Raw genomic sequence first — 57,671 nt, 5'->3', positions numbered from 1 at the left:
GTAGGGACGCAGAACATTGCGAACCCTTATATTTCCGAATATTATCCGAAGGAAATCAGAGCCACCGGGATCGGCTGGGCCTTAGGAATCGGCAGAATCGGCGCGATCATTGCGCCCTCCCTGGTTGCGCTCATCCTTTCGGCAGGCATTGATCCGAAGCAGGCGTTTATGATGTTTGCCATCCCGAGCCTCGTCGGGGCGATCGGCATCATGCTGATTCAGGAGAATCACGCAAGCTTTGATGTTGCGGCTAAGCCGGGGGGCGGCGTCAAATTGGAAGCGAAGTGAAAATTTAAAAAACGGGAGGAAAACACGTTGCGGACACAAATAGGAATTATCGGAGCTGGACCGGCGGGATTGATGCTGGCTCATCTGCTCCAGCGCAAAGGGATTGAATCGGTGATCATCGAATCCCGTTCCCGCATGGAGATTGAGCGGACGATCAGGGCCGGTGTTCTCGAACAGATGACAGTCGATCTGCTCAATGAAACAGGCGTCGGGGAGCGGATGATGAAAAAGGGGATATTCCATGAAGGAATCGAAATTCGCTACAACGGCAAACGCCGCAGGATTGACATGCACCATCTGACGGGTGGAAAGTACGTGACGATCTATCCGCAGCATGAAGTGATCAAGGATTTGATCGCCGCGCGCATAAACGCCGGCGGGAAAATGTTTTTCAGCGTTACTGACGTATGCCTGTCCGGTCTTGATACGACAAAGCCCAACATCTCCTATTTGAATGAATCGGGAGAAAGGGAAGAAATCACCTGCGACTACATTGCAGGATGTGACGGCTTTCACGGCCCGAGCAGGCAGTCTATTCCCGCGGAGATCCGCAAAGAATACCAAAAAATTTATCCATACAGCTGGCTCGGCATTTTGGCAGAGGCGCCGCCGTCAGCTCCTGAGCTTGTCTATGCACATCATGAAGACGGATTTGCCCTGCACAGCACAAGGACGCCGGAGATCCAGCGCCTCTATCTTCAAGTAAACCCGGAGGATTCAATTGACGACTGGCCGGATGAGCGGATATGGGAGAAGCTTCGGCTACGGCTCTCGACCGATGATGAATGGACGCTGATCGAAGGGCCGGTCATCCAAAAAAACATCGTGCCGATGAGAAGCTTTATTTGCGATCCGATGCAATACGGCCGGCTGTTTTTGGCCGGAGATTCAGCGCACATTGTCCCGCCGACAGGAGCGAAAGGGCTGAATTTGGCTATGGCAGACGTTCAGGTTCTTGCAGGGGCGCTTTTTGACTATTATGCTTCAGGCGACACCGGCCGGCTTGAGCGGTACTCCGAGGTATGCCTCCGCCGCGTCTGGAAAGCCGAGCGGTTCTCATGGTATATGACATCGCTTCTTCACCGGCACCGCGATTACACGCCGTTTGATTACCAAATCCAACTGGCCGAACTCGATCATGTCACGACGTCAAAAGCGGCCGCACAAAGCTTGTCGGAAAACTATGTCGGGCTGCCGCTGGAGTTTGAGGAACAGCCGTTAAGCGTCATATAATCTAAGAATCCATAAAATCAGGTTGAATCTGCACATTGCCGTTCGGCAAATGGTATAATGGATTTTAGCTAAAAATGCATAACGGAAGGGTTTACATGATAAATGGCAAAGCAGATTGACTTACTGATCCAGCCGAAATGGAGAATTATCGATCAATCCAGTCTCGGCCCGTATTTTGACGCAAAACAATCGTTCGCGATCGACGACACGCTGTGCGCTGCAGTCGGAAAAGGCCTGTCCCCGGCGACAGCGCGCTCCTGGGTGCATCATGACACGATCGTCCTCGGCATTCAGGATACGAGGCTCCCTTATTTAAAAGAGGGCATCGCTTTTCTTGAGGATGCGGGCTACAAGGCCATCGTCCGCAATTCCGGCGGACTTGCAGTCGTGTTGGACAGCGGGGTTTTGAACGTATCGCTCATTTTTCAGGACAAGAAATACGGCATCGATATTGACCGCGGCTATGAGGCGATGTATGAGCTTATCAAAAGAGTGCTGTCGCCCTACAATGCCAAGGTGGAAGCATACGAAATCGCCGGATCGTACTGCCCTGGGAGCTATGATTTAAGCATCGGCGGAAAAAAATTCGCCGGAATTTCGCAAAGGCGCTTAAGGGGCGGAGTGGCCGTGCAGATTTACTTGTGCGCCGACGGGAGCGGAAGCGAGCGCGCGGAAGTCATCAGACGCTTTTACGACATCGCTTTACAAGACGAGCGGGGCAAAACGAAAGCCGTTTACCCTGATATCCGACCGGAGACGATGGCTTCGCTCTCTGAGCTGCTCAAGAAGGACATTTCTGTTCAGGACTTGATGCTTGCTCTTTTGACGCAGCTGAAGGAGCTCAGCGGGGACATCTTCCAGGCGCCGCTTTCAGGAGAAGAAGAAAGCGAGTATGAAAAAAATCTGTTGCGCATGATCGAGCGGAATAAAAAGGTATTTGGCTAGAAAAAACGCCCCTGAGACAGGGGCGTTTTTTTAGGCAGCGTGCGCACGATGGTTTCGGCGTTTGATGAACAGCCATGAGGAGAGGGCCGCAATATAAATGAAGCTGACGGCCATTAATACGACTGTTGCGGGCGTGTGTTTTGCCGCGTAAACGAAAAAATCAAGCTGCGAGATATCGCCGGCATCCTTGATCGAATCGGCTCCATAGAACAGCTTTGTAAATTTGGCTGAATACTTCCATTCCCAAGGATCGGAGAGCAGCGCGCTGCCCTGATACCAGCTTGCTATGCCGGAAAATAAAAACAGCATGGAAGCCGTGCCGAACTGGACAAAATATAAAACAAATCTCATTGGAAAAACCCGCCTTATCGATTGCTACCACCATTATGAAATTTATGTCATGCAAAATCAAGAAAAAATGCCCCCTTTCGGTTGAAAAGGGGGGAGCGGTTATTCCGCCATCTTCTCTAAATTTCCGTTTCGGTCCATTTTAAAGGCGGGTGCAGCATGCTCGTCATCTTCAAATAAAACTAGCTTTCTTGCACGATTCATGATTTTCACGAGCGTTTCGTAGTCTTCCTGTATGGTCGTCTGGTCCTTCTCGAGCTTTTTGACTTCTGCTTCAAGCTTTTCGACTTTTTTTGCGAGCTCCTCGTTTTCGCGTTTTAAGCGGTCGTTCTCCATTTTTAACGCGTCTGTCTGCTCCTGACTGCCCGTATACGATTGCAAAAAGCGGATGACATCATCCATCGTCAGATTTGAAGGAGCTGCCTGTCCGGCATTCGGCTGATTTGGCGATAGAAGATGCGATAGACTAGCTAACTCTTCTTTAAAGCTTTCATCAACGTAAGGCAGGTTTTCGCTTGAGATCGGAGCCTTCTCCTGGCTTGTTCCCGCCTCACCGGCATTCGGCTGAACCGCCGCTTCAGCGGAGTCTATTGCGTCTGTTTCGACAGGCGGTTTGTATAGGAGCCGCTTCTTCGCAGGCTGGCCGTTTCCAAGGGCGCGCATCCTCTGCTTGCGCTGCTTTTTCGCCAGCTGCAGGGCTTTTTCATATTGATGACGGACGACGGCGTTCCATCTGAAGCCGCAGGCGGCAGATGTCCGGTTCAGTCTGTCTCCGACTTCTTCGAATGCGTTCAGTTGTGTGCTGCCTTCCCTTACGTGCCGTAAAACGGTTTCGGCAAGCAATAAATCGTTTTCCTCAGACCATGCGTCTTGTCTTTGTTTCATCACTTCTCAACTCCCATGTCAGTATTGGTATTAGATTGTCCAATTTGGAAAATATTTATACAAGTTTGCTAAAAGAATAGGAAGTGATTTTTTAGCGGCCGCTCCTTGCAGGAATGGGAGAATCCTTGTACAATGGAGGATGGTGTCATTTTTATTACAGTTCGGCAAAAATCGAATGCCTTCCATAAAGACAGATGAACTTTAACGAAAGGAAGCGTATGAAATGGCGAATGAATTTCGAGTGTGTGACGATTGCCAGGCCACGAATTTAAAGACGCTTTTGCCCCGGCTGAAGGAAATCGATCCGGATGCGAAAGTGGAGATCGGCTGTCAGTCTTATTGCGGGCCGGGACGGAAAAAATCGTTTGCATTTGTCAACAATCGACCGCTTTCAGCTCCTACTGAAGACGAGCTGATCGAAAAAGTGAAAAAGAAAGTCAAAAAATAATCGCCTCCCCGACGGGTCAGGCGTTTTTGCTTGTTTACCGGCTTTTCCTGCATACTGGAACAAGTTTTTGGGCAAATTCAAGGATGTTTTCAAAAAACAGACCCGATATAATAGAAAAAGATATAAAAAACGAAGTTCCGAAAGATTGAATAAGAACGGTTTTGGCAGTTTGCCTCACGTTTAAAAAAAGAGGGACAGAAATGGCGTATCCATACGGAAAATTATCTGAAGAAAAGGTGTTTAAAGATCCTGTACACCGTTATGTCCACGTACGGGACAAGCTTATCTGGGATTTGATCGGAACACGCGAGTTCCAAAGGCTGCGCAGAATCAAGCAGCTTGGGACGACCTATTTGACGTTTCACGGCGCTGAACACAGCCGCTTTAACCACTCCCTCGGCGTATATGAAATCGTCCGAAGAATGGTTGATGACGTGTTTAAAGGCAGGGACGAATGGGATGACAGCGAACGCGACCTGTGCCTGTGCGCAGCGCTTTTGCACGACTTGGGGCACGGCCCGTTTTCCCATTCATTTGAAAAAGTATTCCGCCTCGATCACGAAGATTTTACGAGAGCGATCATATTAGGCGATACAGAGGTTAACAAAGTGCTTGGGAAGGTGAGCCCGACATTTGCAAAGGACGTCGCCGAAGTCATTGCGAAAACCTACAAAAACAAACAGGTGGTCAGCCTGATCTCAAGCCAGATTGACGCTGACCGCATGGACTATCTGCAGCGCGACGCATACTACACCGGCGTCAGCTACGGGCACTTTGACATGGAGCGGATTCTTCGCGTCATGCGGCCGCGCGAAGACCAGATTGTCATTAAACAGACCGGAATGCATGCTGTCGAAGATTACATCATGAGCCGCTATCAGATGTATTGGCAAGTCTATTTCCATCCGGTGACAAGAAGCGCTGAGGTTATTTTGACGAAAATCCTTCACAGGGCAAAGCAGCTTCATCAGGAAGGCTACATATTTACGCATGCACCTGTCCATTTTTACTCCATTTTCGAAGGAAACGTCACATTGGATGATTATTTGAGCCTTGATGAGGCGATTATTCTTTATTACTTTCAGGCGTGGGAAAAAGAAGAGGATGAGATTCTGTCTGATTTATGCCGCCGTTTCATCAACCGCAGGCTGTTCCAGTACGCCGAATTCAATCCGAATGAAGAAATGGCGACTTATTTTGAGCTGACTTCGCTGTTTAAAGAATCAGGTATTGATCCCGAATATTATCTTGTGGTGGATTCCTCATCAGACCTTCCTTACGATTTCTACAGGCCGGGAGAGGAAGAAGAGCGCCTGCCGATCCAATTGCTGACAAATAGCGGTCAGATTAAGGAACTGTCGCGCCAGTCTGACATTGTCGATGCGATTTCCGGCAAACGGAGGACGGATCATAAGCTTTATTTTCCGCTGGATCTCATCGAAGGACTGGGAGCCGGCCCGCGCGGGGATCGAATCAAAGAGTTGATTGGACTGACATAGAAAGAAAAGGATGAAGGAGGTGTCGGGGATTTGTTAAAAGAACATGCAAAGCTGATGAAGGTGTTCTCGGATTCAGGGGAGATCATCGGGAGAAAAAAGCTGCAAAAGATCATTTATATTGCAAAGAAGCTGGAGCTTCCCTTTTATGAAAAGTACGATTTCCACTTTTACGGCCCGTACTCGGAGGAGCTGACGCTTCAGGTTGAAGAGCTGTGCAATCTCGGATTTCTCCATGAAGTCAAAGAGAAAAAAGGCGGGTATTATCAATACCGGTATTCTCCCACTGAAGCGGGAAGGCAATTTTTAAGCCAGTGCGAGCTGGAAATGAAGGATATCAAGCCGTATATTGACGATGTGAACTGCCAGTCTTCGCGATTTTTGGAGCTGGTCGCCACGATCCTTTACTTTGAGGACCTTGATCAGGATGAGATCAGAGAAAAAGTGTTTACGATTAAGAGCAAACAGCGGTATACGGACGAAGAATTCGATGAAGCCGTCGCTTACATAGAAAAGCTAAAGGATCTGTGTTAAAAGACCTGTCGGACGACAGGTTTTTTTGTTATATGTTTTTGTCGAATGATGGGGGTTTGTAGGAATTTAGAAAGAAAGCAGCAAAAAGAACGTATGCTATATGTCCTCTCTTTTATCTGAATTGAAGGAATTTTCAGATAAGTGGAAGAATTTTTAATTCGTTCAAAAATAAGGAGGGGTTGAAAGTGAAAAAGCGTTCTGTATTCTTTTCTTTGCTGCTGTCTGCCGGTTTGATTCCAGGACTGACGGCGGGGGTAGCCAAAACGGACGGCCACGATCATGAGCACGCCCGCGGGGCAAAAGGAACCTATGTCGAGTCATTGCCGAAAGCTGAGAGTTTTAAAGATTTTAACGGAAAAGTTCAAATTGAAAGAACGACAGTTACAAAAATTCTTGACGAAAAAGGAAATGTCACTGGAACGAAAACGTTCAAAAAGAATACAAGCAATGGGGAATTTTCGACACAGGCATCAACAGGCGCTCAGAAGGTAAGCGTTCTGGCTGTGGCGGATGCCCAGTATCGTGCGAAATACAGCGACTGGCAGACGAGAATCGTTCAAATTGTCGAGCAGGCTGATGTAATGTTCAACCGCGATCACAGCATTGATTTTGTCGTGGAGGCAGTGGCGCCTTGGACGTCTTCAGGCAGCAACAGCTCTCAAATTCTCTCAAACCTTCAAAGGAGCTTCAGCGGAAGAAATTATAAATTCGTCGTCGGATTTACCGCCAACAGCAACTTTGACGCGGGCGGCATCGCGTATGTATACAGCAGCAAGCCGAGCGGCAGCGCCTTCAGCGTCAACCTTGACCAGGGAACGGCCAATACGGCAAAAGCGGCCACACACGAATTTTCACATAACTTCGGATTAAATCATGATGCGCAAGGAAGCGGGATTCGCTGCATTATGAACTACGATTACGCGTACACGGTCGATGTCTGGGATTCGGCTCATAACAGCCAGATCTCAAGAAATAAAGCCTGGTATCAATAATCAAAAAGGGCGTCCTGCAATAAGCGGCAGGCGCCCTTTTTGATTATTGATCGCTCATCCGTTTCCCGGCGACTCCGTAATTTTCTTTTTTCAGCTCTTCAATGATGACAGCGACCCTTTCTTTAGGCGCCCCCGTTGTTTCAGAGACGGCTTCTGTCACTTTTTCGACAAGATTTCTTTTTTGCTCGTCAGTGCGGCCTTCGAGCATTTGAACGGTTACGTACGGCATGTTTTGTCCTCCCCCTAAAAAAATTCGCTCACTTTAGCATAAGATGCTCTTATAGTATACTGAAGATAGTAAATCTTTGTATACGAGAAAGAGGGAAAAACTATTTTAGACCGTTTTTTGATGTATCCGTTTGAAATGATTCCGTACGTCGTATTGACGCTTGCCGCCGCATTTACCGTGCATGAAGTCGCCCATGCATATGTGGCATACAAATTTGGCGACGAAACGGCCAAGCGGCAGGGAAGGCTGACGCTCAACCCTCTCAAACACCTTGATCCGTTTGGGACGATTTTGATATTTTTGATGGGATTTGGCTGGGCGAAGCCCGTACCCGTCAACCGTTTTTATTTTAAAAAGCCGAGGCTTGCCGGTTTTCTCGTTTCGATTGCCGGGCCGGTCAGCAACCTGGTCCTTGCTTTGCTCGGATTTCTTTTGGCACTGTTATCTGCAAAGCTGACTTCTGTGCTGCCTTCCGCTTTTTATTCCGGATTGCTTCAGTTTCTGACGATTTGGGTCAATTTAAACTTGCTTTTATTTCTTTTTAATTTAATGCCGTTTCCGCCGCTTGACGGCTTCCGGGTCATACAGGTCGTCGTTGCGCCTGATGTGCGGGCGAAGCTGACGAAATACGAAGCTTACGGATCGATCGTTTTTCTGATCATCGTCATTACGCCGCTTGGGCAATATGTATTCTGGCCATTTCTCAACGATGGCCGGGAATTGATCATCTCGATTTTTAACAGCGTTTTCCGGCCGCTGATGTAGGAGGTATTATTGATGGAACAAGGAAAAAAGAAAAAAACTATCGGCTTCAATATCATTAAAAGCGATCCGACGGACGGACACGGTGGGTTCGGCGCAGGTTCATTGAGCCTTGATAACGTATCCCCCGTGATCGTCGATGTGACGGAAAAGGAAGCGTTCATTGATATCGGCGCCATGCATGCGAGAAGCGCCGTCGAAAAGGGGATTAAATTTCTTCCGAATAAAGAGGAAGTGCCGAACGGGAAGCCTTATTGGCTTGTCTGGGTGACCATCGACCGGAAGGAGGAAGGCCCTTATTACGCAGGTGTGACGGCTTGTGAAATGACGGTGGACAGAAGCATTCGCCGCGGCTACAAAAAGCTTCCGGAGCATGTCAATTTAATGGATAAATCGATGAAGCGGAAGATTATCGTCGACCATATGGATGAGGATTCAAAGCATGTGCTTGGCGAGTTTTTAAAAAATCACGATCAGGGGCTTTGGGATCGTTCGTCAGATGAGCTGAAAAAAGGACTGCTTCAGGAATAGCAAAACCCCGGGCTTTAGAAGGCCCGGGGTTTTATTCATTTCTCCTGAACCACCATTCCCACCATTTTTTTCGTTTGTGCGGTTTTGCGGGATTCTCCGGTTCGGCTTTTTTGTCCTGATACGTTTCTTTTCCGAAGCACACCTGGTCAGGCTCGGTTCCTTCGATAAAGTAGGCGAGATGCCTGGCCGGACAGCCCGGGGCTGCGGCATATCCAGTGGTTGGATCGATATACACGCTTTTTACGCCATCAGGCGGTTTTAATGCAGCCTCAGGTTCGCCTGCAAGCGCTCGTTCCATGAACTCGGCCCAAATTTGTTTGGCGTAGTTTTTTTCCTTGACGATATCGATCGACCGTCCCTTGTCATAGCCGGTCCATACGCCTGAGGCGAGGCCGGGATAAAAACCGATCATCCAGCTGTCCGTGCCCGTCGTTCCCGATTTTCCGGCATATGTCCGCGTTAATTTACCGGCGATCGTCCGGCCGGTCACCGATGTGTAGCCGTCCAGCGATGTGTCAAACATGCCGGTCATCATGTTTGCCGTAATAAAAGCCGCTTTTGGATCAAGTAGCTGCTTATGGCGGTTCGGTTTTTCATAAAGCACCGTCCCGTTCGAATCGGTGATTTTCGTAATAAATGACGGCTCGATTTGCTTTCCGCCGTTTGCCAGCATGGCGTACGCATTCACCATTTCGATCGGCTTTACGGGCGACGTGCCGAGCGCCAGTGAGGGCACTTTCTGGAGCGGGCTTGTAATTCCGAACTGTTTGGCAGCATCGATCAGTTTGTCCATTCCGAGGAAAAGGTGCGTTTTTACCGCGTAAATATTATCCGACAAGGCGAGCGCCTGAAGCAGGGTGATCGGACCGTCCGCGTAATAGCCATGGTAATTGCTCGGGGAATACAAGGCTCCATTTCCGAGCTCAAACGCCGTTTCTGCGCTTCTCATCCTCGTTGCCGGCGTGAAGCCGTTTTGAATCGCTGAATAATAAAGCAAAGGCTTCATCGTTGACCCGGGCTGCCGCCTCGCCTGCGTCACGCGGTTGAACGGGCTTTTTTCGTAGTCCCGTCCCCCGACGAGGGCGAGGACGCTGCCGTTATACGGGTCGACTGCGGCAAATCCGGCTTGAATGCCGCTTTTCGAGTCGATCGTCTGTTTGACCGCTTTTTCGGCGATTTTCTGCAGGCGGGAATCAAGGGTCGTATACACGCTGTAACCGCCTGTTTCCGCTTGTTCCGGCGTCAGTTTTAGGAGGCGGGCGATTTCTTTGACAGCCTCGTCATAAAAGTACGGAGCCGCCTTTGCTTCGGTTTGTTTCTCCCGTTTTTTGTATGTGAGCGGCATTTCCTTCAGTTTTGCCGCCTGTTTTTTTGTCAGCTTGTTTTCCTTTTCCATCATTGTCAAAATCATTTCCTGCCGCTCTTTCGCTTTTGTTTCGTTAACGAACGGCGAATACACCGACGGTCCTTTCGGAATGCCGGCCAGCATGGCAGCTTCGGCCGCGTTGATGTTTTTGGCGCTCTTGCCGAAGTACATCCGTGAAGCTGCTTCGATTCCGTATGCACCGTGTCCGTAGTAAATCGTATTTAAATAGCCTTCTAAAATGTCTTTCTTTGAATAATTTTGCTCAAGGCGTATCGTATAAAAGGCTTCATTCCACTTTCTTTTCCACGTTTTATCATGGCCGAGGTAGAGGTTTCTCGCATATTGCTGGGTGATGGTGCTTGCGCCCTGAACCTTGGACATCGCTTTTAGATCGGCGATGACGGCTCCGGCCATCCGCACATAATCAAAACCGTGGTGCCGGAAAAAATTCCGGTCTTCAACGGCAAGCGTGGCATCGATGACGGCGGGATTGATGTTGTCAAGCGACACCCAGTACCGTTTCTGCCCATAATGGGTTTCGCCCATCTGTTTTCCGTTTCCGTCATAAAGCACGGTCGATCTCGGCACCTGAACGGAGGGAGCGCCCTGCCACTTAGCGGTCAGAACAACCGTCATGATGAGGATGGACAATAAAAGCAGCATTAATATTCCCATGAACAAAAAAGCCCGTATCGTTTTGATGGTCAAACGGACCCGCTTGTTCGTCATCATGTCCATGCTGAAAATCCCCTCTCAGATTAATAAAATGTTCTTATCATTATGAGAAAAAAGAAGAGGATTTAAACAATAGAAACGAAAAAACCGGATGGCGCGCACGGAAAGCTGGAATCTAATGGGTAAGGCTTTTTGATGCCTGAGCCGTCTTTACAATTCCCTTCAATTCCTCTATACTTTTTCTTTAGGCAAAAGCCGATGCCGACAGCAGAATAATCGTCTATTGAGATGAGAAAAATAGATAGAAATACAGCTTATAATGAAAGGAAGATAACGCTTTGAGCGGACTTTGGTATACAGAAAAGCAAACGAAGAATTTTGGCATTACGATGAAAATCAACAAGACTTTACATACAGAGCAGACAGAATTCCAAAATCTCGAAATGGTGGAAACGGAAGAATTCGGAAACATGCTGTTTTTGGACGGCATGGTCATGACGTCTGAAAAAGATGAGTTCGTCTATCATGAAATGGTGGCCCATGTTCCGTTGTTTACGCACCCGAATCCGGAGCAGGTGCTTGTCGTCGGCGGCGGGGACGGCGGCGTCATCCGCGAAATTTTGAAGCATCCGGGCGTCAAAAAGGCAACGCTCGTCGATATCGACGGGAAAGTCATCGAGTACTCAAAGAAATTCCTTCCGACGATTGCGGGCAAGCTCGATGATCCGCGTGTCGAAGTGAAAGTCGGCGACGGCTTCATGCACATCGCAGAATCCGAAAACGAGTACGATGTCATCATGGTTGATTCCACAGAGCCTGTAGGACCTGCTGTCAACCTGTTTACGAAAGGCTTTTACGCGGGAATTGCAAAAGCGCTGAAAGAGGACGGCATCTTCGTCGCTCAGACGGACAACCCTTGGTTTACGCCTGAGCTGATCACGAACGTTCAGCGCGACGTAAAAGAGATCTTCCCGATTACAAGGCTGTATTTGGCAAATATCCCGACATACCCAAGCGGACTGTGGACGTTTACGATCGGTTCGAAAAAATACGATCCGCTTGAAGTAGAAGAGAGCCGCTTCTTTGACATCGATACGAAATACTACACAAAAGAGATCCATAAAGCGGCATTCGTGCTTCCGAAATTCGTCAGCGATTTAATCAAATAAAAACGACTTGCGCAGGAACCAGATTCTGCGCTTTTTTTCAGGAGGTTGAAAACAACATGAGATTTGATGAAGCATATTCGGGAAAGGTATTTATCGCAAGCCGTCCGGATTGGGAAGATGCGGAGGCGATTCTTTACGGCATGCCGATGGACTGGACGGTCAGCTACCGCCCGGGCTCACGCTTCGGCCCGGCGCGAATCCGCGAGGTATCCATCGGGCTTGAGGAATACAGCCCTTATTTGGACAGGGAGCTTACCGACATTCGCTTTTTTGACGCCGGCGACATTCCGCTGCCTTTCGGGAACCCGCAGCGCAGCCTTGATATGATTGAAGAATTTGTCGACAGCATTTTGGATAAAGGAAAATTCCCGCTCGGCATGGGCGGGGAACATCTTGTCTCATGGCCTGTCATTAAAGCGATGTATAAAAAATATCCCGATCTGGCCATCATTCATATGGATGCACATACAGATCTCCGCGTCGAATATGAAGGAGAACCGCTGTCGCATTCAACGCCGATTCGCAAAGCGGCGGAGCTGATCGGCCCGGAAAACGTCTTTTCATTCGGAATTCGTTCAGGCATGAAAGAAGAGTTTAAGTGGGCAAAAGAAAACGGCATGCACATTTCCAAGTTTGAAGTGCTTGAGCCGCTCAAACAAATCCTTCCGAAGCTCGCCGGCCGCCCGGTCTACGTGACGATCGATATCGACGTCCTCGATCCTGCGCATGCGCCTGGGACGGGTACGGTCGACGCTGGGGGCATCACGTCAAAAGAGCTGCTCGCGTCAATTCATGAAATTGCCCGTTCCGATGTGAAAGTCGCCGGGGCCGACCTTGTAGAAGTAGCACCGGTCTACGACCATTCGGAGCAGACGGCGAATACGGCAAGCAAGCTGATTCGCGAAATGCTGCTCGGCTGGGTAAAATAAGTCAAGCTGTCCCCTTTCAGGACAGCTTTTTACTTTTTTGTGATTTCTGATAAAAAGTGTTTAACTTGCGGGCTGTTCTGTTAAGATGTATATAAGGGTGAAGCGGTTGAACTTTTGTTCTTGAATGATTATACTAATCAAGTCAAATCCGAATGAAAAAAGGATGTGTCGGAATGGATCGGGAGACACCCGTTAAGATTCACGTGAAATCCGTTATCCAGGAAGGATCAGACTTGGAAACGATTGAATTCCGGACAACCGGATTTTATTATATGAAAAAAGATAAATTATACCTTACCTATCATGAAGAGCATGAGGCGGGAAAGGTCAAAACGATCGTCAAGGCGAGCGAAAATGAAGTGTTGGTGATGCGGTCAGGCGCGATCGAAATGAAGCAGCGGTTTCTAAAGGGCAGCCGAACCGTCACACATTATAAAATGCCGTTCGGACAGCTTGAGCTTGGGGTGGACACAAAGGATATATCGGTTCAACCTCAAAAGGAGAACGGCGATATCAATATTGTTTACGATATGCTTGTAAGCGGTGATCAAAAGCACTTACATAAAATGTCGATTTCGTACAGAGGAGGACATGATTCATGAACATAGTCGAACAGATGAAGGATGCGCTGAAACAGGAAATTAAAGAAGCCGTCATAAAAGCGGGGCTGGCGGATGAGGCGGATATTCCGGAAGTCGTTTTGGAAGTGCCGAAAGATAAAGCACACGGCGACTACTCGACAAATATGGCAATGCAGCTGGCTAGAATCGCGAAAAAGGCGCCGCGCAGCATTGCGGAGGACATCGTCGCAACCTTCGATAAAGGAAAAGCGTCGATTGATAAGCTTGATATCGCAGGACCGGGATTTATCAATTTTTATATGGACAATCAATATTTGACAAAGCTGATTCCTGCCGTTCTTGAAGCAGGAGAAGCTTACGGCGAATCAAATGTCGGAGCGGGAGAGCGCGTTCAGGTGGAATTCGTTTCGGCCAACCCGACGGGCAACCTTCATCTGGGACATGCCCGGGGCGCCGCTGTCGGCGATTCCCTGTGCAATGTTCTCGAAAAAGCGGGTTATGAGGTAAGCCGCGAATATTACATTAATGATGCCGGCAACCAAATCAACAATCTGGCTCTGTCTGTCGAGGCCCGCTATTTTGAGGCGCTCGGCCAGGATAAGCCGATGCCTGAAGACGGATACCACGGCGAGGATATTAAAGAAGTCGGACGCAAGCTTGCCGAAGAGTTCGGCGACCGTTTTATCCATGAGGAAGAAAGCGAACGCCTCGCCTTTTTCCGCGAATACGGGCTGAAATACGAATTGGGCAAACTTCGCGAAGATCTCGAGAATTTCCGCGTGCCGTTTGACGTGTGGTATTCAGAGACATCGCTTTACGAAAACGGCAAAATCGATCAGGCGCTTGAAACGCTCCGCGACAAAGGACATATCTATGAAGAAGACGGGGCGACATGGTTCAGATCGACGACGTTCGGCGATGACAAAGACCGCGTGCTGATCAAAAAAGACGGATCTTACACGTATCTTCTGCCTGACATCGCTTATCACAAGGACAAGCTTGACCGCGGTTTTCAAAAGCTGATCAACGTGTGGGGAGCAGATCATCACGGCTATATTCCGCGCATGAAGGCGGCCATCGAAGCGCTCGGCTATGATAAAGAAACGCTTGAGGTCGAGATCATCCAGCTTGTACACCTATACAAAAACGGCGAAAAAATGAAAATGAGCAAAAGAACGGGTAAAGCCGTAACAATGCGCGACTTGATCGATGAGGTCGGCCTTGACGCCGTGCGCTATTTCTTCGCGATGCGCAGCGCTGACACCCATATGGACTTCGACCTTGACCTTGCCGTCTCCACGTCGAACGAAAATCCGGTGTATTACGCGCAATACGCACATGCGAGAATTTGCAGCATGCTCCGCCAGGGCGAAGAAAAAGGAATTCTACCCGAAGGAAATCTTGATTTCTCAAAGATCGCTTCTGAAAAAGAATACGATTTGTTAAAAGTGATCGGCTCTTTCCCTGAAGCGGTCGCCGACGCGGCTCAAAAACGGATTCCTCACCGCATCACAAACTATATTTTTGAACTGGCATCCGCTCTGCACAGTTTTTACAATGCCGAGAAGGTTCTGGATGCAGCTGATGAAGGAAAAAGCCGTGCGCGCCTATCGCTGATGAAAGCGACACAGATCACCCTGAACAACGCGCTGAAACTGATCGGCGTTTCCGCGCCTGAAAAAATGTAATATTCATCCCTTATCCTTTTGGATGAGGGATTTTTTTGTTATCGAAATATAAGGCGGAGATGATGGAGACAGATCGCATCGATGTAGAAAACGGGTTTATCATTTCCGCAACAAAAGACAATCCTGATATGGACTGAATCTGCCGTTTTTTGAGCGAATAATCAACCGGGAAAAAGGGATCAAACAAGAGCTGGTCACGGAAATGATCCTGAACACGCAGCTTTGCTGCGGGCTGTATGAAAACGGCGGAAAGCGGGCCGGATTCGCCAGGGTGATCTCGGACTTTGTCAGGTTCGGCTGGGTTTGCAACGTCTTTATTTGGCCGTTCTCCGGGGAAGCTTTGGCTGAAGCCTTGTCAGCCAAAGCCTGGGGTGTCTGTTTGATGATGGCGGCTGATGATGAGCCCGGATATGAAAACGGTCGAAAACAGATACGAAAAAGGAAGGGTGTTCGCCCTTCCTTATGAAACGTTCGTCTGGTAAACGATTGATTTCGCTTTTTGTATCAAGGTTTCCGCTTCTTTTCCTTCAATCACGATAAGGCACTCCTTCTCCCGATTGGACATTCTGAACATCTCCAATTCGAGAAGGTCTTTAATTTTGCACATCGTTTTTTTCGTGCAGATATATAGCTGATGTTGTGCTGAGCGGCAAAGCCGGTACAGCTCGATCAAATTTTTTAGCGTCATCGATTTTTCGCCGATTTTAATGGATTCTGCTCGATTCATCTTGCATCCCCTCCGTATGTAAATATTCTCTCTAATGAAAGTGTTACCCGCAGAGCTGACACGTTAAACACGAATGACATCCTGTGGGCAAACGGCATCTCCGATTTTCCAGCGATTATGAAAAAATATTGACTGAACACTCATTCATTATTTAAGATAAAGATAGACAGAAGGGGTTTTCATTCAGGGGAACTGAAAGGGGGAGCTAGTGTTGAGTACGTTGCTGTGGTTGAATGTCATCGCATTTCTCGGTGTAACCGCTTACGCTGTTTATCTGTTCGTCTATCTGATCAGAACGAGAATCAGCTATATCAAGCTCGGGCAAAAAGAGGTTTTTGATAAGCGGATCAAAGAGAGGCTTCAAAGGATATGGGAGAATGTGTTCGGGCAGAAAAAACTGCTCAAAGATAAGAAGAGCGGAATCATCCATGTGGTATTTTTTTACGGTTTTATTCTCGTACAGTTTGGTGCGATCGATTTTATTATAAAAGGGCTTATGCCTGACAGGGGGCTGCCTCTCGGTAAAGCTTACCCGGTGTTTACGTTCTTCCAGGAAATCGTCACACTGATGATTCTGATTGCGGTGGGCTGGGCTTTTTACAGACGTTATATCGAAAAGCTCGTCAGGCTGAAACGCAACTTTAAGTCGGGAATCGTCCTGCTGTTGATCGGCGGATTGATGTTTACCGTACTGCTCGGGAACGGGATGAATATGGTCTGGCACGGGCATTCGCTGTCATGGTACGAGCCGATGGCCTCTCTCGTCGCTTTCGTTTTCGCATTTATAGGCGAAACCGCATCAGGGGCCGTTTTCTATGCAGCATGGTGGGCGCACCTTTTGATCTTGCTGACGTTTTTGGTCTATGTTCCGCAGTCCAAGCACGCCCACCTCATTGCAGGACCTGCAAACGTCTTTTTCAGCAGGCTGACGAATCCGGGGAAGCTTGAAAAGATCGATTTTGAAGACGAATCAAAAGAGACATTCGGCGTCGGCCGCATTGAAGAGTTCAGGCAATCGCAGCTCATCGACCTTTATGCATGTGTGGAATGCGGCCGCTGCACAAATATGTGTCCGGCAACAGGCACGGGAAAAATGCTTTCTCCGATGGATCTGATTTTGCGGCTCAGAGACCACTTGACGGAAAAAGGGGCGGCCGTCACGTCAAAAACGCCTTGGGTTCCTGCACTGCTGTTCCGCCATACAAAGGGAAATCAGCTTGCACTGGCAGCAGGCGGAGAAGGATCAAGAGAAGCCGCCGCCTCGGAAATTTACAATCCAAGCTTAATCGGGGACATCATTACCGAAGAGGAAATCTGGGCCTGCACGACTTGCCGGAATTGCGAAGATCAATGTCCGGTGATGAATGAACACGTCGATAAGATCATCGATCTCCGCCGGTATCTCGTTTTGACCGAAGGGAAAATGGACGCCGATGCTCAACGCGCCATGACGAGCATCGAAAGACAGGGCAACCCTTGGGGACTAAACAGGAAAGAACGGGAGAACTGGCGCGACGTGAGAGAAGACGTCGAAGTGCCGACCGTAAAGGAAATGAAGAAAAAAGGCGCTTCATTTGAATATTTGTTTTGGGTCGGTTCGATGGGCTCGTATGACAGAAGAAGCCAAAAAATCGCGGTCGCTTTTGCGCGCCTCCTCAATGAAGCAGGCGTCACATTTGCGATTTTAGGCAATAAAGAAAAAAACTCCGGCGACACGCCGAGACGTCTCGGCAATGAATTTCTGTTTCAGGAGCTTGCTGCTAAAAATATCGAAGAATTTGAGAAAAATGGCATCCGAAAAATTGTAACGATTGATCCTCATGCATACAATGTGTTTAAAAACGAATATCCTGATTTTGGCCTTGAAGCAGACGTTTATCATCATACGGAAATTCTCTCCGCCCTCATCAAGGACGGAAAGCTTAAACCTGAGTTTCCGGTTAACGAAACCGTCACGTTCCATGATTCATGCTATTTGGGCCGCTACAACGGAGTTTACGATCCTCCGCGCGAGATTCTCCGCTCCATACCGGGCATCCGCTTAGTCGAAATGGAACGGAGCCGGGAAAACGGAATGTGCTGCGGAGCCGGAGGCGGCCTCATGTGGATGGAGGAAGAGACGGGAACAAGGATCAATGTTGCCAGAACTGAACAGGCGCTCCTTGCGGCACCTTCGGTCATCAGTTCTGGATGTCCGTATTGCCTTACGATGCTCGGAGATGGAACGAAGGCGAAGGAGCTCGACGATCAAGTCGGCACATACGATGTGGCCGAACTGCTTGAACGCGCCGTCTTTGGTGCGGAAGAGAAAGAGCATGCTTCCTAAGCGGGTGAAAATGACAGATGCAGGGGAGAGGAAATGATGGTCAGAACGGTTATTATCGATGGAGCGCGCACGCCTTTCGGAAAACTGGGCGGATCACTTCAGCCAAAAACGGCGTCAGAACTCGGAGGCATTGCCATCAGAGAAGCGCTGAAACGGTCAGGTGTCAGGCCTGAGGATGTAGATGAAGTTATTATGGGGACCGTTCTGCAAGGGGGCCAGGGACAGCTGCCGTCAAGGCAGGCGGCAAGGCATGCCGGTCTTCCGTGGGACGTTAAAACGGAAACGGTCAATAAAGTATGCGCATCAGGCTTAAGAAGCGTGACAATGGCGGATCAGATCATCCGCGCCGGCGATGCCGACGTCATTGTCGCAGGCGGGATGGAGTCGATGTCAAATGCGCCTTATACGCTGACAAAAGCGAGATGGGGCCTGAGGATGGGAGACGGGTCTGTTAAGGACTTGATGATCCTTGACGGATTGACCTGCTCATTTACGGGGGTGCATATGGGCTCATATGGAAATTCTGCGGCAAGAGAATTAGAGATTACGAGAGAGGAGCAGGACCGCTGGGCGCTGCGGAGCCATATGCGGGCGGTTCGGGCCGCCGCCTCAGGCGCCCTCGGAGAAGAGATCGTTCCCGTCAACATTCGCGAAAAGCGGGGCGGAGAGCTGACGGTGAAACATGATGAATCCCCGCGCAGCGACACATCGATCGAACGGCTGGCCGCGCTGGCGCCCGTCTTTGACCGCGACGGCACGATTACGGCGGGCAATGCCCCGGGCGTAAATGACGGGGCGTGTGCATTCACCGTCATGAGCGATGAAAAGGCAAAGTCTTTGAATCTGAAGCCTTATGCCGTCATGACGGCGCATGCTTCCATCGCAGTTGAAGCAAAAGACTTTCCGAAAACACCCGGGCTTGTCATCAATGAGCTGCTGAAAAAAACGGGGGCGAAGCTTTCGGATATCAGCCTGTTTGAAATCAATGAGGCTTTTGCGGCGGTCGCTCTGGCAAGCGGACAAATCGCAGGGCTCGATATGGAAAAGGTTAATGTCAACGGCGGCGCGATTGCTCTTGGCCATCCGATCGGCGCCAGCGGGGCAAGGATCCTTTTGACGCTTATGTACGAATTAAAACGGCGCGGCGGCGGTACGGGCATTGCCGCGATTTGCAGCGGCGGCGGACAGGGAGATGCCGTCATGATCCAAGTTTAAAAGGGGGATTTTTCATGAGGGATGATACGATTATGGTCATCGGCGCGGGCCAAATGGGGTCAGGAATCGCGCAGGTGTGCGCCCAAGCCGGCTACAGCGTTTATATGTACGATGTATCAGAAGACCAGATTCAAAAAGGAATGAAACGCATTTCCGACCGGCTCGTCAAGCAGGCGGAAAAGGGAAAGATGCCTCACCATGACGTGAAAGATATATACCTGCGCCTCTCTCCGTCAGACTCGCTTAATGATGCGGGAGAAGCCTTTCTAATCATTGAAGCTGCCGTCGAACGTATGGATGTTAAAAAGGACATTTTCAAACGTTTGGATGAAAAGACGAAAGATACGGCAGTATTGGCATCCAATACATCTTCCTTACCGATTACAGAGCTTGCCTCTGCCACGAAAAAGCCGCAAAACGTGATTGGCATGCATTTTATGAACCCGGTGCCTGTCATGCAGCTCGTCGAGGTTATCAGGGGGCTTGAAACGAGCGATCAAACCTTTGATACCGTCGTTTCTACAGCAGAAAAGCTCAATAAAGTCCCCGTTGAAGTGCACGATTTTCCCGGGTTTATCTCCAACCGCATTTTAATGCCGATGATTAATGAAGCGGTTTTTGCGCTTTATGAAGGGGTTGCCGAAAAGGAGAGCATCGACAGAATCATGAAGCTCGGAATGAACCATCCGATGGGGCCGCTCGCTCTTGCAGACCTGATCGGACTTGATACATGCCTGTATATTATGGAAACGCTGCACAAAGGATTCGGCGATGACAAATACAGACCGTGCCCGCTTCTGAGACAGTATGTCAGCGCAGGGCGGCTCGGAAAGAAAACGGGCAAAGGGTTTTATACGTACGACTCCAAATAAACAGGAGGGGACACCATTGAACCTTCATTTGACAGCTGAACAGCTCGATATGCAAAAGCAGGTCAGGGAGTTTGCAGTACGGGAGGTAGCTCCCTTTGTCCCGGAGATGGAAAAAGGGGAATTTCCAACCGGCATCATAAAGAAAATGGCGGGTCTCGGCTGGATGGGGCTGCCGATTCCGGCGAGGTACGGCGGGGCCGAAAAGGATTTCCTTTCGTACATTATGTTGATTCACGAGCTGTCAAAGACGAGTGCGGTGTTGGGCGCGATTTTATCTGTTCACACATCGATCGTGACGATTCCCGTTCTGTTGTACGGAAATGAACGGCAAAAAGAGCGATACGTCAAAAAGCTGGCGTCAGGACGGTACTTGGGCGCCTTTTGTTTAACCGAACCGAACGCCGGCTCTGATGCGGGAAGCCTCAAAACAAAAGCGGAAAAACGACAGGATCGCTACGTGTTGAACGGTACGAAGGTCTTTATCACAAACGGAGGGGGAGCGGACGTCTATCTCGTGTTTGCCTCAACAAACCCTGAAGCCGGAACGAAAGGCATATCGGCTTTCATCGTTGAAAAAGGAACGCCGGGCTTCCATATCGGAAAAAATGAGGAAAAAATGGGTCTGCACGGATCGCAAACGGTGACCCTGAATTTTGAAAACGCCGTTATTCCATCCGAGCAGCTTCTCGGAGAGGAAGGCCAGGGCTTTAAAATGGCTTTGTCAAACCTTGATGGGGGCAGGATCGGGATTGCCGCCCAGGCTTTAGGAATTGCCGAAGGCGCGCTTTCCGAGGCTTCCGCATTTTTAAAAGCGCACTACCCGGACGGAGAGCTTCACAGCTTCCGGCAGGGGCTCGCCTTCAAGCTGGCGGACATGGCGACAAGGACAGAGGCGGCCAAACTGCTCGTCTACAAGGCTGCTTCATTGAAGGAACAGGGCATGGAAACGAGAAAAGCGGCATCAATGGCCAAGCTGTTTGCTTCTGAAACGGCAATGTTTGTGACGACCGAGGCGGTTCAGCTGCTCGGGGACTTCGGTTATACGAAAGGCTTCAATGCTGAGCGGTATTTCAGGGATGCGAAAGTGTGCCAAATCTATGAGGGAACGAGCGAAATACAGAGAATTGTCATCAGCAAGCAATTATGAGGTGTCAGAGGGGGAGCAAGAGATGAACTTTCAGCTGTCTGAAGAGCATCAAATGATTCGGAAAATGGTCCGCGATTTTGCAAAGCATGAGGTCGAGCCGACAGCAAAGGAGCGTGACGAAGAAGAACGTTTTGATAAAGAGCTGTTCATGAAGATGGCGGATCTGGGATTGACAGGCATTCCCTGGCCTGAAGAATACGGAGGGATCGGCAGCGATTATTTGTCGTACGTGATTGCAGTCGAGGAGCTGTCAAAGGTATGCGCCTCAACCGGCGTAACCCTGTCAGCTCATACGTCGCTTTCGTGCTGGCCCATTTATGCCTTCGGAACCGAGCAGCAAAAACAGGAATATTTAAAACCGATGGCACGGGGGGAAAAACTCGGGGCTTACGGATTGACGGAGCCTGGATCAGGGTCTGATGCGGGCGGAATGAAAACGACCGCCGTGAAAAGCGGTGATGAATACATTTTAAACGGAACGAAGGTCTTTATTACAAACGGTGGTGCAGCAGATGTATACATTTTGTTCGCAGCTCTTGATCCCGAAAAAAGGCAGAAAGGAACAACCGCCTTTATCGTTGAGAAGGAGTTTCCGGGCTTTTCCGTCGGGAAGAAAGAAAAAAAGCTCGGCATCCGTTCGTCTCCAACGACTGAAATCATCCTCGAGGATTGCCGTGTCCCTTTGAAAAACAGGCTCGGCGAAGAGGGGGAAGGCTTTAAAATCGCGATGATGACGCTTGACGGCGGCAGAAACGGGATCGCGGCCCAGGCCGTCGGCATTGCGCAAGGAGCGTTTGAGGCTGCAAAGGCATACGCAAAAGAAAGAAAGCAATTCGGCAAACCGATTGCCGAACACCAGGGCGTGAGCTTCAAACTGGCGGATATGGCGACCGAAATTGAAGCTGCGAGGCTCTTGACATACCAGGCGGCATGGCTCGAATCAGAAGGCCTGCCTTACGGAAAAGCGTCTGCCATGTCAAAGCTTTACGCAGGCGATGCGGCTATGAAGGTGACGACAGAGGCCGTCCAGATCTTCGGCGGATACGGCTATACGAAGGAATACCCTGTTGAGCGTTATATGCGCGATGCAAAAATCACGCAGATTTATGAAGGAACACAAGAGATTCAGCGGGTCGTTATCTCGAAAATGCTGATGAAATGAAGAAAATGCCGCCTTAGCGCCTGGCGGCAGGAAAGCGCCGGCGGACAGGCTTCAACCCTACCGCCGGCTTCTTTGGCATTACCGCCTAAAACAGCCTTCTTTTCATGCGTTTCCCCAGCCTCACGCCTCCTTTCTGTCTTTTGCCTGTGCCTTGTGGTAAAAATTATTGAATTAACGGGAATAAAGGTAGCATAAAGTGTTTTCTTTTGTTTATAATGAGAGGTATGGTTTGTCGTAAAGACATGAATCACATGCTTATTTTCTATGACAAAGATAGTAGATACATACATGAAGATAGAAAGGGAGTGTCTGGTGATGAGTTTGAAACAGTACTCAGAGGAACAGCTAAAGGAAATGTCTTTAGTTGAAATCGCATACGAAATTTTCTCAGACCAAAAAAAACCGATTACATTCCAGGAACTTACAGATAAAGTTTCTTCTTTGCTTGGAGTGGGAAAAGAAGAATTGGAAGACCGCATTGCCCAGTTTTACACGGATTTAAATATCGACGGCCGCTTTTTGGCGCTGTCTGACCAAACCTGGGGCCTGCGCAGCTGGTACCCGTACGATCAGCTTGATGAAGAAACACAGCCGACCGTAAAAGCCAAAAAGAAAAAAGCGAAAAAAGCCGTCGAAGAGGACCTTGATCTCGATGAATTCGAAGAGGTTGATGAGGACGATATCCTTCTTGACGATGCAGAAGCCGACCTCGATCTTGCCGACGATGAATTCGATCTCGATGAAGCCGACGATGATGAGCTGGATGACCTTGAAGATGAGATCCTCGATGATGAAGACGAGGACTTCCTGGACGAAGAAGAAGAAGATTAATATTTGTCCGTACGAAATTCATTTTGAAATCAATCTTGACTTTCCGAGACGAACTATGTAGTATGTATTTTGGGCTCTTCAAAAAGAAGAGATTCGAGTGATACGGACTATCAGCTCCCTTTCAAGAAATTGAAAGGGAGCTTTCTTGTTTTTCCGCCTCCTAATCATTTGAATCATTTAGAAAAGATCTAAATGATTTTTCATAAACGGAGCATTTTAATGAATAAGTGTTAGATTGAAGAGAGGGGTACAGATATGACAAAATACATTTTCGTAACTGGAGGAGTCGTTTCTTCGCTTGGAAAAGGAATCACGGCATCTTCACTGGGCCGCCTGCTGAAAAACAGAGGCCTGAATGTAACGATCCAAAAGTTTGATCCGTATATCAACGTAGATCCGGGAACGATGAGTCCGTATCAGCACGGGGAAGTATTCGTGACCGACGACGGTGCGGAAACCGATTTGGACCTGGGCCACTATGAACGCTTCATCGACATTAACTTGAATAAATACAGCAACGTTACAACCGGAAAAATTTATTCGACGGTGCTGAAAAAAGAGCGAAGAGGCGATTATTTGGGAGGCACCGTACAGGTCATCCCGCACATCACGAACGAAATTAAAGACCGCGTGTTCCGCGCCGGAAAAGAATCAAACGCCGATGTTGTCATCACGGAAATCGGAGGAACCGTCGGGGATATCGAATCATTGCCGTTCCTTGAAGCGATCAGGCAGATCAAGAGCGACATCGGACGCGACAACGTGATGTACATCCATTGTACGCTTGTGCCTTACCTGAAAGCGGCCGGAGAAATGAAAACAAAACCGACGCAGCACAGCGTAAAAGAACTGCGCAGCCTCGGCATTCAGCCAAACGTGATCGTTGTCAGAACGGAAATGCCGATTTCCCAGGACATGAAAGACAAAATCGCGCTGTTCTGCGACATCGATCCGAAAGCCGTGATTGAAGCGGGGGATGCGGAAACGCTCTATTCCATTCCGCTCGACCTTCAGAAGCAAGGGCTTGACGATCTTGTCTGCAGCCACTTGAAGCTGGAATGCAAGGAAGCAGACATGGAAGAATGGAAAATGCTTGTCAATAAAGTGAAGAATCTTTCCAAAACAGCGACGATCGGTTTGGTCGGTAAATACGTCGAGCTTCCGGATGCCTACATCTCTGTGGTCGAATCTCTCCGCCATGCGGGATATGCGTTTGATGCCGACATTAAGGTCAAATGGATCAACGCTGAAGAGGTCACTGATGAAAACATCGCCGATTTGGTGAACGATGTAGACGGCATTCTCGTTCCGGGCGGATTCGGGGACCGCGGAGTTGAAGGGAAAATTGCCGCCGTCAAATATGCCCGCGAGCAAAAGATCCCGTTCCTGGGCATTTGCCTCGGCATGCAGGTGGCGTCAATCGAGTATGCGAGAAACGTTCTCGGTCTCGAAGGCGCGCATTCGGCTGAAATCGATCCTTCAACACCGTATCCGATCATTGACCTTCTTCCAGAGCAAAAGGATATTGAAGATCTCGGCGGAACGCTTCGCCTCGGATTGTATCCGTGCAAGCTTCAAGAGGGCTCTAAAGCGTATGAAGCCTATCAGAATGAAGTCGTTTACGAGCGCCATCGCCACCGCTACGAATTCAACAATGAGTTCAGACAGCAGATGGAAGAAGCAGGATTTGTCTTCTCAGGGACAAGCCCTGACGGCCGCCTCGTCGAAATCATTGAGCTGAAAGACCACCCGTGGTTTGTCGCGTCACAGTTCCATCCTGAGTTCACTTCAAGACCGACAAGACCTCAAGCATTGTTCAGAGACTTTGTGCACGCTTCATTAAAAGCTTCAGAGAAGCTGTAAAACCATAAAAAAAGCCTGTCAACTCGTTTGCTGACAGGCTTTTTTCAGCTTTTGCCGCATATGTAAGGCCGGCCTCATCCATGATTAGTTTCCTATAGGCAGCTATTTTTATTGGTATTCCTGCAAAATTTCCTTTAATGTAAAGGACAGGGCATGATATACGTAAAGGCAGACCATCAGGGACGGAAATCCGAACCTTGTTCCGTCTTCATCCGGAAGAAGCGGCATTTTCAGCTTAGAATCGATATGGACGTCGGCGAATGCAGCGATCGGCGCGCCGTCTTTTCCCGAAGGGGATACGGCCACGAGCCCGATCCCTTTTTCATTCAGCTTTTCCGCCATGTTCAGCTCGTTTTCATCCGCTGAAGCCGCACAGAACATCAGCACTTTGTCCGCCGTTTGAAAAGCCGGCCAGTTTTCTTCATCCTGCGGAAGCGGTTTGACGGAAGGAAACGGTTCAGAACTGTAAAGCGCTTCTTTTAAAATGCCCTCCAATTCATTTTTTCCATATACATAAACCGAGTGGTCGCTGATGACCGCCTGAGCCAACAGCCGGGCTCCGTCTTCGATCGATTGGGCTTCCCCCTCTTGAATCCGATTGAAGATTCCCGACAATTGAGTGGTGAAAATTTTAAGCAAGCTGACTCCTCCTTTTTTACTGTCTGTTCATTATATAACAAAAGAGAATCATGGGAAAAATCCTCTAAATATGTCGCAAACTTAAATTTTTTAATTAAAGGAAAAGGGAAAAACAAAACAGAATAGATAAACTACTGCTTAATTTTGGCGAAAATTATAATTATAGAGGTGTAGAAAAATGAATGAAAAGATTTTAATTGTCGATGACCAGTACGGGATTCGGGTTTTGCTTAATGAGGTTTTCAATAAAGAAGGGTACAAAACCTTCCAGGCCGCAAACGGAATCCAGGCTCTCGATATTGTCAAAAAAGAACGGCCCGACCTGGTTTTGCTTGATATGAAAATACCGGGAATGGATGGAATCGAAATTTTAAAAAGAATGAAAGTCATAGATGAAGGCATCCGCGTCATTATTATGACGGCGTACGGAGAGCTCGACATGATTCAGGAATCAAAGGAGCTGGGCGCCCTGACCCACTTTGCAAAGCCTTTTGACATCGATGAAATCCGCGATGCGGTCAAAACGTATCTTCCCATTAAATCCAACGGCTGACAGAACGAAAAGTTTTTGATCTTGTCACAAGCGATGATGTTGCCGATTTGTCGATAAATTGTTATTCTATATAAGTAGAGAAAAGCTATCTAACGTTTAATGAACAAAACATTTTACATATGGCAGGTTTTTCTGGTCATGCTAGATAGGTGAGGAAGCTTTTTTCGAAAAAAGCAAATCAGGCTACATAAGGAGGACTTTCGACATGCCTTTAGTATCTATGACGGAAATGTTGAACAAAGCAAAAGAGAACGGATATGCTGTCGGACAATTTAATCTAAATAACCTTGAGTTTACACAAGCGATTTTACAGGCTGCTGAAGAAGAAAAATCCCCTGTTATCCTTGGCGTATCTGAAGGTGCCGGACGCTACATGGGCGGATTCAAAACCGTCGTTGCGATGGTAAAAGCGCTGATGGAGGAATACAAAGTGACCGTTCCGGTTGCGATCCATTTAGACCACGGTTCAAGCTTCGAATCTTGCGCCAAAGCGATCCATGCGGGATTCACTTCAGTTATGATCGACGCTTCCCACCATCCTTTTGAAGAGAACGTTGCAACAACTGCAAAAGTGGTTGAGCTTGCTCATTTCCACGGTGTCTCAGTTGAAGCTGAGCTTGGAACTGTAGGCGGGCAGGAAGACGATGTCGTTGCTGACGGCGTCATCTACGCAGATCCAAATGAATGTAAGGAGCTTGTTAAGCGCACAGGCATCGACTGCCTTGCCCCTGCATTAGGTTCGGTTCACGGCCCTTACAAAGGCGAGCCAAACCTTGGCTTCAAAGAAATGGAAGAAATCGGAAAAACGACTGGTCTTCCGCTCGTTCTTCACGGCGGCACAGGCATTCCAACTGCCGACATTAAGAAAGCAATTTCTTTGGGTACGGCAAAAATCAACGTAAACACTGAAAACCAAATCGCTTCCGCGAAAGCTGTTCGCGAAACGCTGGCTGCAAAACCGGAAGAGTACGATCCGCGCAAATACCTCGGACCTGCTCGCGATGCGATCAAAGAAACGGTTATCGGCAAAATGCGCGAATTTGGTTCTTCAAACAAAGCATAATGACATTTTGAAAAACGTCCGCTTCTCCGTGGAGCAGGGCGTTTTCGGGGAGACGCAAGTTTCCCGCCCGGTTAAAAGCCGCCTGGTAGCGACAGGCGGTTTTATCCATATCATCCGGAAAGCGCAAACATGTTCCACAGTTCAGACATTTTCATGACAGGAGGTTTTATCAATATGCTGTTTTTTATTGATACCGCAAATATTAACGAAATCAAAGAGGCTCATTCTCTCGGCGTGCTTGCAGGGGTTACGACAAACCCCAGCTTAGTGGCAAAAGAAAACGTTTCGTTCCATGATCGCCTGCGTGAAATTACCGAGGTGGTTTCAGGTTCCGTCAGCGCTGAGGTTATTTCCCTTAAAGCGGAAGAGATGATTGAAGAAGGAAAAGAACTTGCGAAAATAGCGCCGAACATTACGGTGAAAATTCCGATGACGCCGGACGGTCTGAAAGCCGTTAAAGCGTTGACAGATCTCGGCATCAAAACAAATGTAACGCTGATCTTCAGCGCAAACCAGGCGCTTTTGGCAGCAAGGGCGGGCGCTACTTATGTTTCCCCGTTCCTCGGGCGGCTGGATGACATCGGTCATAACGGCCTTGATCTCATCAGCGAAGTCAAACAGATTTTTGATGTGCACGGTTTGCATACGCAAATCATCGCCGCATCAATCCGCCATCCGCAGCACGTGACAGAAGCTGCATTAAGAGGGGCGCACATCGGCACGATGCCGCTGAAAGTCATTTACCAGCTGGCGAAGCACCCGCTGACTGATAAAGGAATCGAGCAGTTTTTAGCTGACTGGAATAAATAAAGCAAAGAGGCTGAATGTGAGTGGCAAGTGGAGGCGATCCCTCCGTTTGTCACCATTTTGTCTTGCAAAGAGAATTGACGGTTTTAACGCAGAGAACCTTGCCGCGCGAGAGCCCCGCAATATCTTCCTGATAAATTTTGAAATGTGTTGTATTCTTTCTCTTTTAATTGGATAGATTTTGAAAAGAACCATCTATTTTGAGTTAAATCATTGTACGCTCCATTAGCTATCTTCTTTAAGGAAGGAGACGATCATGGAAAAGTTAAATATAGCTGGCGGCGATCCTTTAAATGGAACAGTGCATATAAGCGGAGCCAAAAACAGCGCTGTCGCACTCATCCCCGCGACAATTTTGGCTGATTCGACAGTTACCCTTGAAGGCCTTCCCCACATATCCGATATTCTCACGCTTCGAGATCTGCTGAGGGAGATCGGCGGGAATGTTCATTTCGAAAAGGGAGAAATGGTCGTTGATCCTGCACCGATGATCAGCATGCCCTTGCCGAACGGGAAAGTCAAACAGCTTCGGGCTTCTTACTACTTGATGGGAGCGATGCTCGGCCGCTTTAAAAAGGCGGTTATCGGCCTTCCTGGAGGCTGCCATCTCGGTCCGAGGCCGATTGATCAGCATATCAAAGGTTTTGAGGCGCTCGGAGCAGAAGTGACGAATGAACAAGGTGCGATTTATTTGCGTGCAGAGGAATTAAAGGGCGCGAGAATTTATCTTGATGTCGTCAGTGTTGGAGCAACGATCAACATTATGCTGGCTGCAGTACTCGCCAAAGGCAGAACCGTGATTGAAAATGCTGCGAAGGAACCGGAAATCATCGATGTCGCCACCCTGTTAACGAGCATGGGGGCAAAAATCAAAGGAGCCGGAACGGATGTGATTCGCATCGAAGGCGTCGAATCTCTTCACGGCTGCCGCCACTCGATTATTCCGGACCGGATTGAAGCCGGGACCTTCATGATTGCAGCTGCTTCCATGGGGCAGGAAGTGCTGATTGATAATGTGATACCCACGCATTTGGAATCACTGATCGCCAAGCTTCGCGAGATGGGCGTTCGAATCGAGGAGAGCAGCGAGCAGATCCTGATGATCGGCGGACAGAAGGAGCTGAAGCCGGTCGACCTTAAAACGCTCGTGTATCCGGGATTCCCGACGGATTTGCAGCAGCCGATGACTTCGCTTTTAACGAAGGCAAACGGGACAAGCGTTGTCACCGACACCATTTATTCCGCGCGCTTTAAGCATATTGACGAGCTGCGGCGGATGGGTGCATCGATGAAGGTTGAGGGAAGATCGGCGATCATTACGGGGCCAGTTCCCCTTCAAGGCGCAAAAGTAAAAGCGAGCGATCTCAGAGCCGGAGCCTGTCTCGTCGTGGCCGGACTGATGGCGGAAGGAATCACCGAAATTACTGGTCTTGAACACCTTGACAGAGGATACAGCATGCTCGAGGAAAAGCTGACAAACCTCGGTGCGACGGTCTGGCGCGAGAAGCTGACAGATCAGGAAATTGAGCAGCTCCAGAATTCCTAGCGGATGAAAACAACGAATGATCATACACAAACCGATTTTAGGGTGAGAGGAGATTAGATAGGAATGGAAAGAAGCTTATCAATGGAACTTGTACGTGTAACGGAGGCGGCGGCGCTGAAGTCGGCCCGTTGGATGGGAAGGGGTAAAAAAGACGAAGCGGATGACGCGGCCACAAGTGCCATGAGGGATGTATTTGACACCATTCCGATGAAGGGGACGGTCGTCATCGGGGAAGGCGAAATGGATGAAGCTCCTATGCTTTATATCGGAGAAAAGCTTGGGAACGGCTATGGCCCCCGTGTGGACGTAGCGGTTGACCCCCTTGAAGGGACAAATATCGTGGCGAGCGGCGGCTGGAATGCTCTCGCCGTTATCGCTGTAGCAGATCACGGGAATTTGCTCAATGCGCCTGACATGTATATGGATAAAATCGCCGTGGGCCCCGAAGCGGTCGGCTGCATCGATATTGAGGCGCCTGTGATTGATAATTTGAAGGCCGTGGCGAAAGCGAAAAACAAAGATATCGAAGATGTCGTAGCGACCATTTTGAACCGTCCGCGCCATGAGAAGATCATTCACGAACTCCGGGAAGCCGGCGCAAGGATCAAGCTGATCAATGACGGCGATGTAGCCGCAGCGATCAACACTGCTTTTGACCATACGGGCGTTGATATTTTATTCGGATCAGGAGGCGCGCCGGAAGGGGTTTTATCCGCAGTTGCCCTGAAAGCCCTCGGAGGAGAAATCCACGGGAAGCTGCTTCCGCAAAATGAAGAAGAGCTTAAACGATGCGAGAAAATGGGTCTTGATACGTCAAAAGTGCTTCGGATGGAGGACCTCGTCAAAGGCGATGATGCGATTTTTGCCGCGACGGGCGTGACGGACGGAGAGCTGCTGCGCGGCGTCCAATTTAAAGGATCTGTCGGAACCACGCACAGCGTCGTCATGAGGGCAAAATCAGGAACCGTCCGATTTGTAGACGGAAGACACAGTCTCAAGAAAAAACCGAACTTGGTCATCCGGCCTTAAAGGGAAAGAAAAAGCGGGGAATATTAACCCGCTTTTCCCCTGTATATAGCCATATGAATTGAACGAATATCGATCCTCTGATACAATTCAGGCAGCCTTCGTTTTCAAAACAGGGTCATCTCTATCAATTTTATGTCAAAACACAAATCAAGTTGAATATGATCGTCAAATAAGGTAAAAATAAAGAGTGCTGCGAAATTTGTTCCGGGCACCCCGAAGAGGGAGCCAAAATTCCTGCCGCATCAACACGATATGCGATAAAATCTTCTCTTGTTTCAGTCCTCGCTTCTTTCTCGACCATACTTATAATCCTTTTCAATTCGACGATATATATGGGTGGAAGCGTTGCCGATAGAAGCTGAATCGGCTGTATCAATAAAATCGTCTCTTTTAGTATGCTAATGGGACGAAAGCAAATATTTATGAAGCGTGGTGTTCTTAGTGAAAGATGTATCCATTTCATCTTTGGAAAATATGAAATTAAAAGAGCTGTATGAGCTGGCAAGGCACTATAAAATCTCGTATTACAGCAAACTGACAAAAAAAGAGCTGATTTTTGCCATTCTGAAGGCCAATGCCGAACAGGAAGATCTTCTGTTTATGGAAGGCGTCTTGGAAATCATCCAGTCGGAAGGCTTTGGATTCTTGAGGCCGATTAATTATTCCCCGAGCTCAGAGGATATCTACATTTCCGCATCCCAAATCCGCCGTTTCGATTTGAGAAACGGTGATAAAGTATCCGGGAAGGTCCGACCTCCAAAAGAAAATGAACGGTACTACGGTCTGCTCCACGTTGAAGCCGTCAACGGAGATGACCCCGAATCAGCCAAAGAACGCGTGCATTTTCCGGCCTTAACGCCTCTGTACCCGGATCGCCAAATGGTGCTGGAAACGAAGCCTAATCATCTGTCAACACGCATCATGGACATGATGGCGCCTGTCGGCTTTGGCCAGCGCGGTTTAATTGTCGCTCCGCCTAAAGCGGGTAAAACGATCCTGTTAAAAGAAATCGCTAACAGCATCACGACCAATCATCCGGAAGCAGAGCTGATCGTGCTTCTGATTGATGAAAGACCTGAAGAAGTCACCGATATTGAACGCTCTGTGGCCGGTGACGTTGTCAGCTCGACGTTTGACGAAGTGCCGGAAAACCATATTAAAGTGGCCGAACTCGTATTGGAACGTGCCATGAGGCTCGTCGAGCATAAAAAAGACGTCGTCATTTTAATGGACAGCATTACAAGACTGGCCCGCGCGTACAATTTAGTCATTCCGCCAAGCGGCAGAACCTTGTCAGGGGGAATTGACCCAGGGGCATTCCACCGTCCGAAACGCTTCTTTGGGGCAGCCCGGAACATTGAAGAGGGCGGAAGCTTAACGATATTGGCAACAGCTCTCGTCGACACGGGTTCACGCATGGATGACGTCATTTATGAAGAGTTTAAAGGAACAGGCAACATGGAGCTTCACCTTGACCGTTCTCTTGCAGAAAGAAGAATTTTTCCTGCCATTGATATCCGCCGTTCGGGTACGCGCAAAGAAGAGCTTCTCGTTCCGAAAGAACATCTTGACCGCCTGTGGTCCATTCGCAAAACGATGTCAGACACGCCGGACTTTGTCGAGAAATTCATGAGAAAAATGAAAAAAACCAAATCAAATCAGGAATTCTTCGATATGCTGATCCAGGAATGGAAACAGTCCAACATGTCAGCTGCAAGACGCTAAACTTTCGTTTGCAAAACATCCGGAACGCTGTTATAATTCTATCATGTGCGTTCCGGAGATTTTGTCCGGAATAATAACTCTGTTTCCGAATTGGATTCAGGGCGGAAGGAGATGACAGACATGAAAGCAGGAATTCATCCTAATTTCAAAAGAGCAACAGTGAAATGCGCTTGTGGAAACGAATTTGAAACAGGTTCAGTAAAAGAAGAGGTACGCGTTGAGATTTGTTCTGAATGCCATCCGTTCTACACTGGCCGCCAAAAATTCGCTTCTGCTGATGGTCGTGTTGATCGCTTTAATAAAAAATACGGTCTTAAGTAATAATAGATACTACCAACAGGCAGGAATTGTTTCTTGCCTGTTTTTTACGTGCCGAAAATCGCTGGAGAGGGGTTATAGTTGAATGTACGTCATGAAGCAAAGCGGCTGGCTCGAACTCATCTGCGGAAGCATGTTCTCGGGCAAATCGGAAGAGCTGATCCGCCGGGTCAAAAGGGCGACCTTTGCAAAGCAGGAAGTGAAAGTGTTCAAGCCTGCGATCGATAATCGCTACAGCCGCGATTCCATCGTGTCTCATAATGGGACAGCCATTGTGTGCCACTCAATCACGTCTCCAAAAGAAATATTCGAACACATTAGCGAAAAAACGGATGTGATCGGCGTTGATGAAGTGCAGTTTTTTGATGAAACGATTGTCACAGCTTTAAACACCCTTGCCGATCAAGGTTACCGCGTCATTGCCGCCGGACTTGATCAAGATTTTCGCGGAGAGCCGTTCGGCGTTGTACCGGATCTCATGGCTTTGGCGGAAACGGTGACAAAGTTGCAAGCAGTATGTTCTGTATGCGGCTCACCTGCAAGCAGGACACAAAGGCTGATCAATGGAAAACCGGCCTCATATCACGATCCGATTATTCTGGTGGGCGCATCTGAAGCGTATGAAGCGCGCTGCCGTCATCACCATGAAGTTCCGGGTAAACCTGAATAGATTTTTTCAGGGAAACATCAAATACGTTTTGCAGAAAAAAATGGGGGAAAACACTTGGTAATAACAAGTGTTTTTTTTATTGAGTCCATATTATGGGATTAAGTGTAATTAAAAAACTTATTTAAGAATACGAAAAAATTATCTAATTTTCATCGCTTGAATTATGACAAAAGCAGGCATAAAATGACTTACTGTAGTAACAAAAATGTAAATAGATTTTAGGTATTGTTCAGATTATTGTCAAAAACGCGCGTACACATTTGACAAATCCAAGTGGAGAAGACAAATGCCTCTATCAGTCAGAGTAATTATTTCACCTTATTAACATTTTGAGAAAGAAGGTAATTAGCGTGAATAACATGAAAAGAACGAAGGAAGGATACTTAGAAACTTCTTTAAGAGGAAAAGACGTACTATCGATTCCTGCGTTAAATAAAGGGGTTGCATTTTCTCCTGAAGAGAGAAAGGATCTCGGCCTTGAAGGTTTGCTGCCTCCAACAGTACTTAGTCTTGACCAGCAGGCGGAACGTGCTTATGAACAATTTTCGAAACAGCCTGACCGTCTTCGCCAAAACGTATACTTAAACGACCTTCAAAACCGAAACGAAGTTCTATTTTATAAATTATTGCAAAATCACCTGCGCGAAATGCTTCCGGTTGTTTATACACCGACTGTCGGGGAGGCGATTCAAGAATACAGCCATGAATATCGCAGACCGCACGGTGTCTATTTATCTATCGATGATATTGACGGCATTGAAACAGCGTTTAAAAACCTTCAAGCTTCAGCCGATGATATCGATTTGATCGTTGCAACAGACTCTGAAAGCATTCTCGGCATCGGCGACTGGGGTGTCGGAGGCATCAATATTGCGATCGGTAAGCTTGCCGTTTACACAGCAGCAGCTGGAATCGATCCAAATCGCGTAATTCCGGTTGTGCTTGATGTCGGAACGAACAACGAAAAGCTTCTGAACGATCCGTTATACATCGGAAACCGCCATCCTCGCGTAGAGGGCGAGCGCTATGACGAATTCATAGATGCTTATGTCAACACAGCATTAAAATTATTCCCTAATGCGCTTCTGCACTGGGAAGATTTTGGGAATAAAAACGCCCGCAAAATTATGGGTAAATATACTGATAAGATTTCAACGTTTAATGATGATATCCAAGGAACAGGTGCGGTTACGCTGGCGGCTGTTTTAGCGGCTGTTAAGAGAACCGGCACATCATTAAAAGATCATCGCGTCGTCATCTTCGGACCGGGTTCAGCCGGAATCGGAATTGCTGATCAGATCCGCGACACAATGGTTCTTGAAGGGCTGTCTGTTGAGGAAGCAAATCGGGCGTTCTGGACAGTCGATTACAGAGGATTGTTAGTCGAAGGCATGGACGATATCCGCGACTTCCAAGAACCATATTTGCGCAAAACGGACGAAGTGGCTGACTGGAAACGCAACGAAAAAGGCGAGATTTCTTTCGAAGAAGTCGTTCGCCAAGTGAAGCCGACGATCTTAATCGGAACATCCGGTGTGGCGGGAGCCTTCACTGAAGAAATCGTCAAAGAAATGGCGGCTCATACTGAACGTCCGGTTATTATGCCGATGTCCAACCCGACACCGCTTGCTGAAGCTGTTCCTGAAGACCTGTTCAAATGGACTGACGGAAAAGCGCTGGTCGCAACGGGAAGCCCGTTCGAGCCTGTCAATTACAACGGTGTAGCGCACGAAATCGGACAATCCAACAACGCTTTTGTATTCCCTGGACTGGGACTTGGAACGATCGTCGCAAAAGCGAAATTGATTACCAACGGAATGTTTGCAGCATCCGCAAATGCAGTTGCAAAAATGGTTGATAATGAGAAGCCTGGCGCAGGGCTTCTTCCAAAAATTGACGATCTCCAAGCCGTGTCCATTCAAGTGGCAATAGATGTTGTCAAAGCAGCTATTGAAGACGGAGTGGCACAAGTTCAGCCGGAAGATGTCGAAAAAGCAGTGCGCGATGCAATGTGGCGCCCGGAATACAAAACAATTGTTGCAAAACGCGACTAATATTTTTGATAGAGGAAATGATAAATGTAAATTCGGCGGCTGCGGCAGATATCCTGTTCGAACGCCGCCGTTACAAAACGGCTGAGGTCTTTGGACATTGCGTCCATGGCCTAAAGCCATTAAAGAGGGATCGGCAGCTTTGGACTCGCCTCCAAAGACCGCCGTTATTAAGTCCTTAAATAGGACAACATAGAGGAGGAAACAGCTGTGAGCTTTTTAAATATTTTAATCCTCCTTGCGCCAATATTTTTTGTTATTGCGCTGGGATGGTTTGCGGGTCATTTTGGAAGTTATGATGCTAAATCAGCAAAAGGGGTAAGTACGCTCGTTACGAAATATGCGCTTCCTGCTCACTTTGTGTCAAGCATCTTATCTACGCCGAAAGATAAATTTTATAGTCAAATTCCGTTGATGATTTCATTGATTGTCGGTATCGTCGGTTTTTACGTCATTATTTTACTTATTTTAAGATTTTTGTTTAAATACGATTTAACGGATGCTTCAATGTTTTCATTAAACTCTGCCCAGCCGACATTCGCTTTTATGGGAATTCCTGTTTTGGGAAGCTTGTTCGGAATGCAGGAAGTTGCGATTCCGATCGCGATTACAGGAATCGTCGTCAATGCAATGCTCGATCCTTTGGCAATTATCGTAGGTACTGTAGGGCGTTCGTCTAAAAAACAAGACGAAAACAGCAACGAGAGCATTTGGAAAGTGACAGGAAAATCCATTTTGCACGGTTTGTCTGAGCCGCTTGCTTTTGCGCCGCTCGCAAGTATCATTCTTGTACTATTAGGTCTGCAAATTCCTGAATTGCCGCAGAAAATGCTTGATATGCTCGGAGACACAACGTCTGGTATCGCTCTGTTCGCAGTCGGTGTAACAGTCGGTATCCGCAATATCAAATTCAGCGTGCCTGCATTGAGCATCGCCTTGTTAAAGGTCGCTGCCCAGCCTGCCTTAATGTTTGTGATCGCCATGATTTTCGGTTTGTCTTCTGCCGACCTGACAAAAGCAGTGCTTCTTGTCGCATTCCCTGGTTCTGCAGTGGCTGCGATGATCGCTACAAACTTTGAAAGCCAGGAAGCGGAAACGGCATCTGCATTTGTGATCAGTGCGGTGCTGTCGATTATTTCACTGCCGATTTTAATCGCAATTACCGCTTAAAATAAAAAGCTTGCGAGCCGGTTACCGGCCTTGCAAGCTTTTTTTCTTTAAAAAGAGAAGATCGACTTAAACCTGCTTTTCGTTTTTTCTTCCCGTCTCGGGGGCGTGTCTTTTTCGATTTTACTGTTTTCCAATTCGCGTATTTTGAGTTCGAGTGCTTTGATGTGCTCCCGTTCTTCTTCGAGTTCGCGCCTTTGTTGAAGAAGCTGATAACTGACGACATCATCCGCTTTCTGCTCCAGCTTTCTTTCGAGTTCTGCGATTTTTTTCTGGAGCAGTTCCCGTTCAAGCTGTTCATGCCGCAAAAAGCGCTGCACCGTTTCTTCGATGGCTTGGCTGACGTGTTCCGGGGCGTTCGGCTGATCGGCATCATGCCTTTTGACCAGGAACCTTTTTTTAGGCCGATTCACCGTGACATCCTGCATAGGGGTTCCGTTTTTGAGCTGCTCTTTTACATCTTCCAAAACCGCGATGTCGTCATCAGTAAAGAAATAGTGGCCGAGCTCGTTTCGGGAAGCGGGCAATTGCAGATGTTTGACCCAGCGCTGCACCGTTTTTGTTGAGACGCCGAGTTTCTTTGCCGCATCGGACGTATTCATGGTCATTCCTCCTTTTGAATCTGTAGCTTTAATCTAACAGGGGTATTCGACCCGAATGGGAAGCTTCCTTCCCGTTAGACAAAAGAAGAAGGGATTCGGCAAAGAAATCGGTTTTTCTCCAGACTGTCCAAGCCTTATGCTTCATACAGCTCGAGAGGCAGGCCGTCGGGATCGGAGAAAAACGTAAACCGTTTGCCGGTTTCGGGGTCGGTGCGGACTGCTTCTGCCGTTATGCCTTTTTCCAGCAGTTTTGAGACGGCATGGTCGAGGTCGTCTGCCGCAAAAGCCAAATGGCGGAGGCCGGCCGCTTCAGGACGTGTCACGCGTTCAGGCGGATTCGGAAACGAAAACAGTTCAATGACGTACCGGCCGTTTAATGCGAGATCGAGCTTATGCGAATCTCTGTCTTTTCGATAAGTTTCGGCGATGATCTCAAGGCCGAGCTTGTCGACATAAAATGCTTTTGAGGCTTCATAATCTGAGCAGATAATGGCGATGTGATGGATCGATTTCAGCATGGGAAAAGCTCCTTTTTTCTTAACAGTATAACAAATCCTATGATTTGCCATGTGGTTTTGACGGGGAAGCCCCCCTATACTATAATTAGAATGTTACGCACAGCAAACAGAGGTGAAGAGCGTGTTAGACCGTTTAAAATCAATAGAAGACCGTTACGAAAAATTAAATGAACTGTTAAGCGATCCGGAGGTCGTAAACGATCCGAAGAAGCTTAGAGAATATTCAAAAGAACAATCTGATCTGCAGGAAACAGTTGAGGTATATAGACGTTATCGAAACGCATCCGAGCAGCTGGATGATGCGAAGGTGATGCTTGAAGAAAAGCTTGATCAAGAGATGCGCGAGATGGTAAAAGAAGAGATTTCAGAGCTGCAGGAAGAAATCGAAACGCTGACAGACAAGCTGAAGGTCCTGCTTATTCCGAAAGATCCGAACGATGACAAAAACGTCATTATGGAAATCCGCGGCGCGGCTGGCGGTGAGGAAGCGGCTTTATTTGCCGGAAACCTGTACCGGATGTACACCCGCTATGCCGAGCTGCAAGGCTGGAAAACAGAAGTGATGGAGGCCAATGTGACCGGCACGGGCGGCTATAAAGAGATTATTTTTATGATCAATGGAAACGGCGCGTACTCAAGGCTTAAGTATGAGAACGGTGCACACCGCGTACAGCGTGTTCCTGAAACCGAATCCGGAGGGCGGATCCATACGTCGACGGCAACCGTTGCCTGTCTCCCGGAAGCGGAGGAAGTCGAAGTCGAAATCCATGAGAAAGATATTCGCGTCGATACTTTCGCCTCAAGCGGACCGGGGGGACAAAGCGTAAACACGACGATGTCCGCCGTCCGCCTGACGCACATTCCGACGGGGGTTGTCGTCTCATGCCAAGATGAGAAATCACAAATTAAAAACAAGGAAAAAGCGATGAAGGTATTGCGCGCGCGGATTTATGACAAATTCCAGCAAGAGGCGCAGGCTGAATATGATCAAAACCGTAAATCGGCGGTCGGTACGGGAGACCGTTCCGAGCGTATCCGCACGTACAATTTTCCGCAAAACCGCGTGACGGATCACCGCATCGGCCTTACGATTCAGAAGCTCGACCAAATACTCGAAGGCAAGCTTGATGAAGTGATTGACGCCCTGATTGTTGAGGATCAGGCAAGCAAGCTTCAACAGTCGGAGAGCTAAGATGAAAACGGTTTTCGAAGCCCTCAAGTGGGCTTCTTCTTATTTAATTGAAGCGGGCAGAGATCAAAACGCCGCGGAAATTTTGCTGACAGATCAGCTGAACATCGACCGCAGCAAACTGCTGGCAAGCTTCCATGATGTCATATCAGAATCTGATTTTTTGAAGTTTAAAAAGTCTGTCGAGCTTCATCGTCAAGGAGTGCCTGTTCAATATATCACCGGAAAAGAGTCCTTTTACGGACGGGAATTTTCGGTAAATGAACACGTTCTGATTCCGCGTCCTGAAACAGAGGAGGTCGTTGAAGCGGTTCTTTCCGAAGCGGAAAGAGTTTTTCCCGGAACGGAGCGCCTTAAAGCCGTCGACGTCGGTACTGGGAGCGGGGCGATTGCGGTGACCCTTGCGCTTGAGAGCCCGCGTTTTTCCGTTACGGCGACGGATATTTCGGAACAGGCTTTAAGTACGGCAAGACACAACGCTTGCCGGCTTGGAGCGAAAGTGGATTTCATCGGCGGCGATTTACTTGAGCCGCTTATCAAGCAAAACAAAAAAGCGGATGTCATTGTGTCGAATCCTCCTTATATATCTGAGGAAGACATGAGGACGCTGTCCGATGTCGTCCGTCTTCATGAACCTGCGGGAGCCTTGACGGACGGTGCTGACGGATTGCAGTTTTATAAGCGTTTCATGAAAGAAATTCCTTTTGTCATTGGAGATAAAGCGCTGGTTGTTTTTGAAATCGGCTGGACGCAGGGGAGCGCCGTCAGGGACATGTTTCACCGTTTCTTTCCTGATGCGGACGTCCAGGTGAAAAAGGACCTGAATGGAAAAGACCGAATCGTCTGCGCTGCAATCGAAAAAGGCCGGATGTCTCCGGCGCAATAAGAAGCAGATCGTCTGTTCAGGCGGTCTGCTTTTCTGTTTTCAAGAGGTGATTTTATCGGAATAAAATAAAAAATAGTTCAAGATTAATATATACCCTAAACAGATTGTCTTATTTTTAATGTAGGGGACAGTGTCACGACATTCCTCTGTAAGCTGCTTTCCCCACTCAGAAGGTTTACCATTGCACATACTGCTCTTTGAGCCAGCTCTTCAACAGGTATATCGATTGTCGTGATTTCCGGATCGGTCACCTCACAGATCGATTGATTGTCATATCCAAGCACTGCAAGCTGCTTTGGCACTTCATATTGATAATACAGGGCCCTTTTAATAATTCCTGCGGCCACTTGGTCGTTTCCCGTAAAAATGGCGGTCGGCTTTTCGGACATGTGGTGGATCTGGTCCATAATGCGGAAGCCGTCATGAATGGTAAATGCGTGGCTGAACATCCACTTCTCCTGGAAACGTAAACCTGCATCAGACAATGCTTTCATAAACCCTTCTTTTCTCATAATCTGGGCCTTGCTGTGTATCGTGTCACAGCAAAAGGCCATTAAATGATGCCCCTTTTGAATAAAAAGCTCCGTTCCTTTATATCCGGCTTCGAATTCGTCATAGCAGATCACCGGCACGTCCGCTTCGGCGTGGAATTCATTTGCCAAGACTGCGGGACCGTATTTGAGGTATTTTTTGATGACATCCCATTCATTTTCAAGGCTGCATAACATGACGCCGTCGACTTCTTTCCTCTTGAGCAGCTCCAGTACTTTCAGTTCATTCTGCTTTTGATAAAACGTCTGAAACACAATGACTTTGTATTGGTATTTCAGCGCCTCAGCGGACATATGCTTCATGAGCTGCGCGAAGAATGGGTGGTCCGCGTGAGGGACGGACACTGCGAGAAACATCGTTTTGTTGGATCTAAGCTTTCGTGCAGACATGTTCGGGATGTAGTCCAATTTTTCGATGACTTCCAAAACCCGCTTCCTTTTTTCTTCAGATACATAGGGATGATCGTTCAGTACCCTTGAAACAGTTGTTTTTGACACATTGCTTAATTTTGCAATTTCATCAATCGTAGGCATAAAATCACTTCCTGAAAAAAAGAGTTGTTATGGTATCGATTCCATCATTTAAGATATGTCATGAAATAGACAATTTCCTATGGGGTGAAATTGATGAAAACCGCAAGCGAAAACATGACTTGCACAAGCAAACAGCTATTTGTGCTTCTGAATGAATGATTTGAAGGAAGGGAAGCTCGCTTGTGAATGCCGTATAGACGACACACTGGCCAATCAAAAATGAAAAGAGACATGCTGCAGGACCAATTCGACATGACCGTCAATTTGCTGAACAGAATGGATTTCCCGCCCTCCAGAGTTGATTTTATGCCGCTTCATCAAATAATCTTAAAAGCTTATATTTAGCAGATCGTTATATTGTGCATTTGCAGCAGTATGAAGACAGAGGTCTGATCAAACTGCTGCAAATGACCGATGATCACGCATGGCATTTGTTTGCAATAAAAATAATAAACGGAAATCGAGACCGAGTCAAAGATATGATGCTTAAATTTCACAATGTCAAAACAGATATATACTACTCGATTTTATCCCATCATCAGCACAAATCGCTTCCGGTCACTGAATCAGTGCGTAAACAAATGCTTCAGCGTCCTCTCTATTCTGGACTTTACCGCAGAAGAACAAAAAAAGTAATGGAGGCTTTAATTGATGTCGTATCATGAAACACTTTCTTTTCACACCTTGCAGCAAGTAAACAAACCGAAGTACGCCGTATTTTGCGATTTTGATGAGACATATTTCGCCCACAGCATCACCGATGAATCGAGAAAAGCGCTTATGGACCTTGAAACATTTATTCATTCGCACCATCTTGATCACAAGATTTTGCTCGGCTGGGTGACCGGGAGCAGCCTATCATCCGTTCTTGCAAAAATGAAGCGGGGAGGCTTTCGTTATCTTCCGCATTTTATAGCCAGTGATCTTGGCACTGACATCACCTATTTCTCTGAAGAAGGTCAAGACTCTGATGAAGATTGGGAAGCCCGATTGCAAGAATCAAATTTCTCCCATGAGCTTGTCGAAGAAATCATGCGGACTCTCTCTAAAAAATATGAGATTGCGCTTGTGCCTCAGACTCAGCATGGTTTTTCCCGCTATAAAATCAACTATTACTATACATCGTCGGATGAGAGCACAGATAAGAGAGCGCTTGAAGCCGTCAGGCGGCTTGCAAGAGAGCATGGAATAGGAGTGAATATCAACCGCTGCAACCCTTTGGCAGGCGATCCGGAAAACAGCTATGATGTGGACTTTATCCCCTTACGGACGGGCAAACCGTACATTGTGGATTTTATATTGGATAAATTCGAGATAGAGAGGAAGAATTCATTTGCTTTCGGCGACAGCGGAAACGATGTGGATATGCTTAAAAAAACCGGACATGGTTATCTGGTGGGGAATGCGACAGCGGAAGCCAAGTCGCTCCATTCCCGTATTACAGAAGGTAGCTATACGGCTGGAATTTTAGAAGTGCTAAAAGCCAATATCAAACGATAAGAAGTGTCCTTAAATGCACAAAAACCGATGAGTGCGGCTTTAGCATAGAGGTCAACTGCCAAAACGGCGTATTTTACTATCATTCGCGACAGAAAAATGAGTTTTCTGCTTAAGACTGGGCTAACCGAGCGGATGATAGCGATGCCGGACACGTGGCTGACAGACACTGAAAATGAATTTTACGGATGGGCCGATTCCTTCAGAGTTCAGCTGATCCAATGGATGAAGCAATTTCAACTCTCTTGCCACTTTTGAAGATGGATACAAAACGGGAGTTCTATTTAAATGAATTTTTCAATAAAGGTCAGCAGTTGTCCCTTTCAAAACAAGCAAACTAAGCATTTATGAAAAACCCTTGCCGGCCGTACCAATGGCCGCAAGGGTTTTATGTCTGCAACGAAGGAGTGAATCAAATGAAAAAAATATTTCTATTCGGCTGTTCGTTTTATTTTCTTGTAGGGATTATCCATATCCTGCTGGGGAGCCTGTCGCCGTATATCATTCAAGAATATCAACGGGGTCTTCACGATCTATCCTTCCTGATCTTTTTTCAATTCACCGGTTTTTTAAACGGCGTTCTGCTTGCGCCGATATTTGTCAGACGCACCTCTCATGCTGTTGTATTGACGTTTGGTCTTCTTCTCATTCTCATTACGCTTTTAGGCGTCTTCCTTTTTGATATGTTCATCTTTTTCATCATCATGGGGTTTTTGCTGGGCTTTGGCGCGGGCACTTTAGAAACAACGGTGGGAGCATATGTAATTACGCAGTATAAAAATGCGAAAGGGATGAATATTTTGGAGGTTTTTTTCGGATTAGGCGCTTTGCTTTTTCCATTTCTAATTTATATCCTTACGGAACGATATACTTGGCATTTCCCCTTGTACGCTCTATTTATCTTCGTTTTTGCGCTTACGTGCATGTGGGCGGTTTATTTGCGCAAAAAAACCCCCGACACTACATCCGGTCAAACGGCTGATCAAGTAGAACCGACTGCCTCAGCCATATTTGAAATCGGAAGAAAGGAAAAAAACATTCTCCTCTTTCTCATTTTCGCTTTTGTTTATGCGGGTATTGAGACCAATTTCGCAAACTTTCTGCCGGCGCTGATGCTTGAAATAGGAGCCGGGGACATCAGCGTGATCAGCGTTTCGCTTTTTTGGACCGGAATAGTGTGCGGACGTTTGCTAACAAGTATTTTGGGCGGTCGCTTAACATCTGTTTCCTTTCTGATCTTCAGCGCCGCAGCTTTGACCGCTTTGCTTTTGATCTTGGCGTACTTTCCGGTTCACAAAACACAGCTGCTCCTTGTATTTTTCATCGGGCTGTCAGCAGCCGGTATTTTTCCGTGCGCTGTCACTCTGGCCTCGTTGGCTGGAAGGCCTTTTACAGAAGAAATAACCAGTTTCTTCATTTCATCCGCAAGCTTAGGCGGAGCACTTCTTTCTTTCTTGATCGGGTGGGCGCTTGATGTCAGCGCAGCCGCTGTCTTTCCGTTTCTATTGTTCGTCGGATTGGGGGGCTTGCTGCTGGTGATCAGCGCGGTGATTTTTTTATCAGGTCTGCAAAAAAACAAGCAGAGCCATTTGGATATGTAGACCTTTTAGGGAGAGATTGCAAGCTTAGTAGGATTTTTTTCAGCATCCGTTTAAAACGTTCCATCTTTGACCATAATGTTGCTAGAAAAGGTTGAAGAACGGAGAGGAACGGTGGGGAAAATGAAGAAATCAAACATTGCCTGTATGTATATTTTTCTATTATTAATAGGAGCGCTTGCAAATCTGACGGCGGAAGAGACGGCCCAATCATCAGGCGGAAAGCCTGCCGTGATTCCTGATGAAGCGATTAGGCTTCGGATTTTGGCAAACAGCGACAGCGGCAGCGACCAAAGCATCAAACGCAAAATCAGGGATGAGGTCAATAAACAAATTACGAAATGGGTGGAAAACCTGACCTCGGTTGAGGAAGCGAGAAAACTTATCAGGTCAAAGCTGCCCGAAATCAAAGAGGTTGCCAAGAACATCATGAAACGCGAAAATGTCCGGCAATCCGTGTCTGTCCGTTTTGATCGAGTTTCATTTCCGACAAAGCTTTACGGCAATATGGTGTATCCGGCCGGAGAATATGAAGCGGTTTTAATCACGCTCGGAAAAGGAGAGGGAGCAAACTGGTGGTGCGTCCTGTTTCCGCCGCTGTGCTTTCTTGACTTTTCGAATGGGGAAGCCGTGAAGTCGCCTGAAGACGAACAAACCGCTGCCGGGGAACGGCATGAAGAGAAAGAAGCCGCAGCGGATACAATGGCGTTAGGCAAAGAAAAAGAAGACGACAAAGAAGTTAAATTCTTTCTTGTCGAGTGGATTACCGGGCTGTTCTCTTGAAGAGACTGCCCTGCTTTCGAGCAGGGCGGTTTTTTTACTGTTTGAATTCTATTATTTTTGTTGCTGGTTATTCGAGCTCTTACGATATGATATAATTTTCCAAAACGGTGCGGGGAGGAAATGTGTCTATTGCTCCTTTCGGATGCGCCTTTATTGCGCGGCAGAAGAGAAAATGTCTTATCAATAGTGCAAATGTTTAGATTGTATACTTATTAAAGCGCGAGTTCCTGCTAATCAAGATTGAAAAATGAATAGTCGGTTTTCTTCCAAATCAAAAGGTATATTTTACTGTCGCCCTCATAGATTGAATAGAGAAGCTAAAAAACGGGGTGAAAAGATGTTCTACCAATTGAGGTTAGCGGATGCAAAAGACATGGATGCGATTGAATCCTTCTTAAAAGAGGCGGGGACAAGCCATAAAGGAATTGAAGCAAATCATGGCCAGTTCATCATGATGGAAGATCCCCAGAAGAAAATCGTCGCCTGCCTCGGGATGGAAGAATTTCAAAAGAAAAAAGGGCTTTTGCGCTCGCTTGTCGTTTCTGATCAGATCAGTCAGGCCCATATCGTCTCTCTGTTTCAAAGCATGCAGGCACTGTGTGACAAGAGGGAGATTCATACATTGTATTTAATCGCAAACAAGCGGACGTCCATGGATTTCTTAGAGGTGCTGGGCTTTAAACAAGCGGAAAACGTGCCGAATGAACTATATCATTCCGAACATGTCTCAGAATCTCTGAAGGTAAACGGAGCTGTTTTAATGGTAAAAACGTCAGCATAACAGCTGATTTATACACAGAGATATCCACGGTTTCAATAGCGTTATCCACAATTTGTGGACAACGCTTGTTTTCTTTGCGTGCATCTTTTATACTTTTCAACATGATTTATATGACTAATTAAGGTTTTTTAGTGTTTGTTAAGGGAGATCTGATATGAATGAATACAAAAGTATGGACTGTGGATGCAAAAGGTGATTTGTCCACAAACTATCCACAAATTACACAAGCGGCAATGCTGCTTCGCGATAATGAAACGGTTGCCTTTCCGACGGAAACGGTTTACGGCCTTGGTGCAAACGCAAAGAATACAGACGCCGTTGCCAAAATATACGAAGCAAAAGGACGGCCGAGCGACAATCCCCTCATTGTCCACATCGCCGATATCAGCCAGTTGAACGAATTTGCCGAGGTTGATTCAGAGAAGGCCAAAACGCTTATGGAACTGTTTTGGCCGGGGCCGCTGACGATCGTTCTGCCGTGCAGGGAAGGAGCGTTATCCACAAGGGTGACGGCCGGGCTTGCTACGGTGGCCGTCAGAATGCCCGATCATCTGGTTGCGCTCGAACTGATAAAGAGAGCAGGCGTTCCTGTCGCGGCTCCGAGCGCAAATGTATCCGGCAAACCGAGTCCGACGAAAGCAGAGCATGTCGTTCACGACTTGAACGGCCGGATCGCCGGGATCGTCGACGGCGGGCCTACCGGGGTGGGCGTGGAGTCAACGGTTGTTTCCTTCACCCGGGGCATGCCGGTTATTTTAAGGCCCGGCGGCGTCACAAAAGAGCAGCTCGAAACAGCAGTCGGTCCCGTCTTGATCGATCAGGGAATCACGGATGAAAAGAAAGCGCCGCTGGCGCCCGGAATGAAATACACCCATTACGCGCCGGAAGCGCCGCTTGCGATCGTAAAGGGAAGCCCTGAAGACATACAGAGGCTGATTGAGCAATACCGAAAAGACGGAATGAAAGTCGGCGTTCTCACCACAGAAGAGCGGGCAAGCGCATATCAGGCGGATGCCGTCCGCGTCTGCGGAAGGAGAGACCGCCTTGAAACGGTTGCTTCCGGGTTGTATGACGCTCTTCGCAGCTTTGACGAATGCGGGCTCGACTTTATTTTTGCCGAGTCTTTTCCTGAGGAAGGCGTGGGCCGTGCGGTAATGAACAGGCTGATGAAAGCGGCCGGACACCGTGTGATCGAAGCGTAGCTCGGGATTGTTCTATCCCTTATTGGACGTGCATAAGCTAGAAGAGCTGGCGTGTCCAAGGGGGAATCTCATGAATGTTGACGTGTTGATAGGTGAAATTTTGACGCTGAGTATCATGGCCTTTGCACTCGGCATGGATGCTTTTTCGGTGGGACTTGGAATGGGAATGGCCAGGCTGAGAAGAAGCCAAATCTTTCACATCGGCGTTATTATCGGATTGTTCCATCTGATCATGCCGCTTGGCGGAATGCTGGCAGGGCAGTTCCTGTCAGGCGCGCTCGGTGCGCTCGCAGGGTATATCGGCGGGGCTCTCCTTTTGGTGCTCGGCATTCAAATGATTGCCGCGTCTTTCAGTAACAAAGAGGAGCGGATCGTTTCTCCTTCCGGCTTCGGCCTCTTTATTTTTGCCGTCGGCGTCAGCCTTGACAGCTTTTCAGTCGGCCTCAGTCTGGGCCTTTACGGAACAAGGCCGATTTTAACGATCTGTTTATTCGGTTTGTTCAGCATGGTGTTAACATGGGCGGGGCTTTTGCTCGGAAAGCAAGTTCAAGCGTGGCTTGGCTCGTACAGCGAAGCGCTCGGCGGTGCCATTTTGCTCAGTTTTGGATTAAAGCTTTTGCTGCCCATTTAAAAAATAGGCGAAAGAATGCATTCGCTTTTCCATAACATAATAAAGTCGGCAAAGAGGGGGAAACCCCTCTTTTTGATTTCTGAAGCGGAATTTATTATTTTTCGGTTAAATCCATTATAATAAGGGAAAGGAGTGAACGAAATTGAACATACTATTTGTCTGTACTGGAAACACGTGCCGAAGCCCGATGGCTGAAGCGCTTTTTAAATCTGCGGCTTCCCGGAAAAAGCTGGACGTCTCCGTCAAATCGGCCGGATTGTTTGCTCCTGAAAACGGCAAGGCTTCATTGTACGCGGTCGAAGCTCTGTTTGAAAAAAATATCGCGCTCAATCATTCGTCAGCTCCGCTTTCCAAAGAAAAGGTCGAATGGGCCGATCTCGTTCTGACGATGACAGAGCAGCATAAGCATTTAGCGGAGCAGGAATATCCGAACCATCAAGGCAAAATCTTTACATTAAAAGAGTATGTCAAAGGGAAAACCGGAGACATCACCGATCCGTTCGGCGGATCCCTCAGCGATTATCAAAAAACAAGGGATGAGCTTGAGCATTTGCTGCATCAGCTTGCTGATAAGCTTTCCGGACACGCAAGGTGAAAGAAGCGGAGCCGGGCCCGGTTGCAAAACGGACCGCAGAGAGTAAAATAAGACATAATCAAACATCGCATATTAAAGACGTGTCAAACATTCAGCGCCCGGCGGCCGCCTTGTTTAACGGTCTTTCGCATCCTTTGCGACACATAAAATGAGGAGGAATCATCCCATGAAAGTAATCATTGCATCAGATCACGGCGGGATCAATATTAGAAAAGAAATCGTATCATTGATGGAAGAGCTGAACATCGAATATGAAGATTTGGGCTGTGAATGCGGTTCAGGATCTGTGGATTACCCGGATTATGCGTTTCCGGTCGCCCAAAAAGTGGCGAACGGAGAAGCGGACAGGGGGATTTTGATTTGCGGCACGGGCATCGGGATGAGCATTTCGGCCAATAAAGTCAAAGGCATCCGCTGCGCGCTTGTTCATGACGTATTCAGCGCCAAAATGACAAGAGAGCATAATGACACAAATGTTCTGGCAATGGGTGAAAGGGTGATCGGCCCGGGATTGGCGAGGGAAATCGCAAAAGTCTGGCTGACGACTGAATTTACGGCGGGTCGTCATGCGGTCCGCATCGGAAAAATCGCCGAATATGAAGACAAGCATATATAAAGGGTGTCATCGTTTATGAAAAATCTCGAACAGACGTGGACTTCTATTCTGGAAGAATTTCATAAAGAAGCGGTCTTGCGAGCCGGCCAGGTCGTTGTGATCGGATGCAGCACAAGCGAGGTGGCCGGCAAGCACATCGGAACGTCAGGAAGCGAAGAGATAGCTGCTGCGATCTACAGCGGTCTTGAGGCGCTTCGGCAAAAAACGGGCGCCGTTCTTGCATTCCAATGCTGCGAACATTTAAACAGAGCGCTGGTCGTTGAAGAAGAAACAGCCCGAGCCCTCCGCCTGCCGACCGTTTTTGCCGTTCCTGTTCCCAAGGCCGGGGGATCGATGGCCGCGTACGCGTTCAGAAAAATGAAAGCGCCGGTGCTTGTTGAAGAGATAAAAGCCGACGCGGGAATCGATATAGGCGACACGTTCATCGGAATGCATTTAAAACCTGTCGCAGTTCCCGTCCGCGTCTCCGAAAAGACGCTCGGCGAGGCGCATGTGACGCTTGCGCGGACAAGGCCCAAGCTGATTGGCGGAGCCCGGGCCGTTTATGAAACCGAATGACGCAAGCTGCCGGATGCAAAAAATGTACCGATCATCCGGCTTTTTTCTTTTTTGAAATAATGTTTTTGCAAGCGATATGTCGAACTATACTATTCTTGTGATCTTTAAATATTCGGTTTTCGGAACAATAAAAAACGAATTTTAAAAATAATCTCTTACATTTGCATGAAAAACCGTGTACAATGAGATGGTATAATTAACGAAATGGAAACAGATAGGAGAGGATCTCGCTGATGAAACATTTAGCTGCGCAAGATGAACAAGTATTTCGCGCCATCCAGGATGAGCGGAAACGTCAACAGTCGAAGATTGAGCTGATTGCTTCAGAAAACTTCGTAAGCGAAGCGGTCATGGAAGCGCAAGGCTCCGTCTTAACAAATAAATATGCAGAAGGGTATCCCGGAAAGCGTTACTACGGCGGCTGCGAACATGTAGACGTTGCGGAAGACATCGCCCGCGACCGCGCGAAGCAAATTTTCGGCGCCGAGCATGTCAACGTTCAGCCTCATTCAGGAGCACAAGCAAACATGGCCGTATATTTCACCATTTTGGAGCACGGCGATACGGTGCTCGGAATGAACCTTGCCCACGGCGGACATTTGACGCACGGAAGCCCCGTTAACTTCAGCGGTGTTCAATACAACTTTGTAGAGTATGGCGTTGATAAAGAAACCCAATACATTGATTACGAAGATGTCCGTGAAAAAGCGCTCAAACATAAGCCTAAGCTGATCGTGGCCGGAGCGAGTGCATATCCGCGCACAATCGACTTCAAAAAGTTCCGCGAAATCGCCGATGAAATCGGAGCGTACGTGATGGTTGACATGGCGCATATCGCTGGGCTCGTTGCTGCGGGTCTTCACCCGAATCCTGTTCCTTATGCCGATTTTGTGACGACGACGACTCATAAAACACTGCGCGGCCCGCGCGGAGGTATGATCTTATGCCGCGAAGAGTTTGCAAAGCAGATTGATAAAGCGATCTTCCCTGGAATTCAAGGCGGACCGTTAATGCACGTGATCGCCGCGAAAGCTGTTTCCTTTGGCGAAGCCTTGAAAGACGAGTTCAAAACGTATGCGCAAAACGTCATCAACAACGCCAAGCGCTTGGCGGAGACATTGACGAAAGAGGGCATTCAGCTTGTTTCAGGCGGAACCGACAACCACCTTGTGCTTGTTGACCTTCGTTCTCTCGGCATTACGGGCAAAATCGCCGAAAATGTACTTGATGAAGTCGGAATAACAGTGAACAAAAACGCGATTCCGTATGATCCGGAAAAGCCTTTTGTCACAAGCGGAATTCGCGTCGGTACAGCAGCGGTTACAAGCCGCGGCTTTGACCTTGAAGCGATCGAAGAAGTGGGAGCGATTATCGCGCTCGCGCTGAAAAACCATGATGACAAGGCGAAGCTTGAAGAAGCGGAAAACCGCGTAAAAGCCCTGACAGACAAATTTCCTTTATATACAGGATTGGACTACTAAGATGAATCCCGCCGCCCCTTAAATGGGCGGCTTTTTGCCGTGTTTGCGCCGATTTTAGTTGAAACCTGCTGTTTTTTTTTGTAGAATCAATAGAAGTGTGAAAAAATGACCGTTTTTTCGGAAACAACAAAAAGGAGCTGAAAACGGAAATGGGAAAGGTATACGTATTTGACCACCCGCTTATACAGCATAAGCTTACATACATCCGCGATGTAAAGACCGGAACGAAAGAGTTCAGGGAGCTTGTGGACGAGGTTGCAACGCTGATGGCGTTTGAAATAACGCGCGATCTTCCTCTTCAAGAAGTCGATGTTGAAACACCTGTTCAAAAAGCTAAATCAAACGTGATCGCCGGTAAAAAACTCGGCGTTGTTCCGATTCTCAGAGCAGGGCTTGGAATGGTGGACGGCATTTTGAAGCTGATCCCGGCGGCAAAGGTCGGTCATGTGGGGCTTTACCGAGATCCAGAAACGCTAAAGCCTGTTGAATACTATGTCAAGCTTCCGTCTGATGTCGAAGAACGCGAATTCATCGTTGTTGATCCGATGCTTGCAACCGGTGGCTCGGCCGTCGAAGCGCTGAACAGCCTGAAGAAACGCGGTGCGAAAAACATCCGTTTTATGTGCCTGATCGCAGCACCGGAAGGCGTTGATGAAGTTCAGAAGCACCATCCGGACGTCGATATTTACATCGCTGCACTCGATGAAAAATTAAATGAAAAAGGATATATCGTTCCCGGCTTGGGCGATGCCGGAGACCGGATGTTCGGAACGAAATAAAGACAAGAAAATCCTGAAAAAGGGTTTTCTTTTTTTGTGTTTTATTCCATAATTAAACATGTATGCGGTAAATAAGGCGGAATTGTGAACATTTTGTGAGAAGCTTCCTGATTATGAAAAGTTTTTTAACTTTAAACAGATTGACACCTTAGGGGGGCTATTGTATGCTAAAATAGGCTATTATGATAAGGTTTTCATAGCGGTTATCATAATGACCAGTCCTCTGTTAAAATCCTTTGAAAACCCCATATTGGCAGGCGACAGACTGAATTTCACCCGACCAATTTCAGGGTGTGTGAAGTCTTGAACAGAACGCTTTGTTCTGTCGAATGGTCAACCGCCTAGTTTACCGTAATCATAGATAGATATATTAAAATTTTTCATCAGGAGCGTATTTAATGACCGATGCAAGTCTTTCATTCCGTAGGCAACAGAAATATATGTTATATATTTTAGCAGTCTGCGTGTTAGGCTATGGATTTTTGCCATATCAGGCGGTTTTTTTAGGCCTGATTACCGGCGCTGTTTTCGGCAATTTCAATCTCTGGCTGCTGACCAAGAGGATGCAGGCCTTTGACAAAGCAGTGGCGAAGGGCAAAATGATCCGCTCTATCGGGACCGCCTCCAGACTGTGCAATGCCATCATAGCGGCGGCCATTGCTTTCAAATTTCCTGAGTATATTCATTTGGCAGGCGTCATTGTGGGGTTGATGACAATTTACCCTGTCATTATGATAGATTCCTTTATCCAGCTAAAACGTTCATCAATGGAAGAGAGGTGAAAACCCTTTGAATCACGAATCCAGAACAGTTGAGTTTCTAGGCCTTACCTTTGATTTAACAAGCGTTCTCATGATCACCGTAACAAGCATCATCGTCTTTCTGATAGCGGTGCTGACCACAAGAACACTTGCGATCCGCCCCGGGAAAGCACAGAACTTCATGGAGTGGATTGTCGATTTTGTGCGCAATATTATCGGCAGTACAATGGATCTTAAAATCGGCAGAGACTTTCTCGCCCTCGGCGTGACGCTTTTAATGTACATATTTGTTGCAAATATGCTCGGCCTGCCGTTTTCCATTACAGTCGGCCATGAATTATGGTGGAAATCGCCGACAGCAGATCCTGCGGTTACATTAACTCTTGCCGTAATGGTTGTGTCGCTGACCCATTATTACGGGGTGAAGAGAAAAGGGTTGAAGGAATACGCTTTGGATTTCGTCAGACCGATTCCGTACTTGGTTCCGCTGAAAATCATAGAAGAATTCGCGAACACATTAACATTGGGATTGCGTCTTTACGGTAACATTTTTGCCGGCGAAATTTTGCTCGGCCTATTGGCGGGACTGGCGACTAACTTCTATTCCCAAAACATTTTCCTGGGACTGGTCGGAACGGTTGGCGCGGTTGTGCCGATGATCGTTTGGCAGGCGTTCAGCTTGTTCGTAGGTACAATCCAGGCATTCATTTTCACGATGCTGACAATGGTTTACATGTCTCACAAAGTTAGTCATGAACATTAATAATAAGACATATCCGATAAGGATAACAATTAAAGGAGGAACTTTTTCATGAATTTAATAGCAGCTGCAATCGCAATTGGATTAGGTGCACTTGGTGCAGGTATTGGTAACGGTTTGATCGTATCACGTACGGTAGAAGGCATCGCTCGCCAGCCTGAAGCTGGTAAAGAGTTAAGAACGCTTATGTTCATCGGGGTTGCATTGGTTGAGGCCCTTCCGATTATCGCCGTTGTAATTGCCTTCCTAGCATTCTTCGGCTAAAAGCCTAGATATCTTTAGTAAATGGCGAAGATCACTTATGGCCTTCGCCATTGCTTTATGGTTGCTTGAACTGTCCGGCCCGCAGGAAGCCCTCTTTTGATAGAGGGGGGTTTTTCAAACGGTCTTGAGAGATAATCTGCAAGAAGGGAGTTGCCGTATTCGATGTCTTTTATACCACAGGTTATGGGAGCAGGAGTTGGGTTTAACGCCGGAACGATGCTGTTCCAGCTTGTTGCCATGTTGATTTTATTAGCGCTCTTGAAGAAATACGCTTTAGGACCGCTGTTAAATATAATGAAAGAACGCGAAGACTACATCACAGGCGAAATTACGTCTGCCGAGAAAAAGCATGAAGAAGCGAAAAAACTCATTGAAGAGCAGCAGGCGCTTTTGAAGGAAGCACGCGAAGAATCCCATTCGCTCATTGAAAATGCGAAAAAACTGGGAGAGCAGCAAAAAGAAGAAATCATTAAGGCTGCGCGCCAGGAAGCGGAGCGCATGAAAGAATCCGCAAGAAGCGAGATCGTCAAGGAAAGAGATCAGGCTGTCAGCGCACTGCGCGAACAAGTGGCTTCACTTTCCGTCATGATCGCTTCGAAAGTAATCGAAAAAGAGCTGGACGAACAAGCTCAGGAAAAATTAATCCAGGATTATCTTAAAGAAGTAGGAGAAAGCCGATGAGCCAATCAGCTGTCTCAAAACGCTATGCAGCCGCTCTTTTTGATATCGCGCTTGAGTCCAAGCTTGTGAACGAAATAGAAGAAGAGCTGACCGTTGTTAAACAACTGTTTTCAGAGCATAAAAAACTGATCGCCGTGCTGAGCCATCCAAAAGTGCCGTCAGAAAAGAAAAAGCAAATCTTAAAAGATTCGTTCGGGTCTGCCTCGACTGCAGTCTTGAACACGCTGTACCTTTTGATTGACAGAAGCCGCATTTCGATCGTGCCGGATCTTGCCGACGAATATGTCAAAATGGCCAACAGGCATCGCCAGACAGAAGACGCGGTCGTGTATTCTGTCAAACCGCTCAGCGAAGAAGAAATTTTTTCTTTTTCCCAAGTGTTTGCAAAAAAAGCCGGAGCCGCTTCATTACGCGTGAAAAACGAAGTGGACCCGGATCTGATAGGCGGAGTGAAAATCCGCATTGGAAACCGCATCTATGACGGCAGCGTAAGCGGAAAGCTTGCCCGCATAGAGCGCCAATTAGCAGGTGAAAATCGAAAGAAGGGGTGAAACCTAAGTGAGCATCAAAGCTGAAGAAATTAGCACTCTCATAAAACAGCAAATTGAAAACTATCAGTCTGAAATAGAAGTTCACGACGTAGGTACGGTTATTCAGGTTGGTGACGGTATCGCACGCGTACACGGCCTTGACAACTGTATGTCAGGTGAGCTTGTTGAATTTTCAAACGGAGTTTTAGGCCTTGCCCAAAACCTTGAAGAATCCAACGTAGGTATCGTTATTTTAGGACCTTTCAAAGACATCCGCGAAGGCGATGAAGTGAAAAGAACGGGCCGGATTATGGAAGTCCCTGTCGGCGAAGAGCTGCTTGGACGCGTCGTCAATCCTCTAGGCCAGCCTGTCGACGGACTCGGTCCGGTGTTAACGAGCAAAACCCGTCCGATTGAAAGTCCGGCTCCGGGGGTTATGGATCGTAAATCCGTACACGAGCCGCTTCAAACGGGAATCAAATCAATCGATGCTTTAATTCCGATCGGCCGCGGCCAGCGTGAGCTGATTATCGGTGACCGTCAAACGGGTAAAACGTCGATTGCGATCGACACAATTCTGAATCAGAAAGACCAGGATATGATTTGTATCTATGTCGCGATCGGTCAGAAAGAATCAACAGTCCGCGGCGTTGTCGAAACGCTTCGCAAACACGGCGCCCTTGACTATACGATCGTTGTGACGGCTTCCGCTTCACAGCCTGCTCCTTTACTGTACCTTGCGCCGTACGCAGGGGTTGCGATGGGAGAGGAATTCATGTACAACGGCAAGCACGTGCTGGTTGTATATGACGACCTTTCAAAACAGGCTACCGCATATCGTGAACTGTCCTTGCTTCTTCGCCGTCCTCCTGGCCGTGAAGCATTCCCTGGAGATGTATTCTATCTTCACTCCCGTTTGCTTGAGCGCGCTGCAAAACTGAGCGACGCCAAAGGCGGAGGATCTTTGACGGCACTTCCGTTCGTTGAAACGCAAGCAGGCGACATTTCGGCGTACATTCCGACAAACGTCATTTCAATCACTGACGGACAAATCTTCCTGCAGTCTGATTTGTTCTTCTCTGGCGTGCGTCCTGCGGTCAACCCGGGATTGTCTGTATCCCGTGTCGGCGGATCCGCGCAAATCAAAGCGATGAAGAAAGTTGCCGGTACGCTGCGTCTTGATTTGGCATCATACCGTGAGCTTGAAGCATTCGCACAATTCGGCTCAGATTTGGATAAAGCGACACAGGCGAAGCTGAATCGCGGAGCCCGTACGGTTGAAGTACTTAAACAGGATCTGCACAAACCGCTTCGCGTTGAAAAGCAGGTTGCGATTCTTTATGCTCTGACAAGAGGCTTCCTTGACGATGTGCCTGTTGAGGATATCAGACGCTTTGAAGAAGAGCTCTTTATGTATCTTGACCAAAATCATAAAGATCTGCTCGATTCAATCGCGCAGACAGGAAACCTTCCTGCCGATGAGGACATGAAGGGTGCAATCGAAGGCTTTAAACGCACGTTCGCGCCAAGCAACTAAACAAAAAAGAGTGAGAAAAAGGCTATCTTTTTCTCTCTTTTTCACGTCAATGCGAAGGAATTTGAAAACAAAAAGGTGGTGAAACCTTTTGGCCTCATTACGGGATATTAAATCCAGGATTGCTTCAAATAAAAAAATGAGTCAAATTACGAAAGCCCAGGAAATGGTTTCTGCTTCAAAGCTGAACAGGGCTGAAAACAAAGCGAAATCGTTTGTTCCTTATATGGAAAAAATGCAGGAAGTCGTTGCCGATATAGCGATCGGATACACAGGCAGGCACCCGATGATGTCAAGCCGCCCGGTGAAGCGGACCGGATACCTTGTCATCACAGCTGACCGCGGCTTGGCGGGGGCGTTTAACGCAAACGTGCTCCGCAAGGCGTATCAAAGGATTCAGGAACGCCATCAATCCAAAGATGAGTATGCGGTCATCGCTGTCGGAAGAATGGGCCGTGATTTCTTTAAAAAGCGCGGAATTCCTGTCATTTCTGAAATGACAGGGATCAGGGACGAAGTGACGTTTTCAGAAATCAAAGATTTGGCGAACAGCACGGTGCAAATGTTTATTGACGAAACCTTTGATGAACTGTATTTGTTCTACAACCATTTTGTCAGCGCGATTTCCCAGGAGGTAACGGAGAAAAAGCTGCTGCCTTTGACAGATATTGCGCCTAACAAGAAAAAGACGTCATTTGAGTTTGAACCGGATGAAGAAGAGATTCTGGAAGTGCTCCTTCCCCAGTATGCGGAAAGCTTGATTTTTGGCGCGCTTCTTGACAGCAAAGCGAGCGAACATGCTGCGAGAATGACGGCGATGAGAAATGCGACAGACAATGCAAAAGAGATTATCGCCGACCTTGAACTGTCATACAACCGTGCCCGTCAGGCATCGATTACGCAGGAAATTACGGAAATTGTCGGCGGTGCAGCTGCCTTAGAATAGAAAAAGTTTGTCAGGAGGGATAGAGATGAAAAAAGGACGCGTTAGCCAGGTATTGGGACCGGTCGTTGACGTTCGTTTTGAAGACGGTCACTTACCTGAAATATATAATGCGATTAAAATTTCACACAAAGCGCAAAACGAAAACGAAGTAGACGTTGAACTGACGCTTGAAGTAGCGCTGCATCTGGGCGATGATACAGTTCGTACGATTGCGATGGCATCTACGGACGGCGTAACGCGCGGAATGGAAGCCGTCGATCTTGGAGAGCCGATCTCCGTTCCTGTAGGAAGCGCGACGCTTGGACGCGTATTCAACGTGCTTGGAGAGAAAATCGATCTGGATGAGCCGCTCGCGGCTGATACTCCGAAAGATCCGATCCACAGAAAAGCGCCTGAATTTGATCAGCTGTCAACAGAGGTTGAAATTTTAGAGACGGGAATCAAAGTTGTCGACTTGCTTGCTCCGTACATTAAAGGCGGAAAGATCGGCCTGTTCGGCGGTGCGGGTGTTGGTAAAACGGTATTGATTCAGGAGCTTATCAACAACATCGCTCAAGAGCACGGCGGTATCTCAGTGTTTGCAG

61 protein-coding genes and 1 pseudogene (2 of these 62 cut by a window edge) are annotated in these 57,671 nt (G+C 47.8%); 53 read left to right on the top strand and 9 right to left on the bottom strand.

Going from position 1 to position 57,671, the window contains the following annotated elements:
- The 3 genes from NSQ39_RS19080 to NSQ39_RS19070 all read left to right on the top strand — a co-directional run.
- Positions 1-288, top strand: the 3' portion of a protein-coding gene (locus NSQ39_RS19080; protein ID WP_216899280.1) for an MFS transporter. The gene continues 1,074 nt to the left of window position 1, outside the view; 288 of the gene's 1,362 nt are visible here — the last part of the coding sequence; its start codon lies beyond the left edge, outside the window; it ends in the stop codon at positions 286-288.
- Between the two features lie 27 nt (positions 289-315).
- A complete protein-coding gene (locus NSQ39_RS19075) occupies positions 316-1,521 on the top strand; it encodes a 4-hydroxybenzoate 3-monooxygenase (protein WP_216899283.1) in 1,206 nt (401 codons plus the stop codon).
- Positions 1,522-1,623: 102 nt separating this feature from the next.
- A complete protein-coding gene (locus tag NSQ39_RS19070; RefSeq protein ID WP_216899285.1) occupies positions 1,624-2,466 on the top strand; it encodes a lipoate--protein ligase family protein in 843 nt (280 codons plus the stop codon).
- Positions 2,467-2,496: 30 nt separating this feature from the next.
- Here NSQ39_RS19070 and NSQ39_RS19065 read toward each other — a convergent pair whose 3' ends face one another.
- Both NSQ39_RS19065 and NSQ39_RS19060 read right to left on the bottom strand, forming a co-directional pair.
- Positions 2,497-2,817: a YjdJ family protein gene (locus NSQ39_RS19065; RefSeq protein ID WP_175076668.1), complete on the bottom strand. Its 321-nt coding sequence runs from the start codon at positions 2,815-2,817 to the stop codon at positions 2,497-2,499.
- Between the two features lie 99 nt (positions 2,818-2,916).
- Complete coding sequence (locus tag NSQ39_RS19060) at positions 2,917-3,702, bottom strand: RsfA family transcriptional regulator (RefSeq protein ID WP_175076669.1); 786 nt, start codon at positions 3,700-3,702, stop codon at positions 2,917-2,919.
- Positions 3,703-3,922: 220 nt separating this feature from the next.
- On the opposite strand from NSQ39_RS19060, the gene NSQ39_RS19055 reads away from it, so the two are divergent.
- The 4 genes from NSQ39_RS19055 (at position 3,923) to NSQ39_RS19040 (ending at position 7,169) form a co-directional block, all read left to right on the top strand.
- A complete protein-coding gene (locus NSQ39_RS19055) occupies positions 3,923-4,147 on the top strand; it encodes a DUF1450 domain-containing protein (RefSeq protein ID WP_026589133.1) in 225 nt (74 codons plus the stop codon).
- Positions 4,148-4,347: 200 nt separating this feature from the next.
- Positions 4,348-5,646, top strand: coding sequence for an HD domain-containing protein (locus NSQ39_RS19050; RefSeq protein WP_175076670.1), 1,299 nt, complete (start codon positions 4,348-4,350; stop codon positions 5,644-5,646).
- 30 nt (positions 5,647-5,676) lie between these two features.
- A complete protein-coding gene (locus NSQ39_RS19045) occupies positions 5,677-6,177 on the top strand; it encodes a YwgA family protein (protein ID WP_046130263.1) in 501 nt (166 codons plus the stop codon).
- Between the two features lie 185 nt (positions 6,178-6,362).
- Positions 6,363-7,169 (top strand): zinc-dependent metalloprotease, encoded by an 807-nt coding sequence (locus NSQ39_RS19040; RefSeq protein ID WP_046130264.1) that lies wholly within the window; start codon positions 6,363-6,365, stop codon positions 7,167-7,169.
- 43 nt (positions 7,170-7,212) lie between these two features.
- On the opposite strand, the gene NSQ39_RS19035 is transcribed toward NSQ39_RS19040, so the two are convergent.
- Positions 7,213-7,398 carry a 2-hydroxymuconate tautomerase gene (locus tag NSQ39_RS19035; protein ID WP_046130265.1) on the bottom strand — a complete coding sequence of 62 codons (186 nt, stop codon included), beginning with the start codon at positions 7,396-7,398 and terminating at the stop codon, positions 7,213-7,215.
- Between the two features lie 120 nt (positions 7,399-7,518).
- Here NSQ39_RS19035 and NSQ39_RS19030 point away from each other — a divergent pair, with 120 nt between their 5' ends.
- Entirely contained in the window at positions 7,519-8,163 is a 645-nt protein-coding gene (locus NSQ39_RS19030) for a site-2 protease family protein (protein WP_175076672.1), read from the top strand.
- Between the two features lie 12 nt (positions 8,164-8,175).
- Complete coding sequence (locus tag NSQ39_RS19025) at positions 8,176-8,691, top strand: YwhD family protein (protein WP_046130267.1); 516 nt, start codon at positions 8,176-8,178, stop codon at positions 8,689-8,691.
- Between the two features lie 31 nt (positions 8,692-8,722).
- On the opposite strand, the gene NSQ39_RS19020 is transcribed toward NSQ39_RS19025, so the two are convergent.
- Positions 8,723-10,795 carry a transglycosylase domain-containing protein gene (locus tag NSQ39_RS19020; RefSeq protein WP_341016531.1) on the bottom strand — a complete coding sequence of 691 codons (2,073 nt, stop codon included), beginning with the start codon at positions 10,793-10,795 and terminating at the stop codon, positions 8,723-8,725.
- A gap of 275 nt (positions 10,796-11,070) precedes the next feature.
- On the opposite strand from NSQ39_RS19020, the gene speE reads away from it, so the two are divergent.
- The 5 genes from speE (at position 11,071) to NSQ39_RS18995 (ending at position 15,565) form a co-directional block, all read left to right on the top strand.
- On the top strand, positions 11,071-11,901 hold the full coding sequence (gene speE / locus NSQ39_RS19015) for a spermidine synthase (RefSeq protein WP_082094075.1): 831 nt from the start codon (positions 11,071-11,073) through the stop codon (positions 11,899-11,901).
- Positions 11,902-11,957: 56 nt separating this feature from the next.
- Complete coding sequence (speB, locus tag NSQ39_RS19010) at positions 11,958-12,830, top strand: agmatinase (protein WP_175076674.1); 873 nt, start codon at positions 11,958-11,960, stop codon at positions 12,828-12,830.
- A 173-nt stretch (positions 12,831-13,003) separates the two neighbouring features.
- Positions 13,004-13,432, top strand: coding sequence for a DUF1934 domain-containing protein (locus NSQ39_RS19005; RefSeq protein ID WP_236809789.1), 429 nt, complete (start codon positions 13,004-13,006; stop codon positions 13,430-13,432).
- Complete coding sequence (gene argS / locus NSQ39_RS19000) at positions 13,429-15,099, top strand: arginine--tRNA ligase (protein WP_175076676.1); 1,671 nt, start codon at positions 13,429-13,431, stop codon at positions 15,097-15,099. Before NSQ39_RS19005 ends, argS begins: the two co-directional genes overlap by 4 nt.
- A gap of 202 nt (positions 15,100-15,301) precedes the next feature.
- Entirely contained in the window at positions 15,302-15,565 is a 264-nt protein-coding gene (locus tag NSQ39_RS18995; protein ID WP_175076677.1) for a hypothetical protein, read from the top strand.
- On the opposite strand, the gene NSQ39_RS18990 is transcribed toward NSQ39_RS18995, so the two are convergent.
- Complete coding sequence (locus tag NSQ39_RS18990; protein ID WP_046130273.1) at positions 15,560-15,826, bottom strand: hypothetical protein; 267 nt, start codon at positions 15,824-15,826, stop codon at positions 15,560-15,562. The two genes, NSQ39_RS18995 and NSQ39_RS18990, sit on opposite strands and share 6 nt — an antisense overlap.
- A gap of 211 nt (positions 15,827-16,037) precedes the next feature.
- On the opposite strand from NSQ39_RS18990, the gene NSQ39_RS18985 reads away from it, so the two are divergent.
- From NSQ39_RS18985 to NSQ39_RS18955, 7 genes are all read left to right on the top strand, one after another.
- Entirely contained in the window at positions 16,038-18,152 is a 2,115-nt protein-coding gene (locus tag NSQ39_RS18985) for a (Fe-S)-binding protein (protein WP_175076678.1), read from the top strand.
- Between the two features lie 36 nt (positions 18,153-18,188).
- On the top strand, positions 18,189-19,367 hold the full coding sequence (locus NSQ39_RS18980) for an acetyl-CoA C-acetyltransferase (RefSeq protein WP_175076707.1): 1,179 nt from the start codon (positions 18,189-18,191) through the stop codon (positions 19,365-19,367).
- Positions 19,368-19,381: 14 nt separating this feature from the next.
- Positions 19,382-20,239, top strand: a complete 858-nt coding sequence (locus tag NSQ39_RS18975) for a 3-hydroxybutyryl-CoA dehydrogenase (RefSeq protein ID WP_046130276.1) — start codon at positions 19,382-19,384, stop codon at positions 20,237-20,239.
- A gap of 16 nt (positions 20,240-20,255) precedes the next feature.
- Complete coding sequence (locus tag NSQ39_RS18970) at positions 20,256-21,386, top strand: acyl-CoA dehydrogenase family protein (protein WP_272901856.1); 1,131 nt, start codon at positions 20,256-20,258, stop codon at positions 21,384-21,386.
- Between the two features lie 22 nt (positions 21,387-21,408).
- The gene (locus NSQ39_RS18965) at positions 21,409-22,548 is read left to right on the top strand and encodes an acyl-CoA dehydrogenase (protein WP_175076680.1); all 1,140 of its coding nucleotides are present in this window, start codon (positions 21,409-21,411) and stop codon (positions 22,546-22,548) included.
- Between the two features lie 315 nt (positions 22,549-22,863).
- Positions 22,864-23,379 (top strand): DNA-directed RNA polymerase subunit delta, encoded by a 516-nt coding sequence (gene rpoE, locus NSQ39_RS18960; protein ID WP_046130279.1) that lies wholly within the window; start codon positions 22,864-22,866, stop codon positions 23,377-23,379.
- A 255-nt stretch (positions 23,380-23,634) separates the two neighbouring features.
- Positions 23,635-25,242 (top strand): CTP synthase, encoded by a 1,608-nt coding sequence (locus tag NSQ39_RS18955; RefSeq protein WP_175076681.1) that lies wholly within the window; start codon positions 23,635-23,637, stop codon positions 25,240-25,242.
- A 108-nt stretch (positions 25,243-25,350) separates the two neighbouring features.
- On the opposite strand, the gene NSQ39_RS18950 is transcribed toward NSQ39_RS18955, so the two are convergent.
- Complete coding sequence (locus NSQ39_RS18950; RefSeq protein WP_175076682.1) at positions 25,351-25,881, bottom strand: DUF2529 domain-containing protein; 531 nt, start codon at positions 25,879-25,881, stop codon at positions 25,351-25,353.
- A gap of 178 nt (positions 25,882-26,059) precedes the next feature.
- Between NSQ39_RS18950 and spo0F the strand changes: the two genes are divergently transcribed.
- The 10 genes from spo0F (at position 26,060) to NSQ39_RS18900 (ending at position 36,813) form a co-directional block, all read left to right on the top strand.
- Complete coding sequence (gene spo0F / locus NSQ39_RS18945; RefSeq protein ID WP_046130282.1) at positions 26,060-26,434, top strand: sporulation initiation phosphotransferase Spo0F; 375 nt, start codon at positions 26,060-26,062, stop codon at positions 26,432-26,434.
- Positions 26,435-26,639: 205 nt separating this feature from the next.
- On the top strand, positions 26,640-27,497 hold the full coding sequence (locus tag NSQ39_RS18940; RefSeq protein WP_046130283.1) for a class II fructose-bisphosphate aldolase: 858 nt from the start codon (positions 26,640-26,642) through the stop codon (positions 27,495-27,497).
- Between the two features lie 174 nt (positions 27,498-27,671).
- Positions 27,672-28,307, top strand: coding sequence for a fructose-6-phosphate aldolase (fsa, locus tag NSQ39_RS18935; protein WP_175076683.1), 636 nt, complete (start codon positions 27,672-27,674; stop codon positions 28,305-28,307).
- A gap of 253 nt (positions 28,308-28,560) precedes the next feature.
- Complete coding sequence (locus NSQ39_RS18930) at positions 28,561-29,850, top strand: UDP-N-acetylglucosamine 1-carboxyvinyltransferase (RefSeq protein ID WP_046130286.1); 1,290 nt, start codon at positions 28,561-28,563, stop codon at positions 29,848-29,850.
- A gap of 63 nt (positions 29,851-29,913) precedes the next feature.
- Positions 29,914-30,879 (top strand): class II fructose-bisphosphatase, encoded by a 966-nt coding sequence (gene glpX, locus NSQ39_RS18925; RefSeq protein WP_046130287.1) that lies wholly within the window; start codon positions 29,914-29,916, stop codon positions 30,877-30,879.
- A 441-nt stretch (positions 30,880-31,320) separates the two neighbouring features.
- A complete protein-coding gene (gene rho / locus NSQ39_RS18920) occupies positions 31,321-32,604 on the top strand; it encodes a transcription termination factor Rho (protein WP_046130289.1) in 1,284 nt (427 codons plus the stop codon).
- A 120-nt stretch (positions 32,605-32,724) separates the two neighbouring features.
- Positions 32,725-32,925, top strand: coding sequence for a 50S ribosomal protein L31 (gene rpmE, locus NSQ39_RS18915; RefSeq protein ID WP_006639435.1), 201 nt, complete (start codon positions 32,725-32,727; stop codon positions 32,923-32,925).
- Between the two features lie 82 nt (positions 32,926-33,007).
- A complete protein-coding gene (locus NSQ39_RS18910; RefSeq protein ID WP_175076684.1) occupies positions 33,008-33,592 on the top strand; it encodes a thymidine kinase in 585 nt (194 codons plus the stop codon).
- A gap of 350 nt (positions 33,593-33,942) precedes the next feature.
- On the top strand, positions 33,943-35,646 hold the full coding sequence (gene malS, locus NSQ39_RS18905) for an oxaloacetate-decarboxylating malate dehydrogenase (RefSeq protein ID WP_046130291.1): 1,704 nt from the start codon (positions 33,943-33,945) through the stop codon (positions 35,644-35,646).
- 207 nt (positions 35,647-35,853) lie between these two features.
- A complete protein-coding gene (locus NSQ39_RS18900) occupies positions 35,854-36,813 on the top strand; it encodes an AEC family transporter (protein ID WP_046130292.1) in 960 nt (319 codons plus the stop codon).
- A gap of 47 nt (positions 36,814-36,860) precedes the next feature.
- Here NSQ39_RS18900 and racA read toward each other — a convergent pair whose 3' ends face one another.
- The gene (racA, locus tag NSQ39_RS18895; RefSeq protein ID WP_046130293.1) at positions 36,861-37,412 is read right to left on the bottom strand and encodes a chromosome-anchoring protein RacA; all 552 of its coding nucleotides are present in this window, start codon (positions 37,410-37,412) and stop codon (positions 36,861-36,863) included.
- 134 nt (positions 37,413-37,546) lie between these two features.
- The gene (gene gloA2 / locus NSQ39_RS18890; protein ID WP_046130294.1) at positions 37,547-37,930 is read right to left on the bottom strand and encodes an SMU1112c/YaeR family gloxylase I-like metalloprotein; all 384 of its coding nucleotides are present in this window, start codon (positions 37,928-37,930) and stop codon (positions 37,547-37,549) included.
- Positions 37,931-38,051: 121 nt separating this feature from the next.
- Between gloA2 and prfA the strand changes: the two genes are divergently transcribed.
- Positions 38,052-39,122, top strand: a complete 1,071-nt coding sequence (prfA, locus tag NSQ39_RS18885; RefSeq protein ID WP_046130295.1) for a peptide chain release factor 1 — start codon at positions 38,052-38,054, stop codon at positions 39,120-39,122.
- 1 nt (position 39,123) lies between these two features.
- Positions 39,124-40,005, top strand: a complete 882-nt coding sequence (prmC, locus tag NSQ39_RS18880) for a peptide chain release factor N(5)-glutamine methyltransferase (RefSeq protein WP_046130296.1) — start codon at positions 39,124-39,126, stop codon at positions 40,003-40,005.
- A gap of 95 nt (positions 40,006-40,100) precedes the next feature.
- On the opposite strand, the gene NSQ39_RS18875 is transcribed toward prmC, so the two are convergent.
- Positions 40,101-41,090 (bottom strand): LacI family DNA-binding transcriptional regulator, encoded by a 990-nt coding sequence (locus NSQ39_RS18875; protein ID WP_046130297.1) that lies wholly within the window; start codon positions 41,088-41,090, stop codon positions 40,101-40,103.
- Positions 41,091-41,443: 353 nt separating this feature from the next.
- On the opposite strand from NSQ39_RS18875, the pseudogene NSQ39_RS18870 reads away from it, so the two are divergent.
- The 20 genes and pseudogenes from NSQ39_RS18870 to atpD form a co-directional block, all read left to right on the top strand.
- Positions 41,444-41,755: pseudogene (locus NSQ39_RS18870) on the top strand (DegT/DnrJ/EryC1/StrS family aminotransferase); the annotation flags it as partial.
- Complete coding sequence (locus tag NSQ39_RS18865; protein ID WP_046130299.1) at positions 41,742-42,590, top strand: HAD-IIB family hydrolase; 849 nt, start codon at positions 41,742-41,744, stop codon at positions 42,588-42,590. The pseudogene NSQ39_RS18870 and the gene NSQ39_RS18865, both read left to right, overlap by 14 nt.
- 413 nt (positions 42,591-43,003) lie before the next feature.
- On the top strand, positions 43,004-44,188 hold the full coding sequence (locus NSQ39_RS18860; RefSeq protein WP_175076685.1) for an MFS transporter: 1,185 nt from the start codon (positions 43,004-43,006) through the stop codon (positions 44,186-44,188).
- Positions 44,189-44,308: 120 nt separating this feature from the next.
- Positions 44,309-44,968, top strand: a complete 660-nt coding sequence (spoIIR, locus tag NSQ39_RS18855) for a stage II sporulation protein R (protein ID WP_046130355.1) — start codon at positions 44,309-44,311, stop codon at positions 44,966-44,968.
- A 337-nt stretch (positions 44,969-45,305) separates the two neighbouring features.
- The gene (locus tag NSQ39_RS18850) at positions 45,306-45,749 is read left to right on the top strand and encodes a GNAT family N-acetyltransferase (protein WP_046130301.1); all 444 of its coding nucleotides are present in this window, start codon (positions 45,306-45,308) and stop codon (positions 45,747-45,749) included.
- A gap of 158 nt (positions 45,750-45,907) precedes the next feature.
- Positions 45,908-46,951, top strand: coding sequence for an L-threonylcarbamoyladenylate synthase (locus NSQ39_RS18845; RefSeq protein WP_175076686.1), 1,044 nt, complete (start codon positions 45,908-45,910; stop codon positions 46,949-46,951).
- 70 nt (positions 46,952-47,021) lie between these two features.
- A complete protein-coding gene (locus NSQ39_RS18840) occupies positions 47,022-47,582 on the top strand; it encodes a manganese efflux pump MntP (protein ID WP_046130303.1) in 561 nt (186 codons plus the stop codon).
- A 142-nt stretch (positions 47,583-47,724) separates the two neighbouring features.
- On the top strand, positions 47,725-48,177 hold the full coding sequence (locus tag NSQ39_RS18835; RefSeq protein WP_046130304.1) for a low molecular weight protein arginine phosphatase: 453 nt from the start codon (positions 47,725-47,727) through the stop codon (positions 48,175-48,177).
- 166 nt (positions 48,178-48,343) lie between these two features.
- Complete coding sequence (gene rpiB, locus NSQ39_RS18830; protein WP_046130305.1) at positions 48,344-48,793, top strand: ribose 5-phosphate isomerase B; 450 nt, start codon at positions 48,344-48,346, stop codon at positions 48,791-48,793.
- A gap of 15 nt (positions 48,794-48,808) precedes the next feature.
- Positions 48,809-49,351: a TIGR01440 family protein gene (locus NSQ39_RS18825; protein ID WP_175076687.1), complete on the top strand. Its 543-nt coding sequence runs from the start codon at positions 48,809-48,811 to the stop codon at positions 49,349-49,351.
- A gap of 233 nt (positions 49,352-49,584) precedes the next feature.
- The gene (gene glyA / locus NSQ39_RS18820) at positions 49,585-50,832 is read left to right on the top strand and encodes a serine hydroxymethyltransferase (RefSeq protein ID WP_046130307.1); all 1,248 of its coding nucleotides are present in this window, start codon (positions 49,585-49,587) and stop codon (positions 50,830-50,832) included.
- A 149-nt stretch (positions 50,833-50,981) separates the two neighbouring features.
- Complete coding sequence (gene upp / locus NSQ39_RS18815) at positions 50,982-51,611, top strand: uracil phosphoribosyltransferase (protein WP_046130308.1); 630 nt, start codon at positions 50,982-50,984, stop codon at positions 51,609-51,611.
- A gap of 398 nt (positions 51,612-52,009) precedes the next feature.
- Positions 52,010-52,393, top strand: a complete 384-nt coding sequence (locus NSQ39_RS18810) for an ATP synthase subunit I (protein ID WP_175076688.1) — start codon at positions 52,010-52,012, stop codon at positions 52,391-52,393.
- 7 nt (positions 52,394-52,400) lie between these two features.
- Positions 52,401-53,135: a F0F1 ATP synthase subunit A gene (gene atpB / locus NSQ39_RS18805; RefSeq protein WP_046130310.1), complete on the top strand. Its 735-nt coding sequence runs from the start codon at positions 52,401-52,403 to the stop codon at positions 53,133-53,135.
- 48 nt (positions 53,136-53,183) lie between these two features.
- Complete coding sequence (gene atpE / locus NSQ39_RS18800; RefSeq protein WP_020453260.1) at positions 53,184-53,396, top strand: F0F1 ATP synthase subunit C; 213 nt, start codon at positions 53,184-53,186, stop codon at positions 53,394-53,396.
- Positions 53,397-53,558: 162 nt separating this feature from the next.
- Positions 53,559-54,077, top strand: a complete 519-nt coding sequence (atpF, locus tag NSQ39_RS18795; protein ID WP_046130311.1) for a F0F1 ATP synthase subunit B — start codon at positions 53,559-53,561, stop codon at positions 54,075-54,077.
- Complete coding sequence (locus NSQ39_RS18790; protein WP_046130312.1) at positions 54,074-54,628, top strand: F0F1 ATP synthase subunit delta; 555 nt, start codon at positions 54,074-54,076, stop codon at positions 54,626-54,628. Before atpF ends, NSQ39_RS18790 begins: the two co-directional genes overlap by 4 nt.
- Positions 54,629-54,635: 7 nt before the next feature.
- Positions 54,636-56,144 carry a F0F1 ATP synthase subunit alpha gene (atpA, locus tag NSQ39_RS18785; protein ID WP_046130313.1) on the top strand — a complete coding sequence of 503 codons (1,509 nt, stop codon included), beginning with the start codon at positions 54,636-54,638 and terminating at the stop codon, positions 56,142-56,144.
- Between the two features lie 88 nt (positions 56,145-56,232).
- A complete protein-coding gene (atpG, locus tag NSQ39_RS18780; protein WP_046130314.1) occupies positions 56,233-57,087 on the top strand; it encodes an ATP synthase F1 subunit gamma in 855 nt (284 codons plus the stop codon).
- A 25-nt stretch (positions 57,088-57,112) separates the two neighbouring features.
- Positions 57,113-57,671, top strand: partial view of a F0F1 ATP synthase subunit beta gene (gene atpD / locus NSQ39_RS18775; protein WP_046130315.1) — the 5' end (the start) only. It continues 863 nt past the right edge of the window; only the first 559 of its 1,422 coding nucleotides appear in the window; the start codon lies at positions 57,113-57,115; its stop codon lies beyond the right edge, outside the window.

It is taken from the genome of Bacillus sp. FSL W8-0848 (assembly GCF_038007805.1).
Classification (GTDB): domain Bacteria; phylum Bacillota; class Bacilli; order Bacillales; family Bacillaceae; genus Bacillus; species Bacillus glycinifermentans.
Note: the sequence above shows the minus strand (reverse complement) of the source record. Positions and strands in the feature narration are given on the sequence as shown.

Excerpts from the sequence above, each read along its gene's own strand:
- NSQ39_RS19070 (WP_216899285.1), top strand. The coding sequence starts at position 1,624 with ATGGCAAAGCAGATTGACTTACTGATCCAGCCGAAATGGAGAATTATC.
- NSQ39_RS19065 (WP_175076668.1), bottom strand. The coding sequence starts at position 2,817 with ATGAGATTTGTTTTATATTTTGTCCAGTTCGGCACGGCTTCCATGCTG.
- NSQ39_RS19055 (WP_026589133.1), top strand. The coding sequence starts at position 3,923 with ATGGCGAATGAATTTCGAGTGTGTGACGATTGCCAGGCCACGAATTTA.
- NSQ39_RS19050 (WP_175076670.1), top strand. The coding sequence starts at position 4,348 with ATGGCGTATCCATACGGAAAATTATCTGAAGAAAAGGTGTTTAAAGAT.
- NSQ39_RS19035 (WP_046130265.1), bottom strand. The coding sequence starts at position 7,398 with ATGCCGTACGTAACCGTTCAAATGCTCGAAGGCCGCACTGACGAGCAA.
- NSQ39_RS19030 (WP_175076672.1), top strand. The coding sequence starts at position 7,519 with ATGTATCCGTTTGAAATGATTCCGTACGTCGTATTGACGCTTGCCGCC.
- NSQ39_RS19025 (WP_046130267.1), top strand. The coding sequence starts at position 8,176 with ATGGAACAAGGAAAAAAGAAAAAAACTATCGGCTTCAATATCATTAAA.
- NSQ39_RS19020 (WP_341016531.1), bottom strand. The coding sequence starts at position 10,795 with ATGGACATGATGACGAACAAGCGGGTCCGTTTGACCATCAAAACGATA.
- speB (WP_175076674.1), top strand. The coding sequence starts at position 11,958 with ATGAGATTTGATGAAGCATATTCGGGAAAGGTATTTATCGCAAGCCGT.
- NSQ39_RS19005 (WP_236809789.1), top strand. The coding sequence starts at position 13,004 with ATGGATCGGGAGACACCCGTTAAGATTCACGTGAAATCCGTTATCCAG.
- argS (WP_175076676.1), top strand. The coding sequence starts at position 13,429 with ATGAACATAGTCGAACAGATGAAGGATGCGCTGAAACAGGAAATTAAA.
- NSQ39_RS18995 (WP_175076677.1), top strand. The coding sequence starts at position 15,302 with ATGATCCTGAACACGCAGCTTTGCTGCGGGCTGTATGAAAACGGCGGA.
- NSQ39_RS18990 (WP_046130273.1), bottom strand. The coding sequence starts at position 15,826 with ATGAATCGAGCAGAATCCATTAAAATCGGCGAAAAATCGATGACGCTA.
- NSQ39_RS18980 (WP_175076707.1), top strand. The coding sequence starts at position 18,189 with ATGGTCAGAACGGTTATTATCGATGGAGCGCGCACGCCTTTCGGAAAA.
- NSQ39_RS18975 (WP_046130276.1), top strand. The coding sequence starts at position 19,382 with ATGAGGGATGATACGATTATGGTCATCGGCGCGGGCCAAATGGGGTCA.
- NSQ39_RS18965 (WP_175076680.1), top strand. The coding sequence starts at position 21,409 with ATGAACTTTCAGCTGTCTGAAGAGCATCAAATGATTCGGAAAATGGTC.
- rpoE (WP_046130279.1), top strand. The coding sequence starts at position 22,864 with ATGAGTTTGAAACAGTACTCAGAGGAACAGCTAAAGGAAATGTCTTTA.
- NSQ39_RS18955 (WP_175076681.1), top strand. The coding sequence starts at position 23,635 with ATGACAAAATACATTTTCGTAACTGGAGGAGTCGTTTCTTCGCTTGGA.
- spo0F (WP_046130282.1), top strand. The coding sequence starts at position 26,060 with ATGAATGAAAAGATTTTAATTGTCGATGACCAGTACGGGATTCGGGTT.
- NSQ39_RS18940 (WP_046130283.1), top strand. The coding sequence starts at position 26,640 with ATGCCTTTAGTATCTATGACGGAAATGTTGAACAAAGCAAAAGAGAAC.
- fsa (WP_175076683.1), top strand. The coding sequence starts at position 27,672 with ATGCTGTTTTTTATTGATACCGCAAATATTAACGAAATCAAAGAGGCT.
- NSQ39_RS18930 (WP_046130286.1), top strand. The coding sequence starts at position 28,561 with ATGGAAAAGTTAAATATAGCTGGCGGCGATCCTTTAAATGGAACAGTG.
- glpX (WP_046130287.1), top strand. The coding sequence starts at position 29,914 with ATGGAAAGAAGCTTATCAATGGAACTTGTACGTGTAACGGAGGCGGCG.
- rpmE (WP_006639435.1), top strand. The coding sequence starts at position 32,725 with ATGAAAGCAGGAATTCATCCTAATTTCAAAAGAGCAACAGTGAAATGC.
- NSQ39_RS18910 (WP_175076684.1), top strand. The coding sequence starts at position 33,008 with ATGTACGTCATGAAGCAAAGCGGCTGGCTCGAACTCATCTGCGGAAGC.
- racA (WP_046130293.1), bottom strand. The coding sequence starts at position 37,412 with ATGAATACGTCCGATGCGGCAAAGAAACTCGGCGTCTCAACAAAAACG.
- gloA2 (WP_046130294.1), bottom strand. The coding sequence starts at position 37,930 with ATGCTGAAATCGATCCATCACATCGCCATTATCTGCTCAGATTATGAA.
- prmC (WP_046130296.1), top strand. The coding sequence starts at position 39,124 with ATGAAAACGGTTTTCGAAGCCCTCAAGTGGGCTTCTTCTTATTTAATT.
- NSQ39_RS18875 (WP_046130297.1), bottom strand. The coding sequence starts at position 41,090 with ATGCCTACGATTGATGAAATTGCAAAATTAAGCAATGTGTCAAAAACA.
- NSQ39_RS18865 (WP_046130299.1), top strand. The coding sequence starts at position 41,742 with ATGTCGTATCATGAAACACTTTCTTTTCACACCTTGCAGCAAGTAAAC.
- NSQ39_RS18860 (WP_175076685.1), top strand. The coding sequence starts at position 43,004 with ATGAAAAAAATATTTCTATTCGGCTGTTCGTTTTATTTTCTTGTAGGG.
- spoIIR (WP_046130355.1), top strand. The coding sequence starts at position 44,309 with ATGAAGAAATCAAACATTGCCTGTATGTATATTTTTCTATTATTAATA.
- NSQ39_RS18850 (WP_046130301.1), top strand. The coding sequence starts at position 45,306 with ATGTTCTACCAATTGAGGTTAGCGGATGCAAAAGACATGGATGCGATT.
- NSQ39_RS18845 (WP_175076686.1), top strand. The coding sequence starts at position 45,908 with ATGAATACAAAAGTATGGACTGTGGATGCAAAAGGTGATTTGTCCACA.
- NSQ39_RS18840 (WP_046130303.1), top strand. The coding sequence starts at position 47,022 with ATGAATGTTGACGTGTTGATAGGTGAAATTTTGACGCTGAGTATCATG.
- rpiB (WP_046130305.1), top strand. The coding sequence starts at position 48,344 with ATGAAAGTAATCATTGCATCAGATCACGGCGGGATCAATATTAGAAAA.
- NSQ39_RS18825 (WP_175076687.1), top strand. The coding sequence starts at position 48,809 with ATGAAAAATCTCGAACAGACGTGGACTTCTATTCTGGAAGAATTTCAT.
- glyA (WP_046130307.1), top strand. The coding sequence starts at position 49,585 with ATGAAACATTTAGCTGCGCAAGATGAACAAGTATTTCGCGCCATCCAG.
- upp (WP_046130308.1), top strand. The coding sequence starts at position 50,982 with ATGGGAAAGGTATACGTATTTGACCACCCGCTTATACAGCATAAGCTT.
- NSQ39_RS18810 (WP_175076688.1), top strand. The coding sequence starts at position 52,010 with ATGACCGATGCAAGTCTTTCATTCCGTAGGCAACAGAAATATATGTTA.
- atpE (WP_020453260.1), top strand. The coding sequence starts at position 53,184 with ATGAATTTAATAGCAGCTGCAATCGCAATTGGATTAGGTGCACTTGGT.
- atpF (WP_046130311.1), top strand. The coding sequence starts at position 53,559 with ATGTCTTTTATACCACAGGTTATGGGAGCAGGAGTTGGGTTTAACGCC.
- NSQ39_RS18790 (WP_046130312.1), top strand. The coding sequence starts at position 54,074 with ATGAGCCAATCAGCTGTCTCAAAACGCTATGCAGCCGCTCTTTTTGAT.